The 56,709-nt window shown below is 72.1% G+C and carries 49 protein-coding genes; 19 read left to right on the top strand and 30 right to left on the bottom strand.

Features of this window, described 5'->3' with window-relative positions:
- Positions 1-61: 61 nt before the first annotated feature.
- From B9W62_RS32065 to B9W62_RS32045, 5 genes are read right to left on the bottom strand one after another with little or no spacing between them, the layout of a single operon-like run.
- Entirely contained in the window at positions 62-688 is a 627-nt protein-coding gene (locus B9W62_RS32065) for an NADPH-dependent FMN reductase (RefSeq protein ID WP_256976806.1), read from the bottom strand.
- Between the two features lie 25 nt (positions 689-713).
- Complete coding sequence (locus B9W62_RS32060) at positions 714-923, bottom strand: acyl-CoA carboxylase epsilon subunit (RefSeq protein ID WP_087810417.1); 210 nt, start codon at positions 921-923, stop codon at positions 714-716.
- A gap of 14 nt (positions 924-937) precedes the next feature.
- Positions 938-2,509 carry an acyl-CoA carboxylase subunit beta gene (locus tag B9W62_RS32055; protein WP_087810416.1) on the bottom strand — a complete coding sequence of 524 codons (1,572 nt, stop codon included), beginning with the start codon at positions 2,507-2,509 and terminating at the stop codon, positions 938-940.
- A 7-nt stretch (positions 2,510-2,516) separates the two neighbouring features.
- A complete protein-coding gene (locus B9W62_RS32050; protein WP_087810415.1) occupies positions 2,517-2,819 on the bottom strand; it encodes an antibiotic biosynthesis monooxygenase family protein in 303 nt (100 codons plus the stop codon).
- Between the two features lie 52 nt (positions 2,820-2,871).
- A complete protein-coding gene (locus B9W62_RS32045) occupies positions 2,872-4,494 on the bottom strand; it encodes a class I adenylate-forming enzyme family protein (protein WP_256976646.1) in 1,623 nt (540 codons plus the stop codon).
- Positions 4,495-4,632: 138 nt separating this feature from the next.
- Between B9W62_RS32045 and B9W62_RS32040 the strand changes: the two genes are divergently transcribed.
- Positions 4,633-6,288, top strand: coding sequence for an FAD-dependent oxidoreductase (locus B9W62_RS32040; RefSeq protein ID WP_087810413.1), 1,656 nt, complete (start codon positions 4,633-4,635; stop codon positions 6,286-6,288).
- A 9-nt stretch (positions 6,289-6,297) separates the two neighbouring features.
- Positions 6,298-7,071: a cyclase family protein gene (locus B9W62_RS32035; RefSeq protein ID WP_087810412.1), complete on the top strand. Its 774-nt coding sequence runs from the start codon at positions 6,298-6,300 to the stop codon at positions 7,069-7,071.
- Between the two features lie 62 nt (positions 7,072-7,133).
- Here the strand turns inward: B9W62_RS32035 and B9W62_RS32030 are convergent, their stop codons facing one another.
- Positions 7,134-7,574, bottom strand: a complete 441-nt coding sequence (locus tag B9W62_RS32030) for a nuclear transport factor 2 family protein (protein ID WP_256976644.1) — start codon at positions 7,572-7,574, stop codon at positions 7,134-7,136.
- Between the two features lie 202 nt (positions 7,575-7,776).
- On the opposite strand from B9W62_RS32030, the gene B9W62_RS32025 reads away from it, so the two are divergent.
- The 7 genes from B9W62_RS32025 (at position 7,777) to B9W62_RS31995 (ending at position 15,266) form a co-directional block, all read left to right on the top strand.
- Positions 7,777-8,715, top strand: coding sequence for an SRPBCC family protein (locus tag B9W62_RS32025; RefSeq protein ID WP_087810411.1), 939 nt, complete (start codon positions 7,777-7,779; stop codon positions 8,713-8,715).
- A gap of 28 nt (positions 8,716-8,743) precedes the next feature.
- A complete protein-coding gene (locus B9W62_RS32020) occupies positions 8,744-9,775 on the top strand; it encodes an acyltransferase domain-containing protein (protein WP_087810410.1) in 1,032 nt (343 codons plus the stop codon).
- Positions 9,776-9,816: 41 nt separating this feature from the next.
- Entirely contained in the window at positions 9,817-10,782 is a 966-nt protein-coding gene (rfbB, locus tag B9W62_RS32015) for a dTDP-glucose 4,6-dehydratase (RefSeq protein WP_087810409.1), read from the top strand.
- 31 nt (positions 10,783-10,813) lie between these two features.
- On the top strand, positions 10,814-12,259 hold the full coding sequence (locus B9W62_RS32010) for an NDP-hexose 2,3-dehydratase family protein (RefSeq protein ID WP_087810408.1): 1,446 nt from the start codon (positions 10,814-10,816) through the stop codon (positions 12,257-12,259).
- Positions 12,256-13,299, top strand: coding sequence for a Gfo/Idh/MocA family protein (locus B9W62_RS32005; protein WP_256976643.1), 1,044 nt, complete (start codon positions 12,256-12,258; stop codon positions 13,297-13,299). The genes B9W62_RS32010 and B9W62_RS32005 overlap by 4 nt, the downstream gene beginning before the upstream one ends.
- A 127-nt stretch (positions 13,300-13,426) precedes the next feature.
- Positions 13,427-14,221, top strand: a complete 795-nt coding sequence (locus tag B9W62_RS32000) for an AfsR/SARP family transcriptional regulator (RefSeq protein ID WP_256976642.1) — start codon at positions 13,427-13,429, stop codon at positions 14,219-14,221.
- 439 nt (positions 14,222-14,660) lie between these two features.
- Positions 14,661-15,266, top strand: a complete 606-nt coding sequence (locus tag B9W62_RS31995) for a response regulator transcription factor (RefSeq protein WP_179235780.1) — start codon at positions 14,661-14,663, stop codon at positions 15,264-15,266.
- A gap of 9 nt (positions 15,267-15,275) precedes the next feature.
- Here B9W62_RS31995 and rfbA read toward each other — a convergent pair whose 3' ends face one another.
- Positions 15,276-16,175 carry a glucose-1-phosphate thymidylyltransferase RfbA gene (gene rfbA / locus B9W62_RS31990; protein WP_087810406.1) on the bottom strand — a complete coding sequence of 300 codons (900 nt, stop codon included), beginning with the start codon at positions 16,173-16,175 and terminating at the stop codon, positions 15,276-15,278.
- Positions 16,176-16,336: 161 nt separating this feature from the next.
- Here rfbA and B9W62_RS31985 point away from each other — a divergent pair, with 161 nt between their 5' ends.
- Positions 16,337-17,473, top strand: a complete 1,137-nt coding sequence (locus B9W62_RS31985; RefSeq protein ID WP_179235779.1) for a nucleotide disphospho-sugar-binding domain-containing protein — start codon at positions 16,337-16,339, stop codon at positions 17,471-17,473.
- A gap of 182 nt (positions 17,474-17,655) precedes the next feature.
- Here the strand turns inward: B9W62_RS31985 and B9W62_RS31980 are convergent, their stop codons facing one another.
- Positions 17,656-19,254, bottom strand: a complete 1,599-nt coding sequence (locus tag B9W62_RS31980) for an MFS transporter (protein WP_160166063.1) — start codon at positions 19,252-19,254, stop codon at positions 17,656-17,658.
- Between the two features lie 247 nt (positions 19,255-19,501).
- On the opposite strand from B9W62_RS31980, the gene B9W62_RS31975 reads away from it, so the two are divergent.
- From B9W62_RS31975 to B9W62_RS31965, 3 genes are all read left to right on the top strand, one after another.
- The gene (locus tag B9W62_RS31975; RefSeq protein WP_143665485.1) at positions 19,502-20,122 is read left to right on the top strand and encodes a PadR family transcriptional regulator; all 621 of its coding nucleotides are present in this window, start codon (positions 19,502-19,504) and stop codon (positions 20,120-20,122) included.
- A gap of 127 nt (positions 20,123-20,249) precedes the next feature.
- Complete coding sequence (locus B9W62_RS31970) at positions 20,250-21,413, top strand: nucleotide disphospho-sugar-binding domain-containing protein (protein WP_087810403.1); 1,164 nt, start codon at positions 20,250-20,252, stop codon at positions 21,411-21,413.
- Positions 21,414-21,417: 4 nt separating this feature from the next.
- Entirely contained in the window at positions 21,418-22,614 is a 1,197-nt protein-coding gene (locus tag B9W62_RS31965) for a nucleotide disphospho-sugar-binding domain-containing protein (RefSeq protein ID WP_087810402.1), read from the top strand.
- A gap of 24 nt (positions 22,615-22,638) precedes the next feature.
- Here the strand turns inward: B9W62_RS31965 and B9W62_RS31960 are convergent, their stop codons facing one another.
- On the bottom strand, positions 22,639-25,890 hold the full coding sequence (locus tag B9W62_RS31960) for an ATP-binding protein (RefSeq protein ID WP_179235778.1): 3,252 nt from the start codon (positions 25,888-25,890) through the stop codon (positions 22,639-22,641).
- A gap of 75 nt (positions 25,891-25,965) precedes the next feature.
- Positions 25,966-26,571: a dTDP-4-dehydrorhamnose 3,5-epimerase family protein gene (locus tag B9W62_RS31955; RefSeq protein WP_087810400.1), complete on the bottom strand. Its 606-nt coding sequence runs from the start codon at positions 26,569-26,571 to the stop codon at positions 25,966-25,968.
- 182 nt (positions 26,572-26,753) lie between these two features.
- Here B9W62_RS31955 and B9W62_RS31950 point away from each other — a divergent pair, with 182 nt between their 5' ends.
- Both B9W62_RS31950 and B9W62_RS31945 read left to right on the top strand, forming a co-directional pair.
- The gene (locus tag B9W62_RS31950) at positions 26,754-27,761 is read left to right on the top strand and encodes an NAD-dependent epimerase/dehydratase family protein (RefSeq protein WP_218781995.1); all 1,008 of its coding nucleotides are present in this window, start codon (positions 26,754-26,756) and stop codon (positions 27,759-27,761) included.
- Between the two features lie 103 nt (positions 27,762-27,864).
- The gene (locus tag B9W62_RS31945; protein WP_087810399.1) at positions 27,865-29,082 is read left to right on the top strand and encodes a nucleotide disphospho-sugar-binding domain-containing protein; all 1,218 of its coding nucleotides are present in this window, start codon (positions 27,865-27,867) and stop codon (positions 29,080-29,082) included.
- Positions 29,083-29,209: 127 nt separating this feature from the next.
- Here B9W62_RS31945 and B9W62_RS31940 read toward each other — a convergent pair whose 3' ends face one another.
- Genes B9W62_RS31940 through B9W62_RS31930 form a run of 3 tightly spaced genes read right to left on the bottom strand, consistent with a single transcriptional unit; the run spans position 29,210 to position 32,722 of the window.
- Positions 29,210-30,265 (bottom strand): methyltransferase, encoded by a 1,056-nt coding sequence (locus B9W62_RS31940; protein ID WP_087810398.1) that lies wholly within the window; start codon positions 30,263-30,265, stop codon positions 29,210-29,212.
- Positions 30,258-31,397, bottom strand: coding sequence for an acyl-CoA dehydrogenase family protein (locus tag B9W62_RS31935; RefSeq protein ID WP_087810397.1), 1,140 nt, complete (start codon positions 31,395-31,397; stop codon positions 30,258-30,260). The genes B9W62_RS31940 and B9W62_RS31935 overlap by 8 nt, the downstream gene beginning before the upstream one ends.
- Complete coding sequence (locus B9W62_RS31930) at positions 31,394-32,722, bottom strand: nucleotide disphospho-sugar-binding domain-containing protein (RefSeq protein WP_179235777.1); 1,329 nt, start codon at positions 32,720-32,722, stop codon at positions 31,394-31,396. The genes B9W62_RS31935 and B9W62_RS31930 overlap by 4 nt, the downstream gene beginning before the upstream one ends.
- Before the next feature lie 187 nt (positions 32,723-32,909).
- On the opposite strand from B9W62_RS31930, the gene B9W62_RS31925 reads away from it, so the two are divergent.
- Positions 32,910-33,671 (top strand): SDR family NAD(P)-dependent oxidoreductase, encoded by a 762-nt coding sequence (locus B9W62_RS31925; protein WP_087810395.1) that lies wholly within the window; start codon positions 32,910-32,912, stop codon positions 33,669-33,671.
- 24 nt (positions 33,672-33,695) lie between these two features.
- Here B9W62_RS31925 and B9W62_RS31920 read toward each other — a convergent pair whose 3' ends face one another.
- Positions 33,696-34,730 (bottom strand): ketoacyl-ACP synthase III family protein, encoded by a 1,035-nt coding sequence (locus B9W62_RS31920; protein WP_087810394.1) that lies wholly within the window; start codon positions 34,728-34,730, stop codon positions 33,696-33,698.
- A gap of 159 nt (positions 34,731-34,889) precedes the next feature.
- Here B9W62_RS31920 and rfbH point away from each other — a divergent pair, with 159 nt between their 5' ends.
- Positions 34,890-36,197: a lipopolysaccharide biosynthesis protein RfbH gene (rfbH, locus tag B9W62_RS31915; protein WP_087810393.1), complete on the top strand. Its 1,308-nt coding sequence runs from the start codon at positions 34,890-34,892 to the stop codon at positions 36,195-36,197.
- A 96-nt stretch (positions 36,198-36,293) separates the two neighbouring features.
- On the opposite strand, the gene asnB is transcribed toward rfbH, so the two are convergent.
- The 6 genes from asnB to B9W62_RS31885 form a co-directional block, all read right to left on the bottom strand.
- On the bottom strand, positions 36,294-38,132 hold the full coding sequence (gene asnB, locus B9W62_RS31910) for an asparagine synthase (glutamine-hydrolyzing) (protein ID WP_087810392.1): 1,839 nt from the start codon (positions 38,130-38,132) through the stop codon (positions 36,294-36,296).
- A gap of 36 nt (positions 38,133-38,168) precedes the next feature.
- Complete coding sequence (locus B9W62_RS31905; RefSeq protein ID WP_256976641.1) at positions 38,169-38,444, bottom strand: acyl carrier protein; 276 nt, start codon at positions 38,442-38,444, stop codon at positions 38,169-38,171.
- A 61-nt stretch (positions 38,445-38,505) separates the two neighbouring features.
- A complete protein-coding gene (locus B9W62_RS31900) occupies positions 38,506-39,723 on the bottom strand; it encodes a ketosynthase chain-length factor (protein ID WP_087810390.1) in 1,218 nt (405 codons plus the stop codon).
- Positions 39,720-40,970, bottom strand: a complete 1,251-nt coding sequence (locus B9W62_RS31895; RefSeq protein ID WP_306426461.1) for a beta-ketoacyl-[acyl-carrier-protein] synthase family protein — start codon at positions 40,968-40,970, stop codon at positions 39,720-39,722. Before B9W62_RS31895 ends, B9W62_RS31900 begins: the two co-directional genes overlap by 4 nt.
- Positions 40,971-41,149: 179 nt before the next feature.
- Complete coding sequence (locus tag B9W62_RS31890; RefSeq protein WP_087810388.1) at positions 41,150-42,544, bottom strand: uracil-xanthine permease family protein; 1,395 nt, start codon at positions 42,542-42,544, stop codon at positions 41,150-41,152.
- A gap of 202 nt (positions 42,545-42,746) precedes the next feature.
- Positions 42,747-43,898 carry a glycoside hydrolase family 6 protein gene (locus tag B9W62_RS31885; protein ID WP_087810387.1) on the bottom strand — a complete coding sequence of 384 codons (1,152 nt, stop codon included), beginning with the start codon at positions 43,896-43,898 and terminating at the stop codon, positions 42,747-42,749.
- Positions 43,899-44,070: 172 nt separating this feature from the next.
- Between B9W62_RS31885 and B9W62_RS31880 the strand changes: the two genes are divergently transcribed.
- Positions 44,071-44,766 carry a DUF5995 family protein gene (locus B9W62_RS31880; RefSeq protein WP_087810386.1) on the top strand — a complete coding sequence of 232 codons (696 nt, stop codon included), beginning with the start codon at positions 44,071-44,073 and terminating at the stop codon, positions 44,764-44,766.
- Positions 44,767-44,887: 121 nt separating this feature from the next.
- The gene (locus B9W62_RS31875) at positions 44,888-45,820 is read left to right on the top strand and encodes an LLM class F420-dependent oxidoreductase (protein WP_087810385.1); all 933 of its coding nucleotides are present in this window, start codon (positions 44,888-44,890) and stop codon (positions 45,818-45,820) included.
- Between the two features lie 18 nt (positions 45,821-45,838).
- Here B9W62_RS31875 and B9W62_RS31870 read toward each other — a convergent pair whose 3' ends face one another.
- From B9W62_RS31870 to rpe, 10 genes are all read right to left on the bottom strand, one after another.
- The gene (locus B9W62_RS31870) at positions 45,839-47,536 is read right to left on the bottom strand and encodes a flavin monoamine oxidase family protein (RefSeq protein WP_087810384.1); all 1,698 of its coding nucleotides are present in this window, start codon (positions 47,534-47,536) and stop codon (positions 45,839-45,841) included.
- Positions 47,537-47,603: 67 nt separating this feature from the next.
- Positions 47,604-48,392 carry a carbon-nitrogen hydrolase family protein gene (locus B9W62_RS31865; protein ID WP_087810383.1) on the bottom strand — a complete coding sequence of 263 codons (789 nt, stop codon included), beginning with the start codon at positions 48,390-48,392 and terminating at the stop codon, positions 47,604-47,606.
- Positions 48,393-48,551: 159 nt separating this feature from the next.
- Positions 48,552-49,799, bottom strand: coding sequence for an MFS transporter (locus B9W62_RS31860; protein WP_087810382.1), 1,248 nt, complete (start codon positions 49,797-49,799; stop codon positions 48,552-48,554).
- Between the two features lie 148 nt (positions 49,800-49,947).
- Positions 49,948-50,400: an Lrp/AsnC family transcriptional regulator gene (locus B9W62_RS31855; protein WP_003977367.1), complete on the bottom strand. Its 453-nt coding sequence runs from the start codon at positions 50,398-50,400 to the stop codon at positions 49,948-49,950.
- Positions 50,401-50,415: 15 nt separating this feature from the next.
- Entirely contained in the window at positions 50,416-51,906 is a 1,491-nt protein-coding gene (locus tag B9W62_RS31850) for an amino acid permease (protein ID WP_087810381.1), read from the bottom strand.
- Between the two features lie 398 nt (positions 51,907-52,304).
- Positions 52,305-52,700: a hypothetical protein gene (locus B9W62_RS31845; RefSeq protein ID WP_087810380.1), complete on the bottom strand. Its 396-nt coding sequence runs from the start codon at positions 52,698-52,700 to the stop codon at positions 52,305-52,307.
- Positions 52,701-52,776: 76 nt separating this feature from the next.
- Positions 52,777-54,219, bottom strand: coding sequence for a GuaB1 family IMP dehydrogenase-related protein (locus B9W62_RS31840; protein ID WP_179235776.1), 1,443 nt, complete (start codon positions 54,217-54,219; stop codon positions 52,777-52,779).
- Positions 54,220-54,327: 108 nt separating this feature from the next.
- A complete protein-coding gene (locus tag B9W62_RS31835; RefSeq protein WP_087810378.1) occupies positions 54,328-54,681 on the bottom strand; it encodes a barstar family protein in 354 nt (117 codons plus the stop codon).
- A gap of 65 nt (positions 54,682-54,746) precedes the next feature.
- A complete protein-coding gene (locus B9W62_RS31830) occupies positions 54,747-55,790 on the bottom strand; it encodes a sugar-binding transcriptional regulator (protein WP_087810377.1) in 1,044 nt (347 codons plus the stop codon).
- Between the two features lie 77 nt (positions 55,791-55,867).
- Positions 55,868-56,554, bottom strand: a complete 687-nt coding sequence (gene rpe, locus B9W62_RS31825; RefSeq protein ID WP_087810376.1) for a ribulose-phosphate 3-epimerase — start codon at positions 56,552-56,554, stop codon at positions 55,868-55,870.
- Positions 56,555-56,709 lie beyond the last annotated feature (155 nt).

Genomic DNA, 56,709 nt, shown 5'->3' with positions numbered 1-56,709 from the left:
TACGGCGCTTCCCCCTCATCCTAAGCGGACGCTCAGGACATCCGTCGGGGAAGGGTGCAGGTCAGCCGCCCCGGCCACGGCGGAGCTGCACGTGCTGCGTCCCCGGCGGCTCAGGCACGGCCTCCTCGAGAGGATGCGTGGTCCATGCCCGGTGCATCAGGGCGAACTCGACCACCTGGTTCCCGAGCAGTTCCAGTCGCTCGCGCATCCGGAGGTCGTCGAGCCGTTCCCCGGAGCCGGACGGCGTCGGCCCGGTGTTCACGGTGACGCCGAGTGGCGTGGGCCAGCCGCGCAGGGCGTGCACGGTGGTCCTCAGCGCGGCCAGGGCGGAGCCGGCGCCCTGGGACCCCCTCGCGACGGAGATGCAGCCCACGGCACGCTCCGAGAAGTAGGGCCGCTCGTCCGTACGCAGCTCCTCGACGTAGTCCAGCGCGTTCTTCACCATGCCCGAGATGGACCCGTGGTAGGCCGGGGTGCCGATGATGATTCCGTCCGCCGCCGCCACCGAGGCGACGAGCTCGCGCCCGCGCGCGGACCGCCCGGCCCCGGCGGCGTCGTAGAGCGGCAGTACCAGCCCGGGACCGCCGATCAGCCGTGTCCGCGCACCGCGCCGGGCGGCGGCCGCGAGAGCGATCCGCACCGCCCGCTCACTGGTCGAACCGGGGTCCGTGGATCCCCCGATCCCCACTACCGTGACTGCTCCCGACACGGTGTCACCTCTGCCAGCTGCGGGGGCACGCGAACATCGGCACACGCTCCGGCCTGCTCCAACGGGCCGACGAGCGGCACCGCGCGTCGTCGTCCCGGCCCGCGGCCGGGCCGGCCGCGCGGGTCAGCAGGAGCACGGTCAGCGCGGCCAGTTCCTCCGGTTCCATGAGCCCCTTCTCCACGCGTATCACCTGCGTCACGTTCCCGTCCCCCATCGTCCGGCCTCCTGTCAGTGCGGCGGATTTCCATGCTTGCGACGCGGCGGCTCGGCATCCTTGGCCCGCAGCATGGCGAGCGTGCGGATCAGCGTCGCCCGGGTCTCGCGCGGGTCGATGACGTCGTCGACGAGACCCCGCTCGGCGGCGTAGTAGGGATGCACCAGCTCGCGCCGGTACTCCTCGATCTTCTGTCGGCGCATCGCCTCGGGGTCCTCGGCCTCGGCGATGTCACGGCGGAACACCACGTTGGCGGCGCCCTCGGCCCCCATGACGGCGATCTCGTTGCCCGGCCACGCCAGTGCGACGTCCGCGCCGATGGAGCGGGAGTCCATCACGATGTACGCGCCGCCGTACGCCTTGCGCAGCACCACCGAGACACGCGGCACGGTGGCGTTGCAGTACGCGTAGAGCAGTTTGGCGCCGTGCCGGATGATCCCCTCGTGTTCCTGGTCGACACCCGGGAGGAAGCCCGGCACGTCGACGAGGGTGACCAGCGGGACGCTGAAGGCGTCGCAGAACTGCACGAACCGCGCCCCCTTCTCGCTGGCCTTGATGTCCAGCACGCCGGCCATGACGGTGGGCTGGTTGGCGACCACCCCCACCGTCTGTCCGTCCATGCGGGCCAGCGCACAGACGATGTTGGGGGCCCACCCGGCGTGGACCTCCATGAAGTCACCGTCGTCGACGAGTTCCCCGATCACCCGGCGGATGTCGTAGGAGCGGTTGCCGTCGGCGGGGACCAGGTCCAGCACGGCCTCGCAGAGCCGGTCGGCGGGGTCGCCGCAGGACACGGCGGGCGGCAGTTCCCGGTTGTTCGACGGCAGGAGGGAGAGCAGGTAGCGCACTTCGGCGAGACAGGTCTCCTCGTCGTCGTACAGGAAGTGCGCCACCCCCGAGACCTCGGCATGGACGTCCGCGCCGCCCAGTCCGTTCAGCGTCACCTCCGCGCCGGTCACGGCCTGCACCACGTCGGGACCGGTGATGAACATCTGGGAGAGGTCCCGCACGGTGAAGACGAAGTCGGTCAGGGCGGGCCCGTAGGACGCGCCACCGGCGCACGGGCCGAGGATGACGCTGATCTGCGGGATGACACCCGACGCCCTGCTGTGACGCCGGAAGATCCCGCCGTATCCGGCCTGCGCCAGAACGCCTTCCTGGATGCGCGCACCGGCCCCGTCGTTGAGCGAGACCAGCGGAGCGCCCGCCGCCACGGCCATGTCCATGATCTTGTGGATCTTCTCGGCGTGCGCCTCGCCGAGTGTGCCGCCGAGGATCCGGAAGTCATGGGCGCAGACGAAGACCGTGCGCCCCTCCACGGTGCCCCAGCCGGTGATCACACCATCGGTGTAGTAACGCCGCGCCTCGAGCCCGAGGCCGGTCGCGCGGTGCATGCGCAGCGGCTCGATCTCCGTGAAGCTCCCCCCGTCCAGCAGCAGTTCGATCCGCTCGCGGGCCGTCAGCTTGCCCTTGGCGTGCTGGCGTTCGGTGGCTCCCGGGTCCGGCCCTTGCCGGGCCAGCTCCTTGAGGCCGCTCAGCTCCTTCAACCGGTCGTGGGTCCCGGCCGGCGGCAGTCCCGTCGACACCGCTGCCCTATTCCGACGCGGGTACGGAGTGCTCGGAGAGCAGCTCGAACGGGGCCGGCTCCGCGGTGGCGTGCTTGCGCAGCTCGGCCACCGGGCCGAGGAAGCCGTCGGCCGAGAGCGCGTTGCGGTGCGACTCGGGGTCGGTCCACTCGGCGACCTCCACGTACGTCCGCTCGTCCTTCGCGGACCGGTACAGGCGGTGTGCCGAGAAGCCGGGCTGGGCCCTCATGTGGGCGGACAACTCGGCGAGCAGCCTGCGGAACTCGGTGACGTCGCCGGACACGGTGTAGCGGTTGATGAAGTGGTGCATGGTCACGGACTCCTGAGGGTCGTGGTGTGGGCGCCGCGATGAGGCGGTCGGGTCAGACGTTCAGGTCGCTCGTACGAAGGCCGCGCACGTGCCGGTCGCGCAGCTCGCGGCGCTGCACCTTGCCGGTGGCGGAACGCGGGATGCTCTCGACCAGCGCCACGTGGTGCAGCCGCTCGTACTCGGCGACCTCCGCGTTCACGAAGTCCATGAGTTCGCGCGGTGTGCAGGAGGCGTCGGCGGGCACGACCAGTGCGTGTGCGACCGCGCCGCTCAGCTCGTGCGGGACGTCCACGACGACGCAGTCGGCGACGGCACGGTGCCTGAGCAGGACCCGCTCGATCTCCGTCGGCGACACCAGCCAGTTGTCGCACTTGAAGACGTCCTTGATCCGGTCGACCACGAACAGGTGCCCGGTGGGTTCCGTGTAGCCGATGTCCCCCGTGGAGAACCAGCCGTCCGCGTCGACGTCGTGGGACAGGTCGCGTCCGAGGTAGCCCAGCATCAGCTGGGGGCCGCGCACCTGTATCTCGCCCCACGCGTCGACCGGAAGGGTGGCCCGGGTCTCCGGGTCGACGATCCGGCTCTCGCCGCCCGGGACCAGCACACCGCAGGATCCGGGCCTGGGGCGGTCGAGATCGGAGAGGTGGGTGGTGGGCGAGGTCTCCGCCAGTCCGTAGCCCTGGACGACCGGTACGCCGAAGTGCTGGCTGAGCACGCCGGCCGCACTGGGGGCCAGGGCGGAGCCGCCCGAGAGGATGGCACGCAGGGCGGGAGCCTCCAACTCGCCGAGCCGGGGGTCGCAGGCGAGCTTGGCCAGCCGCATCGGCAGGCTGTAGTAGTGCGTGGCTCTGGCGACGTCCGCGGCGGTGACGGCTTCGGCCACGTCGGCGCCGGGCCACAGCACATGGGTGGCTCCGACGGTGGCGGCCACCGTGACATGCATCAGGTGCAACGTCGGCAGATGGTTGAAGAGCACCGAATCCTCGTCGACCTGGTGCATGTACGCGGTCTGGGCGGCGTTGACGGTGAGATTGCGGTGGGTGAGCCGGACGGCCTTGGCCGCTCCCGTGGTGCCGCTGGTGAACTGAAGACAAGCCACCTCGTCGTCATCCGCCTCCAGGGGCGGTGTGAACGCGGGAGCGCCCTGCGACAGTTCGGCGACCGTGGGAAGTTCGGCCGCCTCCCCCGCCGTGTCCGGTTCGCGGTGCGTCAGCACCAGGTGCTCCAGGTCGCCGAGCCGGTCCCGTACGGCGCTGAGTACGGGCACCATCGCGGGACTGACGACAGCCACGCGGGCCCCGGAGACACGCAGGACGTGGGCGAGGCGCTCCGGCGGGAGCAGCGGGTTGACCAGGGCACTGACGTTGCCGGAGCGTGCGATGCCGAAGAAGGCCCGGGGAAACACGGGGTCCAGCACCATCGCCAGGGCGACGACCTCCCCCGTCCTGCCGGTCAGGGCGCGCAGGCCGGCGGCGAACGCGTCCGCCGCCGCGTCCAGCTCCGCGTAGCTGGTCTCACCGCCCGGGGAACGCAGCGCGGTGCGGGTGGGCCGGCGCTCCGCCGCCCGGCGCAGGATGTGGTCGACCCGGGGGCCGGCGATCAGGTGGGCGATGGTGTCGAGCGGCGGTCCCGCCATGGCCGAGCTCGTGGTGCTCACGGAATCGGTGGTTGCCATGGCGGCACTGTGGCCGCGGCACTTCGAAGCCGCTTCGAATCCGGACGCAGCGCGGGCCGCGGCCCCTCCAGCGAGGTTCCGACCGGCGTCGAGGCGGGCCCGACAGGGTGGCCCGTACGCAGGCTGAATGGAGGGTTGATGAACGCGATATCCAGTGACGTCGACGTGCTGGTCGCCGGGGCTGGGCCGGTCGGGCTGACAGCCGCGTACGAGCTCGTGCGCCGAGGCGTACGGGTCCGGGTCGTGGACCGGGCCGAGGGGCCGGCGACGACGAGCCGTGCGACGGCCACGCATGCCCGAACGCTTGAGGTGTACCACCAGATGGGCATCCTGCGGGAGCTGCTGGCTCGCGGGCAGCGCGTGGAGAACTTCACCATGCACCGCAGGGGCCGGGTGCTGACCAGCCTCGGCACGGACTACTCGGAGCTGCCCACCCGCTATCCGTTCACGCTCCAGGTCGACCAGGTCATCACCGAGGAGGTGCTGCGGGAGCAGTTGCGCGCGGCCGGCGTCGACGTGGAGTGGGGTGTCGCGCTGGAGAGCCTCGACAACGCGCCGGACGGCGTCGTCGCCCGGCTTCGCCACCCTGACGGCCGCGACGAGGAGTACGCGGTCGGGTGGCTGGTCGGCGCCGACGGTGCGCACAGCACGGTGCGCAAGCAGCTCGGCATCGATCTGCTCGGCGAGTCTTCGGAGAAGTGGATGGTGGCCGACGCCTTCATCGACACGGAGCTGCCCCGGGACAGCCTGCACTGGATGCATCTGTCACGAGGAACCATCCTCATGGTGCCGTTCCCCGACGAGGGCAAGTGGCGGCTGCTGGACACGGACGATGTCGGCGACGAGGACCGGCCGGACGTGGTGCGGGCCCGGTTCGAGGCGAAGATGTCCGAGGGGCTGGGCAGGCCGGTCAGGGTCAAGGAGCTGACCTGGATGTCGGTGTTCACGATCCGGCAGCGGATGGTGGAGAGCATGCGCTCCGGCCGCTGCTTCCTGGCCGGCGACGCGGCACATGTGCACAGCCCGGCGTCCGGGCAGGGCCTGAACACCGGTGTCCAGGACGCCTACAACCTCGCGTGGAAGCTGGCCTCCGTGGTCAACAGGCAGGCCGCGGAGGGCCTGTTGGACAGCTACAGCGCCGAGCGGGTGCCCGTCGGCGAGATCCTGCTGGGCTCCACGAAGACCGCCACGAAGCTGATCGCGCTGCGCAACGCGGCCGCTCCCGTCCTGCTGCCGGTGGGCATGGCCCTGCTCAATCTGCTGACGCCGGTCAAGCGCGGAGTGGAGCGCAAGATCCTGCGCGGCATGTCCGGGCTCGCGCTGCACTATCGCTCCAGCCCGCTCACCGTCCCGGCGCGGCCGGACGCGGGTGGCGACGCCGGGATCCAGCCGGGCGACCGGGTCTCCTGCTCCCGGGAGGAGCTGAGCGCCGCCCCGGGCTGGCAGGCGGTGTGCGAGGAACTGGCCGACCCTCGGTGGATGTTGCTCGTCTTCGCCGGCCCCGGCGCCGTTCCGGAAGCGGCGCGGCGGGCTCACCGGACGTACGGGGACGCGCTGCGCGTGAGGGTCGTGCGCGAGACGGAGGCGAGCGCACGGGACGCCGGGCCCGAGCCCCTGCACGACCCGGAGGGCCGGGTGCGGCGCGCCTTCGCCCTCGCGGCCGGGACCTCGTACGCCCTCGTACGGCCGGACGGCCATCTGGCCGCCAAGGGGCCGCTCGCCGGCGAAGCCGCGCTGGAGAGCCTGCTCCGGCGCGTCCATCTGCTACCCACCCGCCGCGGCGTGGCGAAGTAAGGGAGACCCATGCGCATCATCGACCTGTCCACGCCGATCGATGCCGGTGTCTGGGAGCCGAATCCGGTCGAGCACGAGGTCATGTCGCCTGCGGAGGGCGGTCGGCACATGGCCGAGGGCATGCGGGAGCGGTACGGCCTGGAGTTCGACCCGGCCGACCTGCCGGGCGGCGAGCTGCTGTCGCTCGACACGGTCAGGCTGACCACCCACACCGGAACGCACGTCGACGCCCCGTCCCACTACGGCTCGACGGCGGCGTACGGCGAACCGCGCCACATCGACCGGATGCCGCTCGACTGGTTCGTACGTCCCGGCATGGTGCTCGACCTGACAGACGAACCCGTGGGGGCCGTCGGTTCCCACGTCCTGCGCCGTGAGTTCGAGCGGATCGGCCGGGAACCGCGGCCGATGGACATCGTCATGCTGAACACCGGCGCGGACCGGATCGCCGGAACCCCGAAGTACTTCACGGACTTCACGGGTCTCGACGCCTCGGCGACGCATCTCCTGCTCGACCTCGGGGTGAAGGTGATCGGCACCGACGCGTTCAGTCTGGACGCGCCGTTCACGTACATGATCGAGGAGTTCCGCCGCACCGGCGACCGCGGTGTGCTGTGGCCCGCGCACTTCGTGGGCCGTGAGCGCGAGTACTGCCAGATCGAGCGGCTCGCCAACCTGGACGCGCTGCCCGCCGACACGGGGTTCACGGTCTCGTGCCTGCCCGTGAAGCTGGTGAACGCCGGGGCGGGCTGGGCACGGGCCGTCGCGCACGTGGAGGAGTGACCCGCGGGAGTGCGGCGGAAGAGGCACGGACCGGCCCGACCCGGTCCGTGCCTCTTCCCGTGCTACGGCAGGTCGTCCCGGGTGACCTCGCGGCTCTTCACCAGGAGCCGGCCGCCCTCCCGGACCAGCACGTCCTCGCAGACGCAGACGCGGTGCAGCACCGGCTGCTGCTCGAGCCGGGTCGCGAACACCAGGGCGTAGCACCGCACGCGCAGCGATCCGTCCCCGTTCGGGAACACCGCGACCATCCCGTGCCAGTGGCGGCGCCGCTCCCGCGCCGCCGCCAGCTCCCGTGTGGTGCGACTCAGCGCCTCCCTGAGCCCTCGCCGGCCGCGCGTCGGCTCCGGCAGGGTCGGTACGGCGAAGGTCGCGTCCTCGGTGAACGTCTCCGCCCAGGCGTCCACGGCCCCGCCGTCCAGCAGTTGCATGTGCTCGGCGTAGAACTGCTGTACCTCCGCGTAGACCTCGGCGGTCACGCGCTCGGCCACCTGCTCTGTGCTCACGAGTGTCTCCCTGTCCTCGGGGCGCCGTCGGCGCTGGGTGCCGGGGCGTGGAAGGGCACGGTCCACGACGGGCCTCGAACCCCGTTGGAGGCGCAAGGGATCGAAGCGGCCTCCAACGCCTCTCCATTTCCGGCGGGCATGGTGCACACGCGAATGACCACCGAACGATCACCGCAAGCGGACCGGAGGACCTGTGTCGGCAGTGAAGACGCACCGAGTGGAAGAGAAGGCTTTGATAGCCGCGCCCGTCGACGTCGTGCGCCAGATCGTGGTCGATGTCGAGGCGTGGCCCCAGCTGCACGGGCCCGCGGTGCACGCGGAGATCCTGGACAGCGGTGCCGACGGCGATGTGATCCAGCACTGGTCGGTCGTGGACGACCACACCGTGCGGACGTGGGTGTCCCGGCGCACGGTCCTCGGCTCGGGCGACGTGCTGTTCACGCACGAACCCGCGAACGCCCCCTTCGCGACGGTGGGCGGAGGCTTCGCGTTCGAGGAGCAGCCGGACGGTGCCACCCTCGTGCGTATGCACCACGAGTTCGCCCTCCTCCAGGAGGACGACCAGGTGGCCGCCGGGCGCGCGCAGTCCATGCAACGCGGGAGCCAGGAGTACCTGAAGACCCTGAAGTACGCGGCGGAGAACGCCGACGAGCTGCGGCAGCTGATCATCTCCTTCGAGGACCCGCTGTTCGTGGCGGGGTCTGTCGAGGACGCCTACCGGTACCTGTACGAGGCGGACAAGTGGCCGGAGCGGATTCCGCACGTGATCCGGCTGGAACTGGAGGAGAACACACCGAACATCCAGTTCTTCGACATGGACACACGCTCCTCGGACGGCTCGGAGCACACCACGCGCTCGGTCCGGATCTGCCTGCCGAACCACAAGATCGTCTACAAGCAGACCCGGCCGCCCAGGACCCTGGACGCGCACACCGGCCACTGGCTGTTCACGCCGACTCCGGAGGGTGTCGTCGTCAGCGCCCGGCACACGGCGACGATCCGGCCCCAGGGTCTGCACCTGCTGGGTGAGGGCACGACGGTGGAAGGAGCCCGCAGGTATCTGCGCCGCATCCTGAGCGCCAACAGCATGGGCAATCTGCGGCTGTCCAAGGAGTACGCCGAGCGACTGGCCGGACACTGACCGCCCGGCCCGGGCCCGGCGAACCGCCATGAGTGAGTCAGCGAGCGAACGCCCGCGCCGGGTGGCCCTGTTGCTGCCCGGCCAGGGCGCCCAGTACCGGCGCATGGGCATGGGCCTGTACACGTCCCAGCCGGTCTTCGCCGAAACGATGGACGAGGTCTTCGCCGCCATGGGCGCGGCGGGGCCGGCACTGCGCGCCGACTGGCTCGCCGAGCGGCCGTCGGTTCCGGTGGAGTCCGCGGCCTGGGCCCAGCCGCTGCTCTTCGCCGTGGACGTCGCCCTCGGCCGGCTGCTGATGAGCTGGGGCATCGAGCCGGCCGCGCTCCTCGGCCACAGTGTCGGCGAGCTGGCGGCGGCCGTGCTCGCCGGCGTCTTCGGGCTCCGGGACGCCACCGCTCTGGTCCTCGACCGGGTCTCCAGGGTGGCCGCCGCGCCGCCGGGCGGGATGCTCGCGGTGGCGGCGACCCGGGCGGAGGTGGAGCCGTTCCTGGCCGGGAACGTGGTGATCGGCGCGGTCAACGCGCCGCGGCACACCGTGCTCGCGGGACCGCGGGAACCCCTGGCCGAGACGGCCCGGCAGCTCGACGCCAACGGCCTCAGCAGCCGTCCCGTGCCCTCGCACACCGCCTTCCACAGCCCGGTGCTGGCCCCGTGCCTGGCGGGCGCCGACGAGCGCGTCGCCGCCACGGCGCGCAGACCACCGCTGATCACGGTGTACTCCGGGTACACCGCGGCCCCGCTGGGCGCCGCCGAAGCGCTCGATCCGGGCTTCTGGGCACGGCAGCCGATGGCTCCCGTGCTGTTCTGGCCCGCGCTCGACGCCCTGCTGTCCTCGGGCGACCACGTGCTGGTGGAGGCCGGCCCGGGGCGCGGCCTGGGCAGCATCGCGCGCCGGCATCCCGCGGTCCGGCGGGGTGCGAGCAGCGTCGTCACGTTGCTGCCGAGCGGTCCCGGCGACGGCGGCCGGGACCGCCTCGCCCTGCGTGCGGCGGCCGAGGCGCTGCACGCCGAAGGTTTCGTGAGGGCCGGCATCTCCTGCCGGAGGGCGGCCGCTTCCTAGCCACTGTTCATCGGTTTCCAACGAATTTGGGGGTACATGCGGTGCGTGTTCTGGTCACGGGCGGCGCCGGATTCATCGGCTCGTGCTACGTCCGTGCGCTGCTGGACGGTGCGTACCCGGGCTACGAGGACGCCCAGGTCACCGTCGTGGACAAGCTGACCTACGCGGGCAATCGGGCCAACCTTCCGGAGCGGCACGAGAGGCTGCGGTTCGTGGTCGGCGACATCGCCGACCGGGAGGCCCTGCGGGCCGTGGTCGAGGGCCACGACGAGGTGGTGCACTTCGCGGCGGAGTCGCACGTGGACCGGTCGCTGCACGACGCGTCCGACTTCGTGCGGACCAATGTGGCGGGCACCCAGAGCCTCCTGGAGGCCTGCCTGCGGGCCGAGGTGCGGCGCGTCGTGCACGTCTCGACCGACGAGGTGTACGGCTCGATCGAGTCCGGCGAGTGGACGGAGTCCAGTCCCCTGCTGCCCAACTCCCCCTACGCCGCGACGAAGGCGAGCGGAGATCTGATCGCCCGCGCGTACTGGCGCAGCTACGGTCTGGACGTCCGCGTCACGCGGTGCAGCAACAACTACGGCCCGTACCAGCACGTCGAGAAGCTGATCCCGCTCTTCGTCACCAACCTGCTCAGCGGGCGGAGCGTGCCGCTGTACGGGGACGGCAGGAACGTACGGGAGTGGGTGCACGTGGAGGACCACTGCCGCGCGGTGCAGCTCGCCCTCACCGAGGGCAGGGCGGGAGAGGTGTACAACGTGGGCGGCACCCCGCTGTCGAACCGGGAGATCACCGGTCAGCTGCTCGAGCTGTGCGGAGCCGACTGGAGCCGGGTCCGGCCCGTCGAGGACCGCAAGGGGCACGACTTCCGGTACTCCGTCGACGACACGAAGATCCGGACCGTGCTGAGCCACCGTCCGAGGGTCTCCTTCCGGCAGGGCCTGGCCGAGGTGGTCCGGTGGTACCGGGAGAATCCGGGCTGGTGGCAGCCCCTGCGTACGTCCTGACGACCCGACCTCCCGGACAAGGAGCCCCGCCATGCCCCCGCTCGTATCCCTGCCCGAAGCGCTCGCGGCCTCCGGCTCGCCCGGCCTCGGCCGGCGGTTCACCGTCTCGGCGTCCGCGACCGACAGCCCGGTCACTCCGAACGCGGAGTTCGACGCCTGGTTCGCGCGGCACCGAAGAGCAAACCGGTTCAAAGTCACCCGGATCCCCTTCAGTGATCTTGTCGGCTGGCGATTCCGGGAAGGCGACGGGAATCTGGTCCACGACAGCGGAGGATTCTTTTCCGTCACCGGGCTGGAGGTGAACACCGACTGGCAGGACCGCGGCACCTGGTCGCAACCGATACTGGACCAGCCCGAGATCGGCGTACTCGGCATTGTCGTCAAAGAGTTCGACGGCGTACTGCACTGTCTGATGCAGGCGAAGATGGAGCCCGGAAACCCCGAAACCGTCCAGCTCTCACCCACCGTACAGGCGACCCGGAGCAACTACACCGGTGTACACGGTGGGCGCCGCACGGCCTACATCGAGTACTTCACAAGCCCGCGGCGAACGCTGCTGGTCGATTCCCTCCAATCCGAACAAGGTGCCTGGTTTCTGCAGAAGCGGAACCGGAACATGATCGTCGAAGTCACCGGTGACGTTCCGCCGCACGACAACTTCCGCTGGCTCACGATCGGGCAGATACACCGGGTCCTCGGTCAGGACAACGTAGTCAACATGGATACACGCACCATCCTGTCCTGTGTGCCTTTCGAGACACCCGACGGACTCATCCGGAACGAGGTGAACCCCGAGTACCGGGAATCCCTGGCGCGTTCGCTGTCGGGCCGGCACGGCTCGCTGCACAGCACCGGCGAACTCCTGGCCTGGCTGACCGACATCAAGGCACGGCACTCCTTCACCCGGCGCACACTGCCCCTGTCGAAGCTCGACGGCTGGTCGCACTCGGACGACGAGATCGCGCACGACGAGGGCAAGCACTTCAAGGTGATCGCCGCGGATGTGCGGGCCGACACCCGCGAGGTCACCCGGTGGACCCAGCCCCTGATCGCCCCCGTCGAGCGGGGCATCGCGGCCTTCGTGGCCCGGCCCATCGACGGGGTGCTGCATCTGCTGGTGCACGGGAAGGTCGAGTCGGGGAGCTTCGACACGTGCGAGCTGGCGCCCACGGTGCAGTGCCTGCCGGTCAACTACCAGGACCTCCCGGCCCACCGGCAGCCCCGCTATCTGGACCTGGTGCGCGACGCCGCCCCGGACGCGCTGCGCTTCGACGCCGTCCTGTCGGAGGAGGGCGGGCGCTTCCACCACGCGGACAACCGCTACCGGATCGTCGAGGTGGGTGAGGAGGTCCCGCCGCACGACGACCAGGACTACCACTGGATGACGGCCCATCAGCTGATGACGCTGGTGCAGCACAGCCGCTATCTGAACGTGCAGGCGCGAAGCCTGCTGGCGAGTCTGCACACCACGTGGTGAGCGCGGAAGCCCGGCCCGGGCCCGTCCGCGTGGGCGTACTGGGCTGCGCGGACATCGCGGTACGCCGGATGCTGCCCGCCCTGTCGAGCCAGCCGCTGGTCGACCTCGTCGCGGTCGCCAGCCGCGGCCTCGACAGGGCACGGGAGGTCGCCGGCCGCTTCGGCTGCGAGGCCGTCGAGGGGTACGCACGGCTGCTCGCCCGGCCCGACATCGACGCCGTGTACATCCCGCTCCCGACGGCACTGCACGCCGAGTGGGCCGTCCGGGCCCTGGAGTCGGGCAAGCACGTCCTGTGCGAGAAGCCGTGCGCCACCGGCCCGCGGGAGGCCGCGCAGGTGGTGAGGGCCGCGCGGGAACGCGGGCTGCTGGTGATGGAGAGCTTCATGTTCCTCCATCACCGGCAGCACGCACGCGTGCGCGAACTCGTCCGCGACGGGGCCATCGGCCGGCTTCGCGAGGTCACCGCCGTGTTCGGGATCCCGGCCGCGCCGCGCGGGGCGGCCGGGGAGGGGCACGCCCTCAGCAGCCTGCTGGAGACGGGTGTGTATCCGGTCCGGGCGGCCCGGCTGTTCGCCGGGGACGGTCTGGAGGTCGTCGGCGCCGCACTGACGCTCGACCCGGAGTCCGGACGGGACCTCGCGGGCAGCGCGCTGCTGCGGTCCCCGTCCGGCGTCCACGCGCGACTGGGGTTCGGCTGGGACCGCTTCTACCGGTGTACATACGAACTGTGGGGCAGTGAGGGCAGGCTGACGCTGGAGCGGGCGTTCACCACCCCGGACGCGCACCCTCCGGTCCTGCGGCTGGAACGGCAGTCGTCCGTCGAAGAGCTGACGCTGGCACCGGACCGGCAGTTCGTGAACATCGCCGGCGTCTTCGCCCGCACCGTGGCGAACGGGACGGGGTTCGAGGAGTACACCGATGACATTCTGCGGCAGGCGGCATTGGTGGACCGGATACGCCGGGCGGCGGCCCCCGGCAGCCGGTCCGGTACAGGTGAGCAGTCCCGGCATCGCATACCACTTGAGTTGTATCACCCTTGAGATAGCCCAGGAATCACGGATAATAGTTTCAAGTCGCACGGAAGACGATGAACGGAACTGACTTACGGCGGACCTGAAGAGGTGATCCGGGTCCCATTCCCAGCCACCTGGAAGGAACGGTAAGAAATTGCAGTTCAAGATTCTCGGCCCGATGGAAGTGCTGCACGACAACACAAAATGCACGCCGACCGCGCCCAAGGCACGGAACACCCTGGCACTCCTGTTGTCCCGCGCCAACCAGATCGTCGAGATACCCGCGCTCATCGACGAACTCTGGAGCGACAATCCGCCGCGCAGCGCCGTCACCACCGCGCAGACGTACATCTACCAACTGCGGAAGATGCTCTGCCGGACGGTCGGGGAGGAGGCGGCCGCCCGCCTCCTGATCACCCAGGCCCCCGGGTACGGGCTCCGCGTCGACGAGAACCGGATCGACGCGCGCGTCTTCGAGCGGTTGACCGCACAGGGCAAGCGCCTGCTGAACACGGGCCGCCCCGAGGAGGCGGCACGCCACCTGCGCGAAGCCCTGGCCTTGTGGCGCGGCCCCGCCCTGGCCGACGTCTGCACGGGAAGCAGACTCGAGGCGCACGTCGTCCAGCTGGAGGAAATGCGCTTGACCGCGCTCCAGTTGCGCGTGCAGGCCGACATCCGGCTGGGCCGGCACGCCGAGCTCGTACCCGAGCTTCGTTCGACGGTGGCGGGCCATCCGCTCAACGAATGGTTCCACGCCCAGCTGATCACGTGCCTGCGCCAGTCCGGGCGCAGGGGCGAAGCCCTCCAGGCCTATCAGTCCCTGCGACGGCTGCTGGACGCCGAGCTGGGACTCCAGCCGTCGCTGCCCCTCCAGCGCCTCCAGCAGCACCTGCTCAGCGACTCGCCGGACGGCGACGTATTCGCCCTCGACTTGAGCGTTTCGGCGTGAACCTGCCGTAGGTCCGCACACGAACGCCGAGTGCACCGGCAGCCGCCTTTACCCAGCTTCTCTGCGGCTCACCCTCCCCCCGAGTTGTCTTCAACACCTTTTTGCCTTGCCTTGCATGGCCCTTTTCCGTCCTCGCGCACTGACCGCGCTTGTCCGGAAACGATCTCCCTGTTACTTTCCAGGGGAGACTTCTCCATGTCCCGGGGAGTAAAGTCATGCAGAAGCCAGGAGAATGTCGACCACGTCTGCGTGCCACGCGCATGAGACCAACGGGGGGAAGCCGGTCGTATTCGCCCCTTACCTCTTCATGCGGCGTGCCGGGCCGCGCGGGTACGCTCTCCTATTTCGGTCATATGGATTACAGGAGGGCGAAAGGTTGACACGGGGGAACAGTCGCGTACATCCGACGGCGGCCACGCAGACCATAAGCGTGTTCGTCATGGATGTGAACGCCATATTCAGGGAAGGCCTGCGGACCGTCATAGCCCAGGACGAGGGCCTGAGCGTGGTCGGCCACGGCTCGGACGACGTGTCGGCGATGCTGGAGAGCATCGCCGACACCCGTCCCGACGTGGTCCTGCTGGGCCTGGAACGCATCACCGGTGGCACGGAGTCCGTCGTCGCGGACATCTTCCGCGCGGTACCGCGCACGGAGGTCATCGTGCTGGGGTGGGGCGTGGGGGCGGACCAGCTGGGGCCGCTGATGGCTCAGGGCGTGCGCGCGTATCTGCCCAAGGACGTTCCGCACCGCTACCTGCTCTCGACGATCTACATGAGCACCTTCGAGGACAGCAGGATGGTCTTCTCGTGGCCGCGCTCGGCCGCGGGGAAGCGCGGCGAACTCGCCGCCCTGTCCTCCCGGGAACGCGAGGTGGTCGAGCTCGTCGGCAGAGCCCTGACCAATGCGCAGATAGGGCGTCAACTGCGCATCTCCGAAGGCACGGTGAAACGGCATCTGCACAACATCTTCGTGAAGCTGCAAGCCGTTTCCCGGTTGGACGCCGTCAACAAGGCCGTCGAGCTGTCCCTCATCATGCTCGAGTGAACCGGCCCGTCACCTGCTGCGGGCCGTCACCGAGGAGGGTCGCCACGCCTCGGCGACTTCCATCACGTACCGCCCGTAGTCCGACGTGCCCAGGCGCTCGCCGAGCCGGTGACAGGCCTCCGCGTCGATGTAGCCCATGCGCAGGGCGATCTCCTCGAGGCAGGCGATCCGAACCCGCTGCCGGCTCTCCAGGATGCCGACGAACTGGCTCGCCGTGAGCAGCGCCTCGGGAGTACCGGTGTCCAGCCAGGTGAATCCCCGGCGCAGCTCGACCAGCCGGGCCCTGCCCTCGGCGAGATAGGTACGGTTCACATCGGTGATCTCCAGCTCTCCGCGCTCCGACGGCCTGATGTTCTTGGCGATGTCCACCACGTCGTGGCTGTAGAAGTAGAGTCCGGTGATGGCACGGTTGGAGCGCGGGACGGCCGGCTTCTCCTCGATCGAGACGAGCCGTCCGTGGTCGTCGACCTCGCCGACGCCGTAGCGCTCGGGATCACTGACCTGGTAGCTGAACAGGACGCAGCCGTCCACGTCGCGTGCGTTCTTCTGGAGCAGTGGCGAGAGCCCCGGGCCGTGGAAGAGGTTGTCGCCCAGGACCAGGGCCACACAGTCGCCGCCGATGTGGTCCGCGCCGATGAGGAACGCCTCCGCCAGCCCGTTGGGACGCTCCTGCGCCGCGTAGCCGAACGTGAGGCCCCACTCGCTGCCGTCGCCGAGCAGTCGCTGGAACTGCGGGAGGTCCGCGGGGGTGGAGATGATCAGGATGTCGGTGATGCCGGACAGCATGAGCACCGAGAGCGGGTAGTAGATGGTGGGTTTGTCGTAGACCGGCATCAGTTGCTTGGAGACCGCGAGCGTCGTCGGGTACAACCGCGTGCCACTGCCTCCCGCCAGGATGATCCCTTTCATGTTCTCCGTCCGTTCCGATGGAGTGAGCACCGGACTGAAGCCCATCACCCCGCTCTCGCGGGGCCTTCGAGCGGATGTCGAAGGGGCGTTGCGAGAGTGCGTCGCGCCCGTCCCCTCACCACATGGGAGTTGCGTTGCGTGTACTCGTCATGGTCAGTCCGGTGCCCACGCATCTGGCACCGGTCGTTCCGCTCGCCTGGGCACTGCGTTCCGCGGGGCACGAGGTCCTCGTCGCCTGTCAGCCGGATGTGGTGGTGACGGCACGGCTGGCGGGTTTCGGTGTCGCGGTCGTGGGTGACGCCTACGACGACATCGGCAGGCGCCGACGCGAGGCGCCGCCCGCCGGGGCCGGGGCCGGCGCCGGCCCCGGCTCCGCGGCGGACGCGGGCGGCCCGCCCTGGCCGATGCTGGCGCGCAAGTGGCGCGAGCGGATCGACCGGGTGCTGGGCCCCTACCTGGCCGTGGCCCGGCGCTGGCGGCCGGATCTGATCGTGGCCGATCCGCTGGAGCTGGCGGCGCCTCTGGTCGCCGGTGAACTCGGGATCCGGTACGTCCACCACCGTTGGGGGGTGGACGCGTTCGGCGACGAGCGGTGGGGGCACGCGCGGCGGGCGCTGTCCGAGGTGTCCGGCGCCCGGCCGGGCGACGGTCCGCCCGCGCCCTCGGCGGTGCTCGATCCGTGCCCGCCCCGTCTGCAGGAGCCGGGCCTGAGCCGTGGCGCGGGGATCCGGTTCGTACCGTTCAACGGCAGCGGGAGCCGGCCCGGGCTCGCCCCGCCGCGCGGCGCCCGGATCTGCGTGTGCTTCGGCACCAGGACGGTCGCGCTGGGCGGCGCCGACGTCGTACGGCGAACGCTTCGGGCGCTGACCGGGCCGGGGGCGTCTGCGGAGGTGGTGGTGGCGGGCGCGGACGCCGAGTGGGGTGAACTTCCGGACGGGGTACGGGTCCTGGGGTCGACGCCGCTGCATCTGTTCCTCTCGGAGTGCTCGCTGGTGGTGCACCACGGCGGTGCGGGAACCACGCTCACCGCCACGTCCTTCGGGCTGCCCCAGCTGGTGCTGCCGCAGGCCCCGTATCTGGTCGAGCACGGCCGGCGGCTGGCCGACTGCGGCGCGGGCGCGATGCTGGCCGACGGTGAGCAGGGTGCGGAGGACATCCGCGGCGCCGTCGCGGACCTACTGTCCCGCCCCGGCCCGGCGCGGGCCGCACGCGAACTGGCACGGGAGATGGCCGCGATGCCGGCACCCGGCAGTTGGGTGGCTCCGCTGGAGGAACTCGCGGGCCGCACGGCGGGGTGAGATCCGGACCCGAGGGAGTCCCGCGAGAGCGGGGCGGGTGCGGGGCGGGTGCGGGTGCGGAAATCCGGCCGAGCGGAGAGGAGCACGCGGTGTCGCGGGCTTCCTCTCCGCTCGGCCTCCTCGCACGGGCCGGCGCGGCCGGGGGATCGCCGTCGCCTGCCCGCGGGTCGGTCGGCCGGGGCTCAGGCTTCCCCGGAGCCGGTCCCCTCGGCCTTGCCCGCGCCGGGGTCGGGTTTCGCCTCGGCCCAGTTCGGCTCCGCGCTGTGCATCGTCTCCTTCACGAGGAAGGAGAGCGCGACGGCGATCACCGAGACGGCGGCCGCCGAGAGGTACATGACCCGGTTGGCCGAGACGAACGCGTCCACGACCGTCTCCCGCACCGCCTCGGGCAGTTGCTGGACGGACCCGAGGTTCGACACGTTCCCGCCGAGTTGGTCCCGCACCTCCTGCGGCAGCCGGGAGTTGAAGGCCGAGTTGAGCAGGACGCCGAGCAGGGCGGTGCCCAGTGCCTGTCCCATCCGGCCCATGAACCGCACCGAGGTGGTGGCCACGCCGAGTTGGTGGGCCTCGACGGAGTTCTGCACCGCGAGGACCGACACCTGCATGAGTCCGCCGAGCCCCGAGCCGAGCAGGAACAGATCGACCGCGATCACCCACGACGGAGTGTGTGTGCCGAGGGTGCCCAGGAGCGCGAGGGCCAGCGTGCACAGCACGTTTCCGAGCACCAGCACCATGCGGTAGCGGCCGAACCGGGAGATCCACATGCCGCCGGAGGTCGAGAAGAGCACCAGGCCGACCGCCAGGGGCACGGTGAACAGGGACGAGCTGGTGGGCGTGTGCGCCTGCGCGATCTGCATGTACGTGGCCAGGTAGACGGGCGCGGACATGACGGCGAGCCCCGTGACGATTTGCAGCGGGGTGACCGTGCGGTAGACCGGGTTGCGGAACAGCGACAGCGGCAGGATCGGTGCCGGCGTGCGCCGTTCCCACCAGATGAACAGGGCGGTCAGCAGGACGCCGCCGAGGCCCATGACGAGGATCAGCGGCGAGTTCCACGCGTACTTCGTGCCGCCCCAGTCCGTGACCAGCAGGATGACGCTCGCGGCCGCCGCGATCAGCACCGCACCGAGGATGTCGACCGGCTCGCGGCGTCGCCGGCCGGCGGGCAGGTGGAGCGCGTACAGCATGATCGCCAGTGCCGCGAGGCCGAGCGGCAGGTTGATGTAGAACAGTCCGCGCCAGGAGAGGTGTTCACTGACCACGCCGCCGAGCAGCGGACCCGCGACGCTTCCGCCGCCGATGATCGCGCCGCCGAGGCCGGACCTGCGTGCGCGGTCCTTGGGCGGCGAGATCATCGCGACGATCACCAGTGTCACGCCGACGAGACCGCCCGCGCCGAGGCCCTGGACGCCCCGGAAGACGATCAGCTGGGTCATGCTCTGGGCGGTTCCGCAGAGCATCGAACCGGCCAGGAACAGGCTGGTGGCGAACAGGAAGACGCGCTTGGGGCCGAAGACGTCGCTCAGCTTGCCGTAGAGCGGCTGGGTGGCGGTCGAGGCCAGCAGGTAGACGGTGAACAGCCAGGGCAGCATGCGCAGGCCCTGCTGCGGATCCAGGTCCCGGGCGATCGTCCAGGCGGCGCTGCCGACGATGGTCTGGTCGAGGCTGGCCAGCAGCAGGGTGCCGAGCGCGCTGGCCGAGACCCATTTGATCATCCTCGGCGACATCGTCCTCGGCCCGTCGGGCGTCTGCTTCGCCGTCGTGGTGGTCGGACCGCTCATCTCTGTGGATGCTCCTCGTTCGTCGGTGATGGCGCGGCCCGGCACGGCGCCGCTCGTCCGGGACCACCCTGCGACGCCGACCTGAGCCGGCGCTGACACGGAGCTGAGCCGGCCGTTCGCACGGCCGCACCGCGAGAGGAGCGGCATCGGGCGGCGGGCGGGACGGGCTTGCTCTATAGAAGTTCTAGATATATCTTCATGGCATCCAGGGCATTCCTGAAGTTCGAGCGAACAGACAGGTGGAACCATGAGTGACGCAGAGATCCCCCCTACCGCCGAACCCGCCTCCGTGCGCGCCGTCGAGCCGGTGTCACCGCGTGCCGAGGCCGCGTTCGCACCCGTGCCGTCCATGCCGGCGGCCCCCGTCGCCCTGCCGGCCGTCGCCCCGGCCGCCGCCGTCACGGCGGTGCGCGCCCACAAGGCCGGGCGCGGCGACATCAGGAACGCGGCCCTCACCCTCCTCGCGGAGCAGCCGGCCAACGGGTACCAGGTCATCCAGTACATCGCCGAGCGCAGCCACGGCTCCTGGCGGCCGAGTCCGGGCGCGGTCTATCCCGCCCTCCAGGGCCTGGAGCAGGACGGGCTCGCCGAACAGGTGGAGGGCTCCGGTCGCAAGAGCTACCGGCTGACCGACGCCGGGCGCGAGCACGTGGCGGAGCACCGTGCCCAGCTCGACACCCTGTGGGACAACCTGGCCGACGCCGTCGACGACCGTGCCGTGGAGATCAACACCCTGTGCGAACACGTCGTCACCGCCGTACGCCACGTGCTGCACGACGCCGACGACGAGCGCTACGACCGGACGCGCCAGGTTCTCCTCGACGCGCGGCGTTCGCTCTACCGGCTGCTCGCCGAGCAGGACGACTGAGTACGGACGACACGAGGCGGTCCGCTGCGGCGGGCCGCCTCGACCGCGTTCCCAGCGAGGCTCGAACGACGGCTTCGACGATGGGTGGCCCAAGCCTGCCGCAGTCCGTCGCTGAGGGAGATCCTCGATGCGTGTCCTGTTCATGAGTACGCCGGTGTCCACCCACTTCGCGCCGTCGATCCCGCTCGCCTGGGCGCTGCGCGCGGCGGGCCACGAGGTGCTGGTCGCCGGGCAGCCGGACATCGTGGGTACGGCCCACGGGGCCGGACTGTGCACCGCGGTCGTCGGCGAGTACTTCGACGCGCTGGAGCCGCTCACCTCCGGCCTTCCCGACGGCAAGCGGCCGATCGAGGTGGGACGCACCCGGGTGCGGGACGGGCACTGGGAGGCGGTCAACAAGATCTGGCTGATCCACTGCCGCTACATGGTCTCTCAGTACCTGGCGCTGGCCAGGGAGTGGCGGCCCGACCTCATCGTCGCGGACCCGCTGGAGTTCAGCGCGCTCATCGTCGGCGGGGTCCTCGGGATACCGACGGTCAACCGCCGCTGGGGCATCGACCCGGCCGGATTCCCCGGGCAGGAGATGGCCCGCAGGACGATGGGGACCATGCTCGGCCGCCTCGGTCTCGACGGCCTGCCCGAGCCCGCGCTGGTCATCGACCCCTGCCCGCCGAGCCTCCAGGTCCCGGAGGCGCCGCCGAGCCGGGGCATGCGGTACGTGCCCTTCAACGGCAGCGGCACGCTGCCCGACTGGGCGAAGGAGGAGCCGCACGGTCGGCGCCGGGTCTGTGTGACGTTCGGGCGGCTGACCGCGGCGCTGAACGGCATCCCCCTGTTCCGGGCCACCGCCGAGGCCGCCGGGGAGTGCGAGGACGTGGAGACGATCCTGACGCTCGAGCCGGAGTTCCAGGACGAGCTGGGCCCGGTCCCGCCGTCCGTACGGGTGGTGGGCCCGGCCCCGCTCAACCTCTTCCTCGGCACCTGCGACGCGGTCGTGCACCACGGCGGGGCCAGTTCGACGCTCACCGCCTCGGCGTTCGGGCTGCCGCAGCTGGTGCTGCCCGGCATCACCGACACGTTCGTCGTGGCCGACCGTGTCGAGGCCGTCGGCGCGGGCCGCCAGCTCGACGAGGCGGAGACACAGAACGACCCGGCCGCGATCCACGCGGCGCTGCGTGCCCTGCTCGACGAGCCGGGCTACACCAAGAGCGCCCATCAGCTGCGCGACGAGATCGCGTCCATGACGACCCCGGCCGGTCTGGTGCCCGTACTCGAAGAACTGGCGGGCTGATCCGATGCGGGTGCTGTTCGCGGCCGTTTCGGTGACCAGCCATCTCCTGCCGATGGTGCCGCTGGCCGGAGCACTGCGCGCGGCCGGCCACGAGGTCCTCCTGGCGGGCCAGCCCGATCTGCTGCCCGAGGCCGAGGCCGCGGGGTTCGTCACCGCCGCCGTGGGCAGCGCGCGGCTGGAGGAGGATCGGCGACGCCGGATGGCCCGAGTGGCGCAGCAGCAGGCGGCCCTTCCCGGCGGAACCTGGCAGCCGACCTGGGACCAGCTCGCCGCACGCTGGCGCGAGCGGGTCGACGGTGTGCTCGGCGACCACCTCGAGATCGGGCGGTGGTGGCGCCCCGATCTGATCGTGACGGACCCCCTGGAGTTCAGCGCGCGCATCCTCGGCGGAGCACTCGGCGTACCCGTGGTGGTGCACCGCTGGGGACCGGAGACCATGTCCACCGAGGCGGCCGAACCGGCCCGGCGGGCGCTGGCGGACCTCTGTGAGCGCGCCGGTGTCCCCGCCGGCCTCGGTGATCCGGCGCTGGTGATCGACCCCTGCCCGCCCGGCTTGCAGTTCCCCGAGGCGGCGCCGGCCCGGGCGGTGCGGCACGTGCCGTTCAACGGCGCCGGCTCCGTGCCGGACTGGGCGCGCCGGGCCACCGGTGATCGGCGCCGCGTCTGTGTGTCCCTCGGGAGCATGCCCGCCCACCTCGGCGGTCTGTCCCTGCTGCGTACCGTCGCCTCGGCGGTGGCCGGACTCGACCGGGTCGAGGCGGTCGTCCCCCTCGGGCCGGAGCTGCGCGAACAGGTCGGCGAACTGCCCGACACCGTACGGGTGGTGGACCCGGCACCGCTCCATCTCTTCCTGGACGGCTGCGCCGCCGTGATCCACCACGGCGGTTCCGGCACGGCGCTCACGGCGATCGCCCACGGCCTGCCCCAGCTGGTGCTGCCCCAGTTCAATCCCGCCCTGGCGATGTGCGGGGAGCGGGTGGCGGCGACGGGCGTCGGCCTGAACCTGGCGGCGGACACGCGGCCCGGCCCGGCGGCGGTCGCCACGGCTCTGCGCACCCTCCTCGACGACCCCGGCCCGCGCATCCGCACGGCGGCGGTGCGCCGGGACATGGCCGGCCAGCCGACGCCGGCGGACCTCGTCCCGCACCTCGAGTCCCTGGCGGCCGGCGGCACACGACGGCCGGCGGCAAGGACCGGCTGACGCACGGCGGCGCGCCGGGATCGCTCAGGGCTCGCGGTCCTCGCACGCGGCCGACACCAGAAGGGCGACCGCGGCCCGCCGGCCCGTCACCGCGCCACGACGGTGCGCGGCACCGTACGCACCCTCGCCCAGCAGGCGGCGCACGGCCTCGGCGACACGGATCGCGTCGGGGCCGGCGTCCCGGGACCCGGAGCGCACGGCGGCCGCCGTGCCCAGGATGTACGCCGCCTGTTCGGGGCGGCCCTCGGCCAGCTCCACCTCCGCGAGGAGCTCGGCCAGCCGGGCGGCGATGCCGGGCTCCGGGGCCGTCGGCAGTGCCGTGACCGCTTCGGCGAATCGCCGGCGGGCACCCCGCGGCCGGCCCTCGGCGGCCTCGACCGAGCCCAGGGAGGCAAGGAGCAGGGCACGTACCTGGTCGGGGCGCTGCCCGGTCTCCGCGAACTCGGCGAGCGCCCCTTCGAGCAGCTGCCGTGCCCGGTCCGTGCGCCCCGACCAACGGGCGACGTCGCTCAACGCCTGGTGGGCATAGGCGCGTTGCTCCCGTGACCCGAGCTCGTCCGCCAGCTCGAGTGCCCGGCGCAGTTCGGCCTCGGCCGGCCCCAGGTCGCCCTCGTGGGCCCGCTCGGTGGCCAGCCGGACCATCAGCAGCGGCTGATCCTCCCGGTCGCCCAGCTCGGCGACGAGCCGGAGCGCCTCCTCCAGCGCGGCGATCGCCGCACGCCGGTCGCCGCGCGCGCTCTGCGACTCGGCCGACGCCACCAGCACCTGCGCGGTGCCCCACCGCTCGCCGACGCCGCGGAACAGCTCCGCCGCGATCGCGTAGTCCGCCGCCGCCCTCTCGGCCTCGCCGAGCGTCATCTCGATCTGTCCCCGGTGCAGATGGGCGAGGGCGCGTACCCAGGGATCGGCGTCCTGCGAACGGCGTCTGACCGACTCCAGGACGGAGCCGTCACCGCTCAGCATGCCGGCGATGGGCTCGAACAGACCGAGCGCGGGGTGCGAGAAGGGCGTACCCGCCCGCTCCAGCTCATCGATCAGTTCGTGCGCCTCGGCGATGCGGGCCCGCAGGCTCTCGGGCTCACCGCCCTCCCCGGCCAGCTGGGGCACGGCGGTCAGGAGCGCGAGGGCCCGTGCGGCCGGCGGCGCCCCGGCGGGATCGAGGGCCAGGGCACGCTCGGCCCAGTGCACCCCCTCCCGCCGGTAGCCGTGCAGGAACCAGTACCAGCCGAGCGCGGCGACCAGCCGGATGGCGATCTCGCCCCGGTCGTGTTCCACCGCCCAGTTCAGCGCGGCCGAGAACTCGTCGTGCTCACAGGTCAGGCGCCGCAGCCAGGCGATCTGCTCGTGCCGTCGCAGATGCGGTTCGGCCTCCTCCGCGACCGCGAGGAAGTACTCGGCGTGGCGGCTCTGCGTCCACTCGGGCCGGTCCGTGGCCCGGAGTTTGGCCAGGGCGAACAGCCGGACCGTCTCCAGCATGCGGTAGCGCGGTTCGCCGTCCACCTCGGTGACGGTCAGGAACGACTTGTCGACCAGCCCTGCCAGCAGTTCGAACACCTCGTGGCCGCGGACCAGCGGCGACCGGGCGTCCCGGTCGTCGGCGGCCACCCGCTCCACCGCGCCGAGGAACGCGCCGCTGCGGAACACCGCGAACCGGGCGGCCAGTTCGCGTTCCCCCGTGCTGAGCAGGTCCCAGCTCCAGTCGACGACGGCGTGCAGCGTCCGCTGGCGGGGCAGCGCCGTCCTGCTGCCCGCGGACAGCAGGACGAACCGGTCGTCGAGGCGGGAGCGGATCTGCTCCAGCGACATCGAACGGATACGGGTCGCGGCCAGTTCGATCGCCAGCGGCAGGCCGTCCAGGGCCCGGCAGATGTCGAGGACCACCGCGACGTTCTCCCGGGTGACCCGGAACGACGGCCGGCCGGCCGCCGCGCGCTCGCCGAAGAGCTGGATCACCGGGCTGGCCAGGACGGCTTCGGGGAGCGTCGTCCGGTCCGGCAGGGGCAGCGGAAGCACCTGGATCAGCTGCTCGCCCACGATGCCGAGCGGTTCCCTGCTGGTCGCCAGGACCCGCAGCCGCGGACACTCGGCCAGCAGCGCGTCGACCAGTGCGGCGACGCTGTCGACGACCTGCTCGCAGTTGTCCAGCACCAGCAGCAGCCGCTTGTCCCGCAGGGCCTGGGTCAGCCGTCCGACGGGGTCGCTCGCGCCGCCGACCGGGCCCGCGATCAGTCCGCCGGCCCGGAGCCCCAGCGTCGTGACGACCGTCCGGGGCACGTCCGAGGAGTCGATCACCGAGGCCAGTTCGACCAGCCAGGTCCCGTCGGGCATGTCCTGGGTCAGCCGGGCCGCCGACTCCGCGGCGAGCCGTGTCTTGCCCGCACCGCCCGGTCCCACCAGGGTGAGCAGCCGGGACCGGCCGAACAGCCGGCCGATCTCCGCCATCTCCTGCTCCCGGCCCACGAACCGGCTGACCTGGGCCCGCAGGTTCGTCCGCGGGCGGCCCGCGGGTGCCGCGGCCCGGTGCCGTACCGGCTCGGTCTGGCCGCGCACCACCGCGAGGTGCGCCTCGGCCAGGTCCTGTCCCGGATCAACGCCCAGCTCCCGGGCGAGCAGGCGGCGGGCCTCCTCGTACACGGCCAGGGCGTCGGCCTGCCGCCCCGCTGCGGACAGGGACCGCATGAGCTGGGCGCGCATGCGTTCCCTGAGCGGATGGACGGCCACGAGCGTCTCCAGCTCGGGCACCAGATCGGGCCCGGCTCCCGCGGCGAGGTCGGCTTCGACGCGGTCCTCGGTGACGACGAGCCTCAGCTCGGTGAGCCGGTTGCGGTGCAGCCGGGCGAACGCGGCCTCCCCGAAGTCCTCCAGGGCCTCTCCGCGCCACAGGTCGAGGGCGCCGCGCAGGACGGCCGAGGCCTCGGCGTCGTCGTCGCCGACCAGCGCCCGGCCGCGGGCCGCCAGTTCCTCGAACCGCCGTGCGTCGAGGGCCTGCGGCGGGACGGCGAGCCGGTAGGCGCGGGGCCGGGACTCGACGAGGCCCTCCGGCAGCGTCCGGCGCAGCCGCGAGACCAGCACCTGGAGTGCGTTCGGCGCTCCCGCGGGCCGGTCCTCCTCGTCCCAGAGTTCGCCGATCAGCCGCTCGCTGGGGACCGGCCGGCCGGCCGCCAGGGCGAGCAGCACGACCAGTGCGCGCAGCCGTGTCCCCGGCACGCCGACCGGGGTGCCGTCGTCGGTCCAGACCTCGAGTCCGCCCAGAATGTTGATGCGTACGCTGCTCACCACAGGATGATTGTGCAGGCCGGCCGGACCGCGGCGGACGCCCGGTGGGCAAGGGGCCGGTTCCGGCACGCGAGTTCAGACCGTCGTGCTCAGCCCCGCCTCCAGGGCGAGGCACTCCTCGTAGGTGGGCAGCAGGCCCGCCGCGGCGGTCTCGGCCAGGCTCAGGGCGGAGGCGTCCTTGTCCGACATGAGCGGTTTTTCGGTGAGCCCCCAGGGGATCCCGAGTTCCGGGTCGAGCGCGTTGATGTCCACCTGGCTGCCGGGGACGAACTCGGACGAGCACAGGTAGCAGACGCACGCGTCGTCGGTCAGGGCCAGGAAGCCGTGCCCGAGCCCCTCGGGGAGATACACGGCGGCTCCCGATTCGGCGTCGAGCCGCGTCATGTCGTACACGCCGAACGTGGGGGAACCCAGCCTGGTGTCGACCACGACGTCGAGCACCGCGCCGCGCACACAGGTCACCACCTTCGCCTGGCCCGGTGGAGTGACCGTGCCGTGGATGCCTCGGAGGGTGCCGCGCCGCGAACTGGAGAAGTTGACCTGGGCCACCGAGAACGGGCGCCCCGTCGCCTCGATCACCTGACTGTGCCGGTGCAGCTCGAAGAACGACCCGCGGCTGTCGGAAAGCTGGTGCGGTGTGATCCGCCACGCACGCGGCACCGCGAGTTCACGAACGTCCATAGTGCGCCGACCGTAGGGGGCCACGCTCGATTCTCGGTTGAGCCGGCGCCGAGCGCCCCCGGGACCACCGAGCGTGGACACAGGCTTGAGGCGGGACACGGAGCATGGTCCGCGCGCCGAGGCCGGTCACCGCGCGGTGACGCGGATCCGGGCGCACAGGCAGCGGGTTGCGGAGGTTCCCCATGTTCGGCAGCGCCGAGGACCAGTACGTCACGCCGGGTGGCTCCGGTCGCGCCAGAGTGGTCGTGCTGGGCGGAACGGGTTTCGTCGGAAGGCATGTGTGCGCCGCACTCCTGAGCGAGGGCGAGGGCGAGGGCAAGGGCAAGGGCCCGGACGTGGTCGCCGTGTCACGGCGGCCCGGGCCGCCCCCCTCCGGCCCGCGCCCGCTCGCACTCGACCTGTGCAGGACCCCGCCGGCCGAGCTGGCGGACGCGCTCACCGGGGACCGGCCCACGCTGGTGGTGAACGCCGCCGGCGCGGTGTGGGCGGCCACCGAGGAGCACATGGTCGCCGCCAACACCGAACTGGTACGGCGGCTGGTCGACGCGCTGCGCCGCGCCAGGCGGCCGGTCCGGCTGGTCCACCTCGGCTCGGTGAACGAGTACACGCCGTCGGCGGACGGGCGGCCGGTCGACGAAGGGACGCCGACCCGGCCCACCACCGCATACGGGCGGACCAAGCTGGCGGGCACCGAGCTGGTGCTGGAAGCGGCGCGGCGCGGAGACATCGACGCGCTCGTGCTGCGGATGGCGAACGTCGCCGGACCCGGCTCACCTCCCGCCAGCCTGCTGGGCCGGGTGGCCCACCAGCTCCGCCTGGCGTGCGCCGAAGGGCGGACCGCCGAGATCCGGCTCAAACCGCTGCGCGCCGAGCGGGACTTCATCGACGCCCAGGACGCCGTCGGCGCCGTGCTCACCGCCGCCCGCTCCGACGTGGGCGGACGGGTACTCAACATCGGCAGCGGCGAGGCCGTCCCGGTGCGCTCGCTGGTCGACCTGCTGATCAAGGTGAGCGGGGTGGCGGCTCACGTCGTCGAAGAGCCGGAGCAGGGCGCCGGGGACGGGCCGCCGGAGCGGCTGGAGGTGGACATCCGGCTGGCCCGCGAGCTTCTGGGCTGGACGCCGCGGCGCCGTCTGGAGGACGCCGTGGCCGATCAATGGCGCGATCTCTCCGAGGCGTCGGGGCACTGAGCCGGGCCCGGCCGGACCGCCGGCCGCACGTCCCACTCGCCGGTCCCGCTCCGCACCCGGAGGGGACGTCGCACACATCGAACACCGAGGGGAAAGAAGGCACATGCGCGTACTGTTCGCCACTTGGACGGGATCCTCGCACCTGTTCCCGATGGTTCCGCTGGCCTGGGCCGCACGGGCGGCCGGGCACGAGGTACGGATCGCGGCACCGCCCTCCTGCACGGAGTCGGTCGGCGGTGCCGGGCTGACGGCGGTACCGGTGGGCCGGGACGTCTCGGGCGAGGAGATGGCCCGGCGCACCGAGGGGCTCGGCGCCTGGCTGGGCGAGACGGCGCCGTGGCCGCGGGACTGGGCGCGCTCGCCGGAGACACAGGGCCCCGAGGTCGCCGCCGTGTACACCGCCCTGGCGGAGAAGCAGCTCGTGGTCGCCGACGCGCTGGTCGACGACCTGCTCGCCTTCGCCAGGGCCTGGCGCCCGGACGTCATCGTGCACGACACCGTGTGCTACGCCGCGGCCGTGGTGGGCGCGGTACTCGGCCTCCCTACGTTCAGTCACATGTTCGGCTCTCCGATGATCACCCGCAACGAACTGGAGGGCATGACGGGCGACCCGCTGCCGGGCTACACGGCCCTGTTCGAGCGGTTCGGCGCCCGGCCCCCGGAGGGTCCCACGGGGTGGATCGATCCCTGTCCTCCGCAGCTTCAGTGGCCGGCCGCCGTGGAGCGCACATCCGTCCGTTTCGTGCCGTACAACGGCAGCGGCGGAGTGGAGCCGACGTGGCTGCGCGAACCTCACAGCAGGCCGCGGGTCTGCCTCACCTGGGGGGTGACCGCCGCCCAGGTCCGCCCGGAACGGATGCCGCCGACCTTCGAACGCACCCTCAAGGTGCTCTCCGCACTGGACGCGGAGGTCGTCCTCGCCGTCGGTGCCGCCCACCGGGAGCTGCTCGGCGATCTGCCGCCGGGCGTCCGTGTGGCCGAGTCCGTGCCGCTGTCGCTCCTGCTGCCGGGCTGCGACGCACTGATCCACCACGGTGGTACGGGCACCGGGCTGACCGCGCTGGCGGCCGGGGTGCCGCAGCTCATGTTCCCGCTCGCGCCGGTGCTGGCCGCCTTCGCGGAACGGGTCGACGCGGCGGGCGCCGGCGTCATGCTCGACCCCGCGGACAGCAGCGACGTGGAGGGGATCGAGGCGGCGCTGCGCACCCTGCTGTCGGAGGCGGGCCGCACACGGACCACCGCCGTCCGTACGGCGATGGAAGCCCTGCCCTCCCCGGCCGGCCTGGTTCCGCTCCTCGAGCGGGCGGCCGGCGGCCGTTGAGCCGCTCTCACCGCCGCGGCATCCGTACCCGCCCCGCACGACGACGTCGGCCTCCAGGACCACGACCCGGTCCTGGAGGCCGACCTCGCGCACCGGCCCGAAGCCACCGGTGGCAGCCCTGCTCCGGCTACGCGGCCACGCACTCCAGCACGGTCCACTCCCCCGTCGCCGGTTCCCCGGTGAGCCGGAAGCCCGTGGCCGCCAGCAGCCGCCGCCACTCCTGGAGATTGCGTTCCCTGCCGCCCATGATCACCATCATGTCGATGTCCAGAAACTTCGCCGGGTCCCAGGTGTTCATCGGCGCCACCACCTGTTCCAGGATCAGCAGCCGCGCGCCGGAGTCACCGACGGCGGCGCGGACCCGGCGCAGAATGGTCTCCGCCGCGTCGTCGGGCCAGTCGTGCAGGACCGTCTTGAGCACATAGGTGTCGCAGCCGGTGGGAAGGTCGTCGGTGAAGAAGTCGCCGCCGACGACGTCGACCCGGTCGGCGACCGCGCGCTCACGGAGCAGCGCGTGCGCCTCGGTCACCACCGACGGCCGGTCGAAGAGCACACCGGTCGCCTCCGGATACCGCTTCAGCAGCGACGCCAGGAAGTAGCCGCGCCCGCCGCCGACGTCGGCGATCCGGGACGGCCTGCCGAAGTCGTGGCGCTCCAGATAGTGCCGGCCGAGGCGGCGGCTGATCCCGGTCATCGCCGCGTCGAAGGTGTGCAGCGCCTGTGTGTCCTGCTCCAGGTACTCCCAGAACGACATGCCGTGCACATGGTCGAAGCCCGGCTTCCCGGTGCGGACGCTGTGCCCGATTCCGGTGAACGCGCGGTTGAACCGCTCCGAGCCGTCCAGCAGCACCGCGTCGCGGACATTGTCCGGAAGGTCGCCGCGCAGCCCCTCGGCCAGTTCGGTCAGGGCGAAGACCTCCGGCTCGGTCTCCTGGAACAGGCCGATGAGCACGGCGAACCGGAGCAGCCGGTAGAGCGGGGTGGCCTGGCACCCGGCCGTTTCGGCGATGTCCCGTACGTGCCGCGGTCCCCCGGCCAGCTGTCCGGCGACGTCGAGTTCGGCCAACGTGTGGATGACCGCGGTGAACCGCTGTCCGTTGGCCAGCAGCATCAGCTTCTCCCGGGGGGCCAGCGGTACTCCGCCGGCGGGCGTCAGCAGCTCCACGGGGGTCGGCTCAGACATCCTTGGGCACTCCGTCCATGAGGTGGGTGGTGAAGGCACCGGCGACGGAACCGAACTGGAGGACCGCGTGGCCCACCGCGCAGTTCACGTCCCGCCAGGCGCGCTGGACCGGGTCGGACGCGGTCTGCGACCGTGCGCCCCCGATGCGGAAGAGCCGGTCGACCGCTCCACCGAGCAGCTCCGCCGCGAAGGCGAAGTCCCTGGGCGAGCGGACCCGTTCGAAGGCGCCGGCCGTCCCGCTGTCGGCGGCCTCCGCCGCGCGCTCCAGCAGCAACTGCGCGGCGTCGATCTCGGCTCCGGCCCGCGCCAGCGCCGTATGGACCGCCGGGTTGGCCCGCGCCGGTTTTCCGGTGATCTCCGTCTTGGCCGCCAGCCGTGCCGCCGACGACCGCAGTGCCCCGCGCGCCGCGCCGAGCACGGGCGCGACGAAGGTCAGACCGTTGACGAGTTTGAAGGGGACGCGCGTGCGGGCCGCCTCCTGCGCCCCGGCGCCGTTCATCAACTCGGCCTGGGGGAACGACAGGTGATCGGGCACGAACACGTCGTCCAGGACCACCGCGTTGCTTCCGGTGCCGCACAGACCGACGTTGGCCCAGGTGTCCAGGATCCGGTAGTGCGTGCGGGGAACCATGAAGAACCGGTACTCCGGGCCGGGTGCCATGGCGCCGAGCAGGGTCCAGGAGGCGTGGTCGACGCCGCTCGCGAAGGCCCACCGGCCGCTGAGCCGGTGGCCTCCGTCGGCCTGCGTCACCGCACCGGACGGCGCGATGGATCCCGCGAACAGTTCGTCGGGTCCCCCGCCCCAGATCTCCTGCCGCCCCGGCTCGGGCAGATGGGAGACCATGCGGCCGAGGATGGCGTGCACCGCCGCGTTCCAGGCGGTCGAGGCACAGCTCTCGCCGACCTCGGCGACGGCACGGAGCAGGGTGCCGAAGGTCCCTTCCGTGCCGCCCCACCGGGCGGGTACGAGATGGCGGGCGAAGCCCGCGGCCCGCAGCGCCTCGACGACCTCGTCGGGCAGCCGGCGCGCTTGCTCGGTCCGTTCGGCGAACCGTGCCGCGACGGTCCCGAGTTCGGCCGTCCGCGGGGCGGGGCCGGCGTCCAGGGGGGCGGTGTGTGCGGCGGCGGTCATCCGAGTCCTCTCGCGGACGTACTGGTGGCGGGCGACGGGGCGTTCTCCCGACGTGCCGGTGACGGAGGTCGGCTGCCCGCCCTCCCAGGCCCGCCCGAGCCGCCGGACGCCGCCAGCTCCTCGAGCCGCCGCACGTGATCGGCCGGGCTCGGCTGGGCGCGTTGCTCGTCGCGCAGTTCGGCGGCGCCCCGGGCGTACGCGGCGTCGTCGAGCAGGTCCAGGAGCGCGCCGCGCAGCGCCTTGGTGCCGGCCGCGGGATCCGCGGTCAGTTCGGACCGCAGGAGATGGCGTGCGGCCCCCAGTCGCTCCAGCCGGTCGCCGGTCATCATCTGCTCGGGGCGGGGCGAGACGATCAGCTGCGGAGTGCCGGACCAGACGGCGGTCATGGTGGTCCCGCCGCCGCCCTGGTGGACCACCGCCGCGCAGGACGGCAGCAGCAGATGGAGCGGGAGTGCCTCCACGACGCGTACGTCCGCGGTGGCGGCGCCCAGGCGGTCGCGCTGCGCGGCCGAGAGCGCGAAGACGACCTCCGCGTCCAGACCGGACACCGCCTCGGCCACCTGGTCGAAGATGCCGGTGTCGCCGTCCGCCTGGATGCGTCCCGTCGTGATGCCCCAGGTGACGCAGACGCGTCGGCGTCCGGCCGGAACACGCAGCCAGTCGGGGCAGCCGCCGGGGCCGTTGTAGGGCACGAAGCGGGTGGTGAGCCGGGGCTCGGGCGAGGGGAGGCCCATCCGGGGCGGGCACGGGTCGATCCACAGGTCCGGTTCGGGTTTCGGCGCCACACCGAACCGTTCGAAGAGAGCGGTGAAGTCCGCCGCGAGCTCCCCGGTGAGCGGGTCCCGCTGGTGCCGCGGGATCGCGATGTTGCCCCACAGGGTGGCCGCGGTCGGTACGCCGAGCACGGCGCCGGCCACGAGTCCGGCGAAGGTGACCGCGTCGTGCACGACGAGGTCGGGCCGCCACTCGCGGGCGAAGTCCAGCACGCCGTCCACCATGGCCGCGGCCATGGCCGTCTGCTTGTGCCCCAGGGCGGTGTACATCTCGCGCTGTGCCGGACTGAGCAGCTCGGGCCGGTCGTACCAGTCGGACGTCCAGCGCTGCTGGTGGTGCCAGGAGTTCAGCGCGGGCGCCGTGGACATGCCGACGAGGTCGGCGTCGTCCCGGACGGTTACCGGGCACAGGCCGGCCCGGCTCACGGCGTCGGTCAGCCCGGGACCGACGGCGACCCGCACCTCGTGTCCCGCGGCCTGAAGGGCCCAGCCGAGCGGAACCATGGGGAACAGATGTGACGGCCATGCCCACGTGGTGAGCAGTACGCGCAAGATCATCACCTCGGAGTGAGGGGTCGAAGTCGGCTGCCGCGATGCTTCCCGCACGGCTTCGACGTCCGGCCGAGGAACGGTCGAGGTGCCCGTTCACCTTCGAACCAGGTTCGAGACCCGGTCGCCATGCTGCGTACGCCGCCGTGCCTGCGTGGCCGGTGGGGGTGACGACTCAGGAGGGCCTCGGATGGACATGGGACTGGGCGACCGCACCGTACTGGTGACCGGCGGGAGCAAGGGGATCGGGCTCGCGGTGGCTCGGGCGTACTCCGCCGAGGGCGCGCGGGTGGCGCTCACCTACCGGTCGGACGAGGAGGCGGCCGCCCGGGCCGCGGCCGAACTGGGCGCGGCCGACGGCCGCGCCTGCCATCTGCGCTACGCGCTGGACGAGCCGGGCTCGCCGGAGACCGTCGTCGACGAGGTGTGCGCCCGGTGGGGCGGACTCGACGTCCTGGTGGCCAACGCCCTGGTACGCCCGCGGCGCCGGACGCCGAACGAGCGGTTCGAGGACCTGCCGCCGGCCGAGTGGGAGCCGCTGCTGAGTGGAAACGTCGCCGGGACCGTGCGCACCACGCAGCTGGCGCTGGCCCGGATGCGCAAGCAGGGGTGGGGGCGCATCGTCTTCGTGTCCTCCCATGTCGCGGTCGACGGCAAGCCGCGCCAGGAGATCTACGGCGCCGCGAAGATGGCACTGCACGGACTGATGCGGAGCATGGCGTGGGACGCGGGCCGCGACGGCGTGCTGGTGAACGTCGTCAGCCCCGGACTGACCCTGACGGAAGGCGTCCGCACCGTACTGCCGGGTGAGGTACGGGAGGAGGAGCGCAGGATGACGCCGACGGGCCGGCTGAGCCGCCCCGAGGAGATCGCCGCCGCCGTGACGTTCCTGGGCTCCGCGGCCAACGGCAACATCTCGGGACAGGTACTCACCGTGGCGGGCGGCCGCTGACCCACGGCCCGCCGGCGCCCCCGTTCAGTGCGCGGGCATCCGGAGTATCTCGACCACCGCGGCGGTGCAGGTGTAGCCCGCGCCGCCGCCGAACAGCAGCACCCGGTCGCCGGGCTGGACCAACGCGTTCTCCACGAGGTGGGCGAGCCCCGCGTACTGGTCGCCCGCACCGACATGGCCCGTGGTGCGCCCGTACGCCCAGGAGGTGCGCTCGTCCGGCAGGCCGAGCAGGTCGTGCAGCTCGTGGCCGGTGCCCCGCCGGGAAACCGGGATGACCGCGTGGGCGATGTCCTCGATGGCGGTGCCGGCGTCCTCGAGGGCCTGCGTCTTCGCCGCCACCAGCAGGTCGATGTAGCGGTGGGTGAGGTCGGGCAGGTCCGCGAGCTCCGCGCCGCGGACCGTCCGCGTGCCCAGGTCGGCCACCGGTGACGGCTCGACCGGGTGCGGGGCGAACGGCTCGTCGCCCCGTGCCAGGATCTCCAGCGAGTTGTCCACACCCGTGGCCGTGGACAGCACCCGGGCGAAGCCGTCGCGCGTCGACAGCACCAGCGCGGCGGCGCCGTCGCCGTACATCGTCACGTCGACGCTGTTCCAGCGGTCGATGCGCGGGCCGGCGAAGCGGTCACCCGTGGTGAGCAGGGCGGCGTGTCCGGCACCGATGCCCGACCCGAGGTAGGCCCCGGCCAGCTCGATGGCTCCCATCCCGCCGTTGCAGCGCTGGGCCAGGCCGAAGGCCGGCACATGGCGTCCGACGGCCTCGTGGGCGACGTAACTGGCCGCCGGCCACAGGTCGATGCCCTGGAACCACAGCGAGCTGTGCAGCACCAGGGAGACGTCGGCCGGGTCGACGTCCCCGCGGCCGAGCGCCGCACGGGCCGCTCGCGCCGCCATCCGCGGCGGGGCGTCCTCCTCGGCGTCGGACGCCACCGTGACCGACTCGATCCCGCGCAGCTTGCTCCGCGCCGGATCCAGCAGACCGGCCATGACCGCGTCCTGGGCGGTGCTGAGGGGCGGCAGCCAGGCTGCCACGCCGGACACGAACAGGTTTTCCCAACGCATGGAGACCTCTCCCGGTTCGGGGGTGGGGTGACGTCCCGCCACCCTGGCACCGTCGCCTTGAGCACCCGTCGAGAAGCGCCCGTCCCCTTCCACCGCGGCTTGAACCGGTGTCGAAGCGCGTCCGTGAGGGTGGCCACAACAGCTACGTGGAGGTGGACGATGGCCGGCGAGGCCAAACGGCTCATTCTTGAATCGGTGGCGAAATACCATCAGGAGGCCACCGGGGACACGGAGTTCATACCCGGGGTCACCCCGGTACTGCCGTCCGGGGCGGTACTCGCCGCCGAGGACCGGGTGGCGCTGGTGGAGGCGGCGCTGGACATGCGCATCGCCGCGGGCGTGAGCTCGCGGAGGTTCGAGCGGCAGTTCGCCAAGGCGCTCGGGCTGCGCAAGGCGCACCTGACCAACTCCGGTTCCTCGGCGAACCTGCTGGCCCTGTCGTCCCTCACCTCGCCCCAGCTCGGGGACCGCAGGATGAAGCCGGGCGACGAAGTGATCACCGTCGCGGCGGGCTTTCCCACCACGGTCAACCCGATCTACCAGAACGGGATGACACCGGTCTTCGTCGATGTCGAACTGGGCACCTACAACGCCACGGCGGAGCGGGTCGCGGCCGCGATCGGCCCGAAGACCAGGGCCATCATGATCGCCCACGCGCTCGGCAACCCGTACGAGGTGGACGAGATCGCCCGGCTCGCCGAGGAGCACGACCTGTTCCTCGTCGAGGACAACTGCGACGCGGTGGGGTCCCTGCACCGCGGCAGGTTCACCGGCACCTTCGGCGACCTCGCCACGACGAGCTTCTATCCGGCGCACCACATCACCACCGGCGAGGGCGGCTGCGTACTCACCGACAACCTGGTGCTGGCCAGGATCGTCGAGTCGATGCGCGACTGGGGCCGGGACTGCTGGTGCGAACCGGGTGAGGACGACACCTGCCACAAGCGGTTCAAGTACCAGCTCGGCGACCTGCCGCCGCAGTACGACCACAAGTACACGTTCTCCCACGTCGGTTACAACCTGAAGGGCACCGACGTCCAGGCCGCGCTGGGCATCACGCAGCTCACCCGGCTCGAGGAGTTCGGTGCCGCGCGACGGCGCAACTGGCGGCGGCTGCGCGACGGTCTGGAGGGCACCCCGGGCTTCCTGCTGCCCACCGCCACACCCGGCAGCGACCCCAGCTGGTTCGGGTTCGCGATCACGCTGACCGAGGACGCCGGGTACGACCGTTACGAGCTGCTGCGTTTCCTCGGCGACCGCAGGATCGGCACCCGGCTGCTGTTCGCGGGCAATCTGACCCGCCACCCGGGCTATCTCGACCGCGAGTTCCGGGTGGTCGGCGACCTCACCAACAGCGACGTCATCCTCGAGCGGACCTTCTGGGTGGGTGTGTACCCGGGGCTGACCAGCGAGATGATCGACTACGTGGCCGCGTCGCTGCGGGAGTTCGCCCGCGGGGCACGCTGACGGCGCACGACCCGTGTGCGGACGCCGTGTGGGCCCGGCCCCGGGGAGGGGGCCGGGCCCACACGGCGTTGCGGTGCGGAGCGGGTGGCGCGCGGCTCAGATGGCGAGGGTCACGTCGTACGCGCGCAGCCACGCGTTGAGCCACAGGGCCATCTCGATCCCGCCGCGCGCGTAGGGCCTGCTGACGTCGCCGGGTACGCGGTCCAGGGTGCTCCGCGCCCGGCCGAGGTCCAGCAACGGCCGTACCGGGGCGTCCGGGTCCGCCAGCACCTCGGACAGCTCGGCGCGCAGGGCCAGCTCGTAGTGCGGGTCCTGCGTGGCCGGGTACGGTGTCTTCTGCCGCCGGAGGATCGACGCCGGCAGCAGATCGGCGGTCGCGGCGCGCAGCAGGCTCTTCTCCCGGCCGTCGAAGGTCTTCATCGCCCAGGGGACGTTGAAGACGTACTCCACCAGCCGGTGGTCGCAGAACGGCACCCGGACCTCCAGCCCGACGGCCATGCTCATCCGGTCCTTGCGGTCGAGGAGCGTCTGCACGAACCGGGTGAGGTTGAGATACGTGATCTCCCGCATCCGGCGCTCGGTGGCGTCCTCGCCGGGCAGGACCGGGACCTCGGCCAGCGCCTCCCGGTAGCGGGCCGCGCGATAGCCGGGGATGTCCAGCTTCTCCAGCAGGCCCGGGTCGAGCAGGCCGAGTCCGCCGAAGTAGCGGGCCGATCCCGAGGTGAGCCAGGGGAAGGTGTCGGCGGCGATCGCGCGCGGGTTGCGGAACCAGAGGTAGCCGCCGAACAGCTCGTCCGCGGACTCTCCGGACAGCGCCACCGTCGACCGCTGCCGGACGGCACGGAACAGCAGGTACAGGGACGGCCACATGTCGCCCCAGAACGCCGGGGGCAGGTCGGTGGCCCTCAGGACCGCGGCCCGCACCCGCGGGTCGACCAGGTCCGCGCTGTCCAGCAGCACCTCGGTGTGCTCGGCGCCGACGTGGGCGGCCAGCTCGACGGCGAACGGCGCGTCCGGGGACGAGCGCACCGCGTCCGGCGCGAACTCGCGTCCGTGCGAGGAGAAGTCCACGGAGAACGACCGCACGGCGGACGCGCTTTGAGCCGCCGCGAGCGCCGTCACCGCGGACGAGTCGAGACCGCCCGACAGCAGCGTGCACAGCGGTACGTCGGAGATCAGCTGGCGGGACACGATGTCCTCGAGCAGTCCGCGGACGGTGCCGATGGTGGTCCGGAGGTCGTCCGGGTGCTCCCTCGCCTCCAGGGTCCAGTACCGGCGCCGCACCGTGCCCTGCCGGCGCACGCGCAGCAGTTGGCCGGGCCGTACCTCCCGCAGTGCGGAGAAGACCGCCTGCTCCGGGGTCTTCACCATGTCCAGGGCCTCGCAGAGCCCTTCGACGTCCACGGTGCGCGGGACGGCCGGGTGGGCGAAGAGCGCCTTGGGCTCGGAGCCGAAGACGATGCCGTGCCCGGTCTCGTGGTAGTAGAGCGGCTTGACGCCCATGCGGTCGCGCACGAGGAGCAGTTCCTCGGTCCTGGCGTCCCAGACCCCGAAGGCGTACATGCCGTTGAGCCGGTCGGCCAGTGCCTCGCCCCACTCCAGATAGGCGTGCAGGACCACCTCGGTGTCGCTCCGGGTGCGGAAGACGTGCCCCTTGGCGGCCAGTTCCGCGCGCAGCTCCCGGAAGTTGTAGACCTCCCCGCAGAACGTCAGGGCGACCACCGTGCCGCCGCCGACGTCGTACGTCATGGGCTGGGCGCCGCCCGCCCGGTCGATGACGGACAGCCTGCGGTGGCCGAGCACGACCCGGCGCGCCGAGAAGATCCCCTCGTCGTCGGGGCCCCGGCACGCCAGGACGTCCGTCATCGCTCGTGCGAGGAGCGGGTCGGTGGAGGGATCACGCTCGTAGTCGACCCATCCGACGATGCCACACATCTGCGGTGCCCTTTCCCGAGTTCTCCGGCATGGGTGTCAGACCGACTGGGTGGCCGCCTTGGTGATCTCGTCCAGGAGGGCACGCGGCGTTCCCTCGACGTCGATGGCCTCGTCGGACAGGGTGATGCCGAGATCACGCTCGATCCACCGCACCGTGTTGAACAGGGCGAGCGAGTCGTAGCCGAGCGACTCGAAGTCGACATCGAGGATGTCTCCTTCGAGGCTGACGTCCTCGTCCTCACCAGCGCTCTCGCGCAGGACGTCCACGAGTTCCTTGACGCCGAAGGCGGCCATGGTCGGTGTTCCTCTCATGAGTCGGTCCGGTGCGGGCGCACCGGGTCGCCGCGGCGCCGTGCCGCGGGTTCTGCGGTGGTCAGGCCTCGCGCCTGACGACCATGGCGGAGTTGAATCCGCCATAGCCGCGCGCGAGGACCAGGGCGTGGGTGAGCCGGGCCTCGCGCGGCTCACCCACGACCAGGTCGATGAGCCGGCCGTGAGCCGGCCGGTCGATGTTCACCGTGGGCGGGACGACCTGGTCGCGCAGGGACAGCAGGGCCGTCGCGAGGTCGAGCGAGGCGCCTCCGGCGAGCAGCCGTCCCGTCATCGTCTTGGGAGCGGTCACGGGCACGCCCCGGGGCCCGAACACCCGGGCCAGCGTCTCGGCCTCCACCAGGTCCAGTTCGGGCACGCCGCAGGCGTCGGCATACACGAGGTCGATGTCGGCGGGCGTGATCCGTGCCTGGGCCAGGGCCATCTCCAGGGCCCGCCTCAGGCCGGGCTCCTGATCGCTGCCGGGCCGCGGGTCGAACGTCGACGCGTAGCCCGCCACGGCTCCGTACGGCTTGTCCGCGCCACGCCGGGCGGCCGCCGCCCCGTCCTCCATGACCAGCAGTGCGCCGCCCTCCCCCGGCACATAGCCCGAGGCCCCGGTGTCGAAGGGCACATACGCCCGGGCCGGGTCCTCCACCGTGGACACCCGCCCGGAGCGGGACATGCACAGCCAGCCCCAGGGGCACAGAGCGCTGTCGACGCCGCCGGCGAGCATCTGCGGGGTGCCCTGGCGGATGTGCCGCCGGGCCTTGGCGACGGCGTCGAGTCCGCCGGCCTGTTCGGTGACGACGGCCGAGCTCGCACCGCGCAGGCCGTGCCGGATGGAGATCTGGCCGGTGTTGACCGGGTAGAACCAGGCGAACGCCTGATACGAGCTCACGTAGGCGCCGCCCTTGCTCCAGAGCGCCTCCATCTCCCGCTGCCCGAACTCCATCCCGCCCGCGGACGCCGCGGTCACCACGCCCATCGCGAAGTCCGGGAGTGCGTCGGGGTCGATGCCCGCGTCGGACAGCGCCTCCTCGGCGGCGACCAGCGCGAGGCGGGTCATGTGGTCCGTCTGCGGCAGAAGTCTGCTCGGCAGGTGCTCCTTCGGCTCGAAGTCCTTGACCTCGCCGCCCGTTCGGCCGCGGTACCCGTCCGGCTCGAACCGGGTGATCGGACCGATGCCGCTCTCGCCGCGCAGGGTGGCCGACCAGTAGGCCTCCGTGCCCAGCCCGTTCGGGGAGACCGTGCCCAGTCCGGTGATCACGGGCGCGCTCATGGTGCGGTCCAATCCGGTGCGGTCAGCACCATCGCGCTCTGGAAGCCGCCGAATCCGCTGGCCACGCTGAGCACCACGTCGGACGGCTGTTCGCGGGCCACCAACGGCACGTAGTCGAGGTCGCACGCGGGATCGGGCTCGTGCAGGTTGGCCGTCGGCGGAATCACCGAGTGTTCGATGGCGAGTACGGAGGCGGCCACCTCCAGCGCGCAGATCGCTCCCAGGGAGTGCCCGATCATCGACTTGATCGAACTGATGGGGGCCCGGTAGGCGTGCTCGCCGAGGCTGCGCTTGTACGCCATCGTCTCGTGCAGGTCGTTCTGCTTGGTCGACGAGCCGTGCGCGTTGATGTATCCGATGTCGGACGGGTTCGCCTCGGCACGGTCGAGGGCCACGGTGATGGCCTCGGCCAGTTCCCTGCCGTCCGGGCGCAGTCCGGTCATGCTGAAGGCGTTCGCGCGGGTCGCGTGGCCCGCGACCTCGGCGTAGACCCGGGCGCCGCGGCGGCGGGCGTGCCCGTACTCCTCCAGGACGAGGATCGCGGAACCCTCGCCGAGCGCGAACCCGTTGCGTGTCCGGTCGAAGGGGCGGGACGCGGTCGCCGGATCGTCGTTGCGCGGTGTGGTCGCCCGGATCGCGTCGAAGCACGCCACGGTGATCGGCGAGATGGCGGCGTCGGAGGCGCCGCTGATCATGACGTCCGCCGCCCCGTCGATGATGAGGTCGGCGGCGTGGCCGAGCACGTCGATGCCGGAGGTGCAGCCCGTCGAGATGACGCCGACGGGCCCTTGCGCCTCCGCCAGCCAGGCGAGTTCGGCGGCCATGGACGAGGGCGCGAAGTAGTCGTAGAGGTAGGGCGAGCCGTGCGCCTCGTCGACGTGCCATTTCCTGCCGTTGTCACTGACGACGGCGTACTCGCGGTCCAGGCTCCGCGTCATGCCGCAGGCCGTGCCGACCATGACACCCGTGCGGTACGGGTCCGTCTCGCCCAGCACACCGCTGTCGTCCAGTGCCTCCTTGGCGGCGACCACCGCGAACTGCGTGGTCCGGTCCCATCTGCGGATCTCCCGCTGACTCAGCCCCGAGGCGACGGGATCGAAATCGCATTCCGCGGCCACTCTCGAGCGGAACTCGCTCGCGTCGAACAGGGAAATGGTGCGCGTCGCGGTGCGCCCGGCGCACAGCAGCTCCCAAAACTGCTTCGTACCGATTCCCCCGGGCGCGATCACGCCGATCCCTGTCACCACGACGCGCCGAGCATCGTGTCGTCCTGACACAGCCTCTCCCCACTCCGCGCCAGCCGGCTCCTTACGTCCGAACCGGGAGATCACAGTCTCGTTCGGGGCGTTCGAGCTTGCCTGGAGGAACGGCCGAGGGGCCGGAGGGCACGAAACGGGGACGTCGTCAGGTCACTTCGTCCCTCTGGTCAGCCGGCCTTTCCGCTTCCCGGGTCCGCGTCGTCGTAGCTCGTCGTGCCCGAGTCGAGGAGCCCGCCCTGCGGGGTGCCCGCGGCCTTCGAGAGCCAGCGGAGCGCGTGGTAGCCGGTCAGGACCACGAGTGTGCCGAGCGCGATGCCGCTGAGCTCGAAGTTGTCGGAGATCTCCAGCGTCACGCCGCCGATACCGACGATGACGCCGGCGGCGGCCGGGATCAGGTTGAGCGGCTGGCTGAAGTCGACCTTGTTGCGCACCCAGATCTGGGCGCCGAGCAGGCCGATCATGCCGTAGAGGATGACGGTGATGCCGCCCAGCACGCCGCCGGGGATCGCGGCGACGAACGCGCCGAACTTCGGGCACAGGCCGAAGAACAGGGCGACGATCGCGGCACACATGTAGGCGGCGGTCGAATACACGCGGGTGGCGGCCATGACACCGATGTTCTCCGCGTACGTGGTGGTGGCGGGGCCACCGGCGACGGTGGAGACCATGGTGGCCGCGCCGTCCGCCGCGATGGCGGTGCCGAGCTTGTCGTCGAGGGGGTCGCCGGTCATCTCGCCGACGGCCTTGACGTGGCCCGCGTTCTCGGCGACCAGGGCGATCAGTACCGGGAGGGCCACGACGATCGCCGAGGCGCTGAACGAGGGCGCGTGCGTGTCGGGGAAGCCGAACCAGGCCGCCTCCTTGACGGAGGTCAGGTCCAGGCGCCAGTGGTCCACGACCTTGCCGCTGCCGTCGATGGAGTGGATCCTGCCCAGGGCGAGATCGAGGATCCAGGAGAGCAGGTAGCCGAAGACCAGGCCGAGGAAGATGGCGATGCGCGACCAGAAGCCGCGCAGAACGACCAGGGCGAGACCCGTGAAGAGCATGGTGGCGAGCGCCGTCCACTGGTCCTGCGGCCAGTAGGTGGAGGCGGCCACCGGGGCCAGGTTGAAGCCGATCAGCATGACGACGGCGCCCGTCACCGCCGGCGGCAGCACCGCGTGGATGACCTTGGCGCCCAGACGCTGGACCACCAGACCGACCACGGCCAGGGCCAGTCCCACGACGAACAGGGCGCCGGTGAGTTCCGCCGGCCCGCCGCCCTGGCTGCCGATGACGGCGGCCACCCCGACGAAGGAGAGCGACGAACCCAGGTAGCTGGGGACGCGCCCACGCGTGAGGACGAGGAACAGCAGGGTCGCGACGCCCGAGGCCATCAGGCCGAGGCTCGGGTCGAGGCCCATCAGCACCGGGGCGACGAAACAGGCCCCGATCATCGAGACGACGTGCTGCGCGCCCAGCCCGATCGTCCGGGTCCAGGTGAGCCGCTCGTTCGGCCGGACGACTTCACCTGGTCCCAGGGTCTTGCCGTCTCCGTGCAGCTTCCATCCGAAACCGGACATTCGTTACTCTCCGTTCTGTACTTACCGAACGGAAAAGTACAAGATGAGCGGTCAATCGTTCACATCGACCCGAGGGCGGCCGTCGCCCGTACCACTGTCCCGCCGACCCGGCCCGGCTGCGGAGGACTCCCCGGGGCATCCCCGAGATCGTACGCGGGTTCGCTCACGCGCGGGTTCCGTGCGGCACCTGGCGCGGCGGGGCTCAGCGCGCCAGGTCGTAGGCGTACGAGGGCGTGAACGTCCCCGGCTCGCCCCGGCAGCCGTCCGACTCCCCGGGCAGTTTGACCCACAGGTAGGCGTCGATGCGCCCCATTCCGGTGGTGAGGGTCGGTGCACGGCCGAGCTTGCGGCCGGCCGGGTCGCACCACTGCCCGTCGGACGGGGCGCCGTTGCCGTTGCGGCTGGTGTCGATGACGGCGCCGAGGCTCGGCGGGCCGCCCAGGGAGTCGAGGACCGCGCGGTCGTAGGCGACCTCGTCGGCGGTGGTGTGGAAGTTGGAGACGTTGCTGAAGACGCCGTCGGAGGAGTCCGCCGAGGCGGCACCGGCCTGCCTCAGCCAGCCGGCCTGCTTGGCGGGCGCGTGCCACCCCGAGTGCCCCGCGTCGTAGTACACCCGGGCGGCCGGGTTGGCGTCCTTCATGACCCGTCCGGCTCGGGCCAGGGACGCGAAGCGGTCGGCGCGCCCACCGGCGGACAGGCACGCGGACTGGGCGACCGAGTCCGGTTCCAGCACGACGATCACCTCGTCCGAGCCCAGCCCGGCGGCGAACCGGTCGATCCAGGCGTCGTAGGCGTCGAGGCCGGGCGCGCCGCCCTCGGAGTGGCCGCCGCAGTCCCGGTCGGGTATCGCGTACGGCACGAGGACCGGCACCCGGCCCTGGGCGGCACCCGCGGAGGCGACGGCGCGCACCCGGGCGGTGATGGTGGCCGGCGTGTGGTCGGTGAACCAGACGGCGGCCGGGTGCCCGGCGATCCGGGCCGCGATGACGTCCTGGCGCGGGTCGCCGGGGTGGGCCCGGACCCAGTCGAGGACCTGCGACTCGGGGTGCCGGTAGAGCCGGGTGGCGGGGGCCGCGGTCCGGGGTTCCCGCTGCGCCGAGGTCCGCTCCGGCGCAGGGGCGGGCGTCGCCCTCCGGGCGGTCGGGGACGGCGACGCGGAGCGCGACGGCTCCGCCGACGGGGACGGGGGCGAGGACGGGGACAGGGACGGCGAGACGGGCAGGGCGTCCAGCCGCACCGAGCGGCTCACCTGCGGCCCGGCCCGGCCGGCACCGCCGGCGTCCTCGTCGCCGAGCGCGGTGAGCATTCCGGCGACGGTCCCCACCGCGACGACGACGGACGCCGCCGCGACCATCGCACCGCGTCCCGCGGCCCGCCTGCGCCCGGCCCTGCGAGCAGCCCGGCGCCGGGCACGACGGCCTGACACGTAGGTCCCCCTCCCCCGCGCGGCGGGCGCGTTCCCCCGTTCTGGGGAAGCGTCGGGCCCGCCGGCACGACCGTCAGCCTAAAGCTGCGACGCTGCCGCCATGGTGCACTGCGAGCAAGTCCCGACGGCCGCCTTGACGGTGGCCACCGTCCTGTCCCGGATGCGCGCCCTCGACGCCGCGCTGCCGGCCCGGGACGGCGTCGCGGTCTTCAACCGCGTCTACCTGGCCGTCACGGAGACCGTCGCCCTGCACATCGACGGCGGCCGGTTCGCGGACGCCTCGGCCGCGACCGCGCTGGACGTGCGGTTCGCGGAGCGCTACCTGGCCGCCGTGGACGCGGCGGAGGAGGACCGCCGTCCGCCGGCGTGCTGGCGTCCCCTGTTCCAGCTCCGCCGCCATCCCGGGGTACGGCCGTTGCAGTTCGCGCTGGCGGGCATCAACGCGCACATCGGCCACGACCTCGCGCTGGCCGTGGTGGACACCTGTCGTACGCTCGGCTGCGAACCCGTCGAGCTGGAGGACGAGTTCGACCGCGTGGGCGATCTCCTCGTCTCGCTGGAGGAGCGCATCCGCGACGAGCTGATGCCGGGTCCCGACCTCTTGCAGATCGCCGACCCGCTGACCCATCTGCTGGGCTCCTGGAGCCTGGAGCGCGCCCGCGAGGCGACCTGGGCGACGGCTCGCGCGCTGTGGGCGCTGCGTCGGCTGCCGGACGTCGCGGGCGAGTTCACCGAACGGCTGGACGCCGCGGTGGGCTTCGCGGGCCGCATGCTGCTCACCCCGCTGCCGGACTGACCGGGCCGGTTCCCGCCGCGGCGCCGCCGGGCGCGCCCGGAACACCCGTACGTTCGTTGTACGTTGAAACCGGTTGGAACCAAGGGCAACATCGCACCCCGACGGCGAAGGAGCACCCGGCATGACGACACGGCTCGGACTCGGCCTCCCCCAGATGCGGCAGTACGACCTCGGCAAGGACGTCCCCGACGTGGCGCGCGCGGCGGAACGGATGGGCTACGAAAGCCTGTGGGTGTTCGAGCGCGCCCTGTTCCCCGAGCCCGCGACGCAGGGGCTGTACGGCGTCGAGGGCCTGCCCTGGCCGGAGACGTACCGGAGTGTGGCGGAGCCGCTGGTCACGCTCGCCCTCGCCGCCGCGGTCACCGAGCGGGCCCGGCTGGGCACGAGCGTGCTGGTCGCCCCGCTGCACGTGCCCTTCCAGCTCGCCAAGACGCTGGCCTCGCTGGACGCGGCGAGCGGCGGCCGGGTGGTGGCGGGCTTCGGCACCGGCTGGTCGCACGACGAGTACGCGGCGGCGTCCGTACGGCCGTTCGCCGAGCGCGGCGCCGCCCTGGACGAGCTGATCGGGGTGTGCCGGGCGGTGTGGGGCCCGGACCCGGTGGTGTACGACGGTGAGGTCACGAAGATCGGGTCGGCCGTGGTCGGCCCCAAGCCCGCCCGGCCGATCCCGATCCTGCTGGCGGCCGGCACCAGCGGCCGGGCCCGGCGCCGCCTGGTCGACCACGCGGACGGCTGGCTGCCGACCGGCATGGGCGCCGAGACCGTCGCCGAGCAGTGGCGGGAGCTGCGGGAGCTGGCCGCCGAACGGGGCCGCACGGAGCCGATCCGGACGGTGCTGCGGGTCAACACCCGCTACAGCGCCAAGAACTACGAGGGCTCCGACCGCCGTCCCTTCCAGGGCGGCGTCGACCAGATCGTCGAGGACCTGGTCGCGCACGCCGAGATCGGCTTGGACGAGATCCTCGTCGACGTGCAGAGCACCACGCGCGACGCCGAGGAGCTCAAGGACGTCGCCGCCCTGATCCACGAGAAGGCCAGGGCGGCCGGGATCTAGGCCCCCGTCGAAGGCCCCCTAGTCCTCGGGGAGTTCCACGGGCGCGATCTCCTCGTACAGGTCGCCCGGACCGGGGTTGGTCGGGTCGGTCTCGCCGCCGAGGTGGTGCATGACGCCCCAGACCGCGTTCAGCGCGGTCTGGACGGCGCCCTCGGCCCAGCCGGCCGTCCAGGAGATGTCGTCGCCGGCGAGGAAGATGCCGCGCTTGTCCTGCGGCAGCCGCTCCTGCATGAAGTGCGTGAACAGGCGGCGCTGGTAGCGGTAGTGGCCGGGCAGGTTGGCCTTGAACGCGCCCATGAAGTAGGGCTCGTTCTCCCAGGACACGGTCACCGGGTTGCCGATGATGTGCTTCCTGATGTCGACCTTCGGGTAGATCTCGCCGAGCGACTTCAGCATGACCTCCATCCGCTCGTTCGCGGACAGCGGCAGCCACTTCAGGCTGTCGTCGCACCAGGTGTAGGAGAGGCAGATGACGGCGGGCCTGTCCGGGCCGTCGTCCAGCAGGTAGGTGCCGCGGGTCATGCGGTCGGTGAGCGTCATCGACATGACGTCCCGGCCCGTGGCCTCGTCCTTGTCCAGCCAGAAGGGCCGGTCGACCGGCACGAAGAGCTTGCTGGACTCCATGTAGTGGGTGCGCTCGATCGCCGTCCAGTGGTCGATCGGGAAGAGCGAGTCGTCGCAGGCGATCTTCGAGAGCAGCATCCAGGACTGGGCGGTGAAGATCGCCGCCCGGTACGTGCGGATGTCGCCGTCGGCGTCGGTCACGGTGATCCGGTTGCCTGCGGTGCGGTTCAGCCGGGTCACGGCCGGGCGGGGCTCGCCCTCCGCGTGGAGGGACTTCAGCGAGGTGCCGTGCGGCCAGTGGACGATCTTCTCCGGCTCGCGCTCCCAGAGCCTGAGCGGCAGCTGCTGGGAGCCGCCGACGATGCCGCGGTGGTGGTCGTCGGCCTCGGTGTAGACGACGCGGAGGATCTCCAGGATGGAGTTGGGGAAGTCGGTGTCCCAGCCGCCGGTGCCGAAGCCGACCTGGCCGAAGATCTCGCGGTGCCGGAAGGACTTGAAGGCCTCCGAGTCGCACAGGAAGCCGTAGAAGGTCTGGTTGTCGAGCTTCTCGACCAGCTTCGCCCAGATCTCGCGGATGCGCGGGACGTCGCGCTCGCGCAGGGCGTGGTTCATGTCGGTGAAGTCGGCGCCCTCTTCGAGGCACTTCGCCCAGGCGTCGGCCACGTCCCGGTAGACCTGCGGCAGGTCGTCGAGCGTCTCGGCGTAGTGCGACTCGCCCTTGAGGTCCACGACGGTCGAGGGGGTCGCCTCGGCCAGCGGGTTGGGGAACGCCCGGGTCTCCAGACCCACCAGGTCGATGTAGTGCTGGAGGGCAGTGGAGGAGGGCGGGAAGCGCATCGCGCCCATCTCGGCGGTCAGGGACTCGTCGCAGCCGTCGAAACCGACGGTCCGCAGCCGCCCGCCGATCTTGTCGGCCTCGTAGACGACGGGCTTGAGGCCCATCTTCATCAGCTCGTAGGCGGCGACGATGCCGGAGAGGCCGCCGCCGATGACCGCGACCTCGGTGCCGTGCTCGGTCGCGGGTATCTGGCCGAGACCCGCCGGGTGGGCGAGGAAGTCGTCGTACGCGTACGGGAAGTCCGGCCCGAACATGGTGATCGGCGGCTGCTGCTCGTCTGCGTGCTCGATCGCGTTGGGCACGGTGGACGTCATGGGGTACGGACTCCTTGCGCGGGTGGTGCGGGTGGAACGGGCGGGGCCGGGACGCTCGGTCCGGGGCTCAGACGAGGGCGCCGTAGAGGCCGGGGCGGCGGTCCCGCAGATACGGGTTGGTCTCGCGCGAGGCGGCCAGGAAGGCCGGGTCGGCGTCGGCGAGGACCAGTTCCTCGGCGTGTCCCGCCCGGGCGCGGGCGATGCCGTCGGGCCCCGCGAGGACGGACAGGCCGACGAACTCGAACTCGCCCTCGTGGCCGACGCGGTTGACGTACGCGACGTACATCTGGTTCTCGAAGGCCCGCACCGGCACGACGGACTCGGCGACGAACTGGAACGGGTGCATCTGCGCCGTCGGGACGAGCAGCAGGTCGGTGCCGGCCAGGGCGTGGGCGCGGACGTTCTCCGGGAACTCCACGTCGTAGCAGATCATCAGGCCGACGGTGACGCCGTTCAGCTCGGCCTGGACGACGGGCTGCTCGCCCGGCGTGAAGTGGTCGCGCTCGAAGCAGCCGAAGAGGTGGGTCTTGCGGTAGTTGGCCAGCCGGGTGCCGTCGGCGGAGATCAGCTGCACGGAGTTGTGGACGCGCTCACCGGCCCGCTCCGGGTAGCCGTAGGCGATGGCGAGTCCGTGGCGCCCGGTGATCTCCGCGACCGCGTCGGCCGCGTCGCCGTCGGCGGGCTCGGCGAGGACGCCGATGTCGTCGCCGATGGCGTACCCGGTCAGGAACAGCTCGGAGGTGACGAGCAGCGCGGCGCCCGCGGCGGCGGCACGGCCCGCGGCCTCGTCGAGGACCTTGAGGTTCTCGGCGGTGGAACCGGGACGGCCGGAGCTCTGGAGCAGTGCGGTGCGCATGCGTGTTCCTCACCGGAGGGAAGGGGGTCGGGGGCCAGATAGACGGTACGGTCGGCGGACTCGGCCGGACAAGACGGACCTGTTGCGCGCCGGTGAGCGGATCGTTGCGTGCGTCCGGCGCCCGGCGGCGATTCGTTGCGCTCCGCGCGGCGGGGGAGGTCAGGAAGAGGACCGGCGGCTTCGACGGCGTGCCCCGGCGGCCCCCGCCACGGCCCGGAGGGCACCGGTCAGCAGGAGCGCCGTCAGCACGTACGGCACCGCGGACAGCGCGAAGGCGGTGCCGTGGCCCCACGCCGTGGCCGCCGCCGCGTAGGCCCCGTAGGTGGCGAGGTTGCCCAGCTCGGTGCCGAGGCCCGCGACCGAGGTCAGGGTGGCCCGCCCGGTGTCGTCGATGCGCTGCTGGAGGCGGGCGTCGGCCAGCACGGTGGCGAGCTGGAAGCCGCCGAAGGCGAGGGCGACCAGGACCAGCGCGGCCGGTGTGCCGGCCAGGGCGCCGACGGCCAGGGCGAGCGCCGAGCCGGTGAGCAGGGCGGCGAACCCGTGGGTGGTCAGGCGCTCCGCCGCACCGGCCAGCAGGCTGCCCGCCGTGGCACCGGCCCAGATCACCAGCAGCAGCCAGGGCACCGTCTCGGGCGCCACCCCGGTGTCGCTCGCCAGCAGCGGGGTGTACTCGTCGAGCGCGCCCCACACCGCGGTCACGGCCGGTACGAGGAGCAGCGCGCCGCGCACGGACCGGTCGGCGCGGGCGTCGGCGAGCCCCGCGCGCAGGGTCGCCGACCAGCGTTCGCCGCCGCCGCAGGGGGTGCGGTGCTCGGGGAACCGGGTCGCCACCGCCGCCCCGGCCAGACAGGCGAGGACACTCGCGGCGCCCACCGCGTCGTAGCCGCCCCACGCGAACACCGGCCCGGCCAGGCCCATGGCGGACATGGTCGCGGCGATGCCGATCGCGCGGGCCCGCCCCATGACGCGGGCGTACCGGTGGGCCGCACCGGCCCGGTCCAGCTCGTCGTAGACCAGCGCCTCCAGCGCGCCCGAGGCGAGCGCGCCGCCGGCGCCCCACAGCAGGAAGCCGAGCGCGAAGGCGCCGTAGGAGGGCACGAGCACCCACAGGGCGAAGCCGGCGGCGGTGAGCAGCGGGCCGGCGACGAGCAGCAGCCGCCGGGAGAAGGCGTCGGCCCAGGCGCCGGAGGGCACCTCGAGCAGCACGCCGGTCAGCGACCACAGGGCGAACAGCGAGGTCGTCTGCCAGACGGAGAGACCGGTGTCGCTGAACAGCAGCGCGTACACCGGGTAGAGCAGGACGAACTCGTCGCAGAACGCGGAGGCGTACAGCGTGCGCACGAGCCGGCGGGTGCCGGTGGGCGCGGTGGCGGCACGCGCGGGCGAGGGCGTGGGTGAGACGGTCATGAGGCCTTCCCGAGGGGGCGGATCGGACACCGGAGGTACGGCGTCCGGGGCGGCCCTCGGGAGGAGGCGCTACGGGTGGCGCGGGTGGATCAATGTCGTCGGCTCATGGCACCGATGCTAGACGCCGGCCGGCGCCCTGCCCATGGGATTACGTGGGCGAGCCCGACGAGAAGCGCCGCAGCAGCGGCGAGAGCACCAGGACGGACTTGGTGCGCTCCACGAACGGCTCCCCGGCGATCCGCTCCAGGACCCGCTCGAAGTGCCGCATGTCGGAGGCGAAGACCTGGGCGACCGCGTCCGCGTCCCCGGTGACGGTGGACGCGGCCACGACCTCCTGGTAGCGCTCCAGGCCCCGCTGGATGGTCTCGGGCGAGGTGTTGCGGCGGCAGAAGATCTCGACGAAGCCCTCGGTCTCCCAGCCGAGCGCGGCCGGGTCGACCCGGACCGTGAAGCCGGTGATGGCTCCGGTGGCGCGCAGCCGGTCCACGCGCCGTTTGACGGCGGGCGCGGAGAGTCCGACCGACTGCCCGATGTCCGCGTAGGAGCGGCGGGCGTCCTCGGCGAGGGCGTGCACGATGCGTTCGTCGAGATCGTTCAGCACTGCGGGTCGTTCACTTCACTTCTGGTGCGTCCGGGCCTCGGAGGGGTCCGGTGTGGCGAGTCGGGAGCGGCGGTGGCCGTACACGAAGTAGAACACGAGCCCGACGGCCATCCAGACACCGAAGACCACCCAGGTGACGGTGGACAGGCTGCCCATCATCCAGACGCAGAAGCCGAAGCCGAGGGCGGGCAGGACCGGCGACAGCGGGACGCGGAAGGTACGGCGCATCTCGGGACGGGTCCGGCGCAGCACCACGACGGCCACGTTGACCAGGGCGAAGGCGAAGAGGGTGCCGATGCTGGTGGCGTCGGCGAGCTGACCGAGCGGGATGGCGGCGGCGAGGACTCCGCAGAACAGGGAGACGATCAGCGTGTTGGCGCGGGGGGCGCCGGTCTTCGGGTGGACGCGGGAGAAGACCTTGGGCACCAGTCCGTCGCGGGACATGGCGAACAGGACGCGGGTCTGGCCGTAGAGGACGGTCAGGACGACGCTGGCGATGGCGACGACGGCGCAGAAGGCCAGCAGGGTGCCCCAGAAGCTCTGCCCGGTGACGTCGGTCATGATCTGCGCGAGGGACGCCTCGGAGTCGGTGAAGGTCCGCCAGGGCTTGGCGCCGACGGCGACGGCGGCGACCAGGACGTACAGCACCGTGACGATGACCAGGGACAGCATGATCGCGCGGGGCAGGTCGCGCTGGGCGTTCTTCGCCTCCTCGCCCGCGGTGGAGGCGGCGTCGAAGCCGATGTAGGAGAAGAAGAGCGTCGCGCCGGCCGCGCTGACCCCGGCCATGCCGAGGGGCATGAAGTGCTCGTAGTTGCCGGAGCGGAAGCCCTGCACGCCGATCGCGCAGAACAGCACCAGCGCCGCGATCTTGACGAGGACCATGATCGTGTTGGCGCGGGCGGACTCGCGGGCGCCGCCGAGCAGGAACGTCATGGCGAGGAGTACGACGATCAGCGCGGGCAGGTTGAAGATGCCGCCGTCGCCGGGCGGTGCCGACAGGACCGCGGGGAGCGTGACGCCGATGGTGCCGTCGAGCAGCTCGTTCAGGTACTCGCCCCAGCCGACGGCGACGGCGGCCACGGACACGCCGTACTCCAGGACCAGGCACCAGCCGCAGACCCAGGCGACCAGTTCGCCCATGGTGGCGTAGGCGTACGAGTACGAGGACCCGGCGACCGGGATGGTGCCGGCCAGCTCGGCGTAGGACAGGGCCGAGAAGAGCGCGGTGAGGCCCGCGATGACGAAGGACAGCGTGACGGCCGGTCCGGCCTTGGGGACGGCCTCGCCCAGGACGACGAAGATGCCGGTGCCGAGGGTGGCGCCGATGCTGATCATCGTGAGCTGCCAGAGGCCGAGGGAGCGGCGGAGGCTGCCGCCCTCGCCCTGGCCGCCCTCCGCGACCAGGCGTTCCACGGGCTTGCGGCGCATGAGGCGCGCGGCCAGGCCCGGGGACGAGGGGGTGGCCGATGCGCCGTGGTGCGGGGGTGCGCCTTGGTCGAGCACGCGTTGACTCCTTTGTCGCTGCCGGTGGCTCCGCCGGGCTGAGCGGACGGGCTCCGGGCGGGCCTGGGGAGCGGCGGGGACCGGCGGGCGCGCCCGTGCAGAACGGGAACCCACCGAGCGGGGTCCCCGCCACGCCACGTACAGCGCAGAACACTACGAGCGGGGCGGTGCCCCGGTAATGCAGCAACCTTGCGCGTTCGAGCACGATCGTTGCGTTCGACGCGGCAGCGCGGATGTTCGTTGCGCGAGGGGTGTACGGCGTTGCGCCCGGGGGCGACGGACGGCGGATCGGCCCTGCTCAGCGACCCGACCGGGCACCGGTCCCGACGCCGCCCGAACCCGAGCCCGACGACCCGGCGGAGGCCGGTCGAGGCGGGTCGAGGCCCGTCGAGGCCGGGTCAGTGGCCGTCCGGTTCGCCCGCGACGGCGCGTGCCTCGGCCGCGTCCGCGGCGTCGAAGCCGATCTGTCCCGGCCGGTCGCGTGCCTCTTCCTGGGCGTCGATCCAGCGCATGTGCGCCTCCCAGGCCGCCTGCTTGCTGGTGCCGAGGGCGGCTCCGATCTGTGCCCAGGAGGCACCCGCCTCGCGGGCGGCGCGGACGGTGAGCTGACGCCCGTAGGCGGCCTTGCGCGCGACCACCTCGCTCAGCGCGAGCAGTTCGAGGAGCTGGGGGCGGTCCAGGGCCTCGTCGTCGCCGCCGAACCCGGCGAGGGACTCGCGGGCGCGCAGTTCGTCGAGGCGGGCCACGGCGGTCAGCAGGGTGTGCTGCGGCTCGATGTTCTGCGGTGTCGTCATGCGCCCAGCGTCGCGTCAGGTCTGCTTGACGTCAAGCAGACCTGACGCGTGGCGCATCCGGCGTCCCGGGCGGGGGTCAGCTCCAGCTGGCGTGCAGCGGCTTGCCCTCGGCGTAGCCGGCGGCGCTCTGGATGCCGACGATGGCCTTCTCGGCGAACTCCTCCAGGGAGCCGGCACCGGCGTAGGTGCAGGAGGAGCGGACGCCCGCGATGATCGCGTCGATCAGGTCCTCGACGCCGGGGCGGGCCGGGTCCAGGAACATCCGCGAGGTGGAGATGCCCTCCTCGAACAGCGCCTTGCGGGCCCGGTCGTACGCCGACTCCTCCGAGGTGCGGTTGCGCACCGCGCGCGCGGAGGCCATGCCGAAGGACTCCTTGTAGGCGCGGCCGTTGGCGTCGTGCTGGAGGTCGCCCGGGGACTCGTAGGTACCCGCGAACCAGGAACCGACCATCACGTTGGACGCGCCGGCCGCGAGGGCCATCGCCACGTCGCGCGGGTGGCGGACACCGCCGTCGGCCCACACGTGCTTGCCGTACTTCTTCGCCTCGGCGGCGCACTCCAGGACGGCGGAGAACTGCGGCCGGCCCACGCCGGTCATCATCCGGGTGGTGCACATGGCGCCGGGGCCGACGCCGACCTTGATGATGTCGGCGCCCGCCTCGATCAGGTCGCGCACGCCCTCGGCGGAGACGATGTTGCCCGCGACGATCGGCACCCGCGGGTCGAGCTCGCGCACCACCCTCACGGCGCTGATCATCGACTCCTGGTGCCCGTGCGCGGTGTCGATGACGAGGGTGTCGACGCCCGCGTCGAGGAGCTGCTTGGCCTTGCCGGCCACGTCGCCGTTGATGCCGACGGCGGCGGCGATGCGGAGCCTGCCCTCGCCGTCGACGGCCGGGGTGTACAGGGTGGCGCGCAGGGCGCCCTTGCGGGTGAGGATGCCGGCGAGGCGGCCGTCCTTGTCCACCGCGGGGGCGTAGCGCCGGTTGGCGGCGTCGAGGGTGTTGAAGGCCTCGCGCGGGTCCAGGTCGGCGTCGATGAGGATCAGGTCCTTGGACATGACCTCCTCGAGCTGGGTGAAGCGGTCCACGCCGGACAGGTCGGCGTCGGTGACCACGCCGACCGGCCTGTGGTCCTCGTCCACGACGACGCCGGCGTTGTGTGCCCGCTTGGGCAGCAGGGACAGCGCGTCCGCGACCGTCTGGTGCGGGGCCAGCACGATGGGGGTGTCCAGGACGTGGTGGCGGCTCTTCACCCAGGAGACGACGTCGGTGACGACCTCGATCGGGATGTCCTGCGGGATGACCACGAGGCCGCCGCGCCGGGCCACCGTCTCGGCCATCCGCCGGCCCGCGATGGCGGTCATGTTGGCGACGACCAGCGGGATCGTGGTGCCCGTGCCGTCCGGGGAGCCGAGGTCCACGCCCTGCCGGGAGCCGACGGCGGAGCGGCTCGGCACCATGAACACGTCGTCGTACGTCAGGTCGTACGAGGGCTGGATGTCATTCAGGAAACGCACGTGCTGCACATCCCAGTCGATCAGAGGTGGCCCCCGGACAGGTCAGCCAGGGGGAAAGAGCACGTACTTCATTCTCCCATGACTGGTGGCCGACAACCCCCGGGCAGATCATCCAGGCTGGTCAGCGAGGTCCTTGGAGGAACCTCCAGGACCGAGGGTGACGAAGAGCCCCGGACCGCGGTCGGTGGCCTCGGCGAAGACCTCCTCGGCGACGGCCCACTCGTCCGGCCGCGCCTCGGCGTACGCCCGCCAGCCCTCCACCACGAGCACCAGCCCGCGGTCCGCCGCCTCCTGGGGCCAGACGGAGGGGTCGGCGAGGGAGTCGGCGAGCGCGTCCCAGTTGCGGCCGAACCAGTCGGGCAGCGCCAGGTCACGAACGCAGCGGTCCATCAGGCCCGCCTTGTCCGTCACCCCGCCGAGGTCCAGCGTGACCACGAGCCGCCCCGCGGAGTCCTCGGTCATCTCGCGCCCTTCTTCCTGTTCGTCCGGAGCCGACCGGTTCCTGTTCGTCCGGAGCCGACCGGCCGTCAGATCCCGTCGGGGTCGGTGCGGTTGAGCGTCGACTTCGGCGCCGAGCCCGCCGTCATCAGGTAGTCCGCGGCCGACGTGTCCGTCACCAGGCTGGTGACGAGGCCGGAGCGCAGCACCGCGTCGATGGCCGCCGCCTTGCGCTGCCCGCCCGCGATCGCGACGACCTCGGGGATGCGGCGGAGCTGGTCGGCCTTGACCGTGATGCACCGCTCCCCCAGGTCCCGCCCCACCCGGCGGCCCTCGGCGTCGAAGAGGTGCGCGGACATCTCGGCGGCGACCCCGAGCGAGGCGTAGTGCGCGCGCTCCTCGTCGCTGAGCATGTCGTGCACCGTCGAGATGCCGGGCTCCCAGGAGCCGATGGAGACGCAGGCGACCGTGACCTTGTCGAAGTACTCGAAGGCCCGGGCGATCCCGGTCTGGTGCCGCAGCGCCTGCGCGGTGGCCGCGTCCGGCAGCAGCATCGGCGCGTAGATGGGGTGGGCGTCGCCGCCCGACACCTGGGCGGCGCGCCGGACGGCCTCCACCGAGCCGCGCTCGGCGGTCCCGGCGTCGTACACGCCGGTCAGCTGCACCACGGTGCACGGCGGCAGCCGGTCGAGGGCCGCCGCCATGTGGATGGTGGACCGGCCCCAGGCCAGGCCCAGCACGTCGCCCTCGTTGACCAGCTCGCCGAGCAGGTCGGCGGCCACCTCCCCCAGGTTCTCCGGGTCGGGTGTCTCCTCGGCGTCGGCCGGGGATTCCACCACGACTGCGTGCCGAAGCCCGTAGCGGGCGCGCAGGGCGTCCGAACGCTCGGCGTCCAGCTCGGCCGGCACCCGGATCTCGATGCGTACAAGGTCCCGCTCGAGGGCGGTCTCGAGAACCCTGGCCACCTTGAAGCGGCTGACGCCGAACTCCTCCGCGATCTGGATCTTGGACTTGCCCTCGAGGTAGAAGCGGCGGGCCATGGCCGCCGCCTGGACCAGCTCAGCGGGTCCCATCCGCATGGCTGAACGGCCCGCCGACATACCCGACACGGCGATCTCCTCACTGCTGTTCACACTCTGGATACGCCGTTCATCCTTGCAGATTCGGCGCTGTTGATCAGCCCTGATGGGAGCCGTTCACTTTCTGTTCCTCAGTGGTCGCAGGACCAGGATGCCTTGGCGGTGGCCGCGTCCGCCTGCGTGCGCAGTGCACGTACCGCCTCGGCCGGGTCGGACGCCCCGTACACGGCGGAGCCCGCGACGAAGACGTCGGCGCCGGCGTCGGCGCACCGCTCGATCGTGGACGCCGAGACACCGCCGTCGACCTGGAGCCACAGCTCCAGACCGTGCTTCTTGATCAGCTCACGGGTGCGGCGGATCTTGGGAAGCATGATGTCGAGGAACGCCTGCCCGCCGAAGCCGGGTTCAACCGTCATGATCAGCAGCATGTCGAGTTCGGGCAGCAGGTCCTCGTACGGTTCGATCGGCGTCGCGGGCTTCAGCGCCATGGAGGCGCGGGCGCCCTTGGCCCGGATCTCGCGGGCCAGCCGCACCGGCGCGGCGGCCGCCTCGACGTGGAAGGTGACGGACCCGGCGCCCGCCTCGACGTACTGCGGGGCCCAGCGGTCGGGGGCCTCGATCATGAGGTGGCAGTCCAGCGGGGTGTCGGTCGCGCGCGCCAGGGACTCGACCACCGGTACGCCGAGCGTGAGGTTCGGGACGAAGTGGTTGTCCATGACGTCGACGTGGAGCCAGTCGGCTCCCCGGACCGCCTCGGCCTCGTCCGCGAGGCGGGCGAAGTCGGCGGACAGGATGCTGGGGTTGATCTGCGCGGCCATGCTCCTAAGCGTGCCATGCCCTCCGGGGGTGAGCGGCATGGGTCCCCCCGGGGGCGGGTGATCGTTGGCCGCGGGCGGCGGGGGTTGCTCGTCGGCCGCGGGCCGGTAGGGGGTTGCTCGCCGGCCGCGGGGTGGTGGGAGGTCGTTCGTCGGCT

Source organism: Streptomyces sp. CS113 (assembly GCF_002188365.1).
Taxonomy (GTDB): Bacteria; Actinomycetota; Actinomycetes; order Streptomycetales; family Streptomycetaceae; genus Streptomyces; species Streptomyces tendae.
This window is presented reverse-complemented; position numbering and strand designations above follow the sequence as displayed.

Excerpts from the sequence above, each read along its gene's own strand:
- B9W62_RS31980 (WP_160166063.1), bottom strand. The coding sequence starts at position 19,254 with ATGAGCGGTCCGACCACCACGACGGCGAAGCAGACGCCCGACGGGCCG.
- B9W62_RS31885 (WP_087810387.1), bottom strand. The coding sequence starts at position 43,898 with ATGGTCGCGGCGGCGTCCGTCGTCGTCGCGGTGGGGACCGTCGCCGGA.
- B9W62_RS31860 (WP_087810382.1), bottom strand. The coding sequence starts at position 49,799 with ATGACCGTCTCACCCACGCCCTCGCCCGCGCGTGCCGCCACCGCGCCC.
- B9W62_RS31865 (WP_087810383.1), bottom strand. The coding sequence starts at position 48,392 with ATGCGCACCGCACTGCTCCAGAGCTCCGGCCGTCCCGGTTCCACCGCC.
- B9W62_RS31945 (WP_087810399.1), top strand. The coding sequence starts at position 27,865 with ATGCGCGTACTGTTCGCCACTTGGACGGGATCCTCGCACCTGTTCCCG.
- B9W62_RS32045 (WP_256976646.1), bottom strand. The coding sequence starts at position 4,494 with ATGGCAACCACCGATTCCGTGAGCACCACGAGCTCGGCCATGGCGGGA.
- B9W62_RS31835 (WP_087810378.1), bottom strand. The coding sequence starts at position 54,681 with ATGACCGAGGACTCCGCGGGGCGGCTCGTGGTCACGCTGGACCTCGGC.
- B9W62_RS32060 (WP_087810417.1), bottom strand. The coding sequence starts at position 923 with ATGGGGGACGGGAACGTGACGCAGGTGATACGCGTGGAGAAGGGGCTC.
- B9W62_RS31875 (WP_087810385.1), top strand. The coding sequence starts at position 44,888 with ATGACGACACGGCTCGGACTCGGCCTCCCCCAGATGCGGCAGTACGAC.
- asnB (WP_087810392.1), bottom strand. The coding sequence starts at position 38,132 with ATGTGTGGCATCGTCGGATGGGTCGACTACGAGCGTGATCCCTCCACC.
- B9W62_RS31870 (WP_087810384.1), bottom strand. The coding sequence starts at position 47,536 with ATGACGTCCACCGTGCCCAACGCGATCGAGCACGCAGACGAGCAGCAG.
- B9W62_RS31845 (WP_087810380.1), bottom strand. The coding sequence starts at position 52,700 with ATGACGACACCGCAGAACATCGAGCCGCAGCACACCCTGCTGACCGCC.
- B9W62_RS32010 (WP_087810408.1), top strand. The coding sequence starts at position 10,814 with ATGCCCCCGCTCGTATCCCTGCCCGAAGCGCTCGCGGCCTCCGGCTCG.
- rfbH (WP_087810393.1), top strand. The coding sequence starts at position 34,890 with ATGGCCGGCGAGGCCAAACGGCTCATTCTTGAATCGGTGGCGAAATAC.
- B9W62_RS31900 (WP_087810390.1), bottom strand. The coding sequence starts at position 39,723 with ATGAGCGCGCCCGTGATCACCGGACTGGGCACGGTCTCCCCGAACGGG.
- B9W62_RS31925 (WP_087810395.1), top strand. The coding sequence starts at position 32,910 with ATGGACATGGGACTGGGCGACCGCACCGTACTGGTGACCGGCGGGAGC.
- B9W62_RS31935 (WP_087810397.1), bottom strand. The coding sequence starts at position 31,397 with ATGACCGCCGCCGCACACACCGCCCCCCTGGACGCCGGCCCCGCCCCG.
- B9W62_RS31950 (WP_218781995.1), top strand. The coding sequence starts at position 26,754 with ATGTTCGGCAGCGCCGAGGACCAGTACGTCACGCCGGGTGGCTCCGGT.
- rfbA (WP_087810406.1), bottom strand. The coding sequence starts at position 16,175 with ATGAAAGGGATCATCCTGGCGGGAGGCAGTGGCACGCGGTTGTACCCG.
- B9W62_RS31880 (WP_087810386.1), top strand. The coding sequence starts at position 44,071 with ATGGTGCACTGCGAGCAAGTCCCGACGGCCGCCTTGACGGTGGCCACC.
- B9W62_RS32020 (WP_087810410.1), top strand. The coding sequence starts at position 8,744 with ATGAGTGAGTCAGCGAGCGAACGCCCGCGCCGGGTGGCCCTGTTGCTG.
- rpe (WP_087810376.1), bottom strand. The coding sequence starts at position 56,554 with ATGGCCGCGCAGATCAACCCCAGCATCCTGTCCGCCGACTTCGCCCGC.
- B9W62_RS31955 (WP_087810400.1), bottom strand. The coding sequence starts at position 26,571 with ATGGACGTTCGTGAACTCGCGGTGCCGCGTGCGTGGCGGATCACACCG.
- B9W62_RS31975 (WP_143665485.1), top strand. The coding sequence starts at position 19,502 with ATGAGTGACGCAGAGATCCCCCCTACCGCCGAACCCGCCTCCGTGCGC.
- B9W62_RS31920 (WP_087810394.1), bottom strand. The coding sequence starts at position 34,730 with ATGCGTTGGGAAAACCTGTTCGTGTCCGGCGTGGCAGCCTGGCTGCCG.
- B9W62_RS31890 (WP_087810388.1), bottom strand. The coding sequence starts at position 42,544 with ATGTCCGGTTTCGGATGGAAGCTGCACGGAGACGGCAAGACCCTGGGA.
- B9W62_RS31970 (WP_087810403.1), top strand. The coding sequence starts at position 20,250 with ATGCGTGTCCTGTTCATGAGTACGCCGGTGTCCACCCACTTCGCGCCG.
- B9W62_RS32050 (WP_087810415.1), bottom strand. The coding sequence starts at position 2,819 with ATGCACCACTTCATCAACCGCTACACCGTGTCCGGCGACGTCACCGAG.
- B9W62_RS31995 (WP_179235780.1), top strand. The coding sequence starts at position 14,661 with ATGGATGTGAACGCCATATTCAGGGAAGGCCTGCGGACCGTCATAGCC.
- B9W62_RS32035 (WP_087810412.1), top strand. The coding sequence starts at position 6,298 with ATGCGCATCATCGACCTGTCCACGCCGATCGATGCCGGTGTCTGGGAG.
- B9W62_RS31965 (WP_087810402.1), top strand. The coding sequence starts at position 21,418 with ATGCGGGTGCTGTTCGCGGCCGTTTCGGTGACCAGCCATCTCCTGCCG.
- B9W62_RS32040 (WP_087810413.1), top strand. The coding sequence starts at position 4,633 with ATGAACGCGATATCCAGTGACGTCGACGTGCTGGTCGCCGGGGCTGGG.
- B9W62_RS31940 (WP_087810398.1), bottom strand. The coding sequence starts at position 30,265 with ATGTCTGAGCCGACCCCCGTGGAGCTGCTGACGCCCGCCGGCGGAGTA.
- B9W62_RS31905 (WP_256976641.1), bottom strand. The coding sequence starts at position 38,444 with ATGAGAGGAACACCGACCATGGCCGCCTTCGGCGTCAAGGAACTCGTG.